This is a genomic window from Streptomyces silvae (assembly GCF_016745505.1).
Lineage (GTDB): Bacteria > Actinomycetota > Actinomycetes > Streptomycetales > Streptomycetaceae > Streptomyces > Streptomyces silvae.
In genome coordinates, this window is the sequence record NZ_JAERUC010000063.1 from 1 (window position 1) to 49,755 (window position 49,755).

At 71.2% G+C, this 49,755-nt stretch carries 50 protein-coding genes; 34 read left to right on the forward strand and 16 right to left on the reverse strand.

The annotated features are described in order from the left end of the window. Positions 1-36: 36 nt before the first annotated feature. Positions 37-462, reverse strand: a complete 426-nt coding sequence (locus JKV81_RS08015; RefSeq protein ID WP_129266794.1) for a hypothetical protein — start codon at positions 460-462, stop codon at positions 37-39. Positions 463-525: 63 nt separating this feature from the next. Between JKV81_RS08015 and JKV81_RS08020 the strand changes: the two genes are divergently transcribed. Continuing rightward, positions 526-1,482, forward strand: coding sequence for an LURP-one-related family protein (locus tag JKV81_RS08020; protein ID WP_129266793.1), 957 nt, complete (start codon positions 526-528; stop codon positions 1,480-1,482). A 62-nt stretch (positions 1,483-1,544) separates the two neighbouring features. Here the strand turns inward: JKV81_RS08020 and pcaDC are convergent, their stop codons facing one another. From pcaDC to pcaH, 4 genes are read right to left on the reverse strand one after another with little or no spacing between them, the layout of a single operon-like run. Beyond that, positions 1,545-2,699: a bifunctional 3-oxoadipate enol-lactonase/4-carboxymuconolactone decarboxylase PcaDC gene (gene pcaDC, locus JKV81_RS08025; RefSeq protein WP_202075265.1), complete on the reverse strand. Its 1,155-nt coding sequence runs from the start codon at positions 2,697-2,699 to the stop codon at positions 1,545-1,547. Beyond that, complete coding sequence (pcaB, locus tag JKV81_RS08030) at positions 2,696-4,021, reverse strand: 3-carboxy-cis,cis-muconate cycloisomerase (protein WP_129266791.1); 1,326 nt, start codon at positions 4,019-4,021, stop codon at positions 2,696-2,698. The genes pcaDC and pcaB overlap by 4 nt, the downstream gene beginning before the upstream one ends. Continuing rightward, on the reverse strand, positions 4,021-4,593 hold the full coding sequence (gene pcaG, locus JKV81_RS08035) for a protocatechuate 3,4-dioxygenase subunit alpha (protein ID WP_129266790.1): 573 nt from the start codon (positions 4,591-4,593) through the stop codon (positions 4,021-4,023). The genes pcaB and pcaG overlap by 1 nt, the downstream gene beginning before the upstream one ends. Next, complete coding sequence (gene pcaH / locus JKV81_RS08040; protein WP_372444097.1) at positions 4,593-5,378, reverse strand: protocatechuate 3,4-dioxygenase subunit beta; 786 nt, start codon at positions 5,376-5,378, stop codon at positions 4,593-4,595. The genes pcaG and pcaH overlap by 1 nt, the downstream gene beginning before the upstream one ends. A gap of 167 nt (positions 5,379-5,545) precedes the next feature. On the opposite strand from pcaH, the gene JKV81_RS08045 reads away from it, so the two are divergent. Then, positions 5,546-6,013 carry a MarR family winged helix-turn-helix transcriptional regulator gene (locus JKV81_RS08045; RefSeq protein ID WP_202075266.1) on the forward strand — a complete coding sequence of 156 codons (468 nt, stop codon included), beginning with the start codon at positions 5,546-5,548 and terminating at the stop codon, positions 6,011-6,013. A gap of 113 nt (positions 6,014-6,126) precedes the next feature. On the opposite strand, the gene JKV81_RS08050 is transcribed toward JKV81_RS08045, so the two are convergent. Then, positions 6,127-6,879 (reverse strand): VOC family protein, encoded by a 753-nt coding sequence (locus tag JKV81_RS08050; RefSeq protein ID WP_202075267.1) that lies wholly within the window; start codon positions 6,877-6,879, stop codon positions 6,127-6,129. A 162-nt stretch (positions 6,880-7,041) separates the two neighbouring features. On the opposite strand from JKV81_RS08050, the gene JKV81_RS08055 reads away from it, so the two are divergent. The 8 genes from JKV81_RS08055 (at position 7,042) to JKV81_RS08090 (ending at position 15,824) form a co-directional block, all read left to right on the forward strand. Then, positions 7,042-8,718, forward strand: coding sequence for an FUSC family protein (locus tag JKV81_RS08055; protein WP_129267226.1), 1,677 nt, complete (start codon positions 7,042-7,044; stop codon positions 8,716-8,718). Continuing rightward, entirely contained in the window at positions 8,715-9,218 is a 504-nt protein-coding gene (locus tag JKV81_RS08060) for a MarR family winged helix-turn-helix transcriptional regulator (RefSeq protein WP_124275840.1), read from the forward strand. Before JKV81_RS08055 ends, JKV81_RS08060 begins: the two co-directional genes overlap by 4 nt. A gap of 593 nt (positions 9,219-9,811) precedes the next feature. Then, positions 9,812-11,446: a sensor histidine kinase gene (locus JKV81_RS08065; RefSeq protein WP_202075268.1), complete on the forward strand. Its 1,635-nt coding sequence runs from the start codon at positions 9,812-9,814 to the stop codon at positions 11,444-11,446. Beyond that, positions 11,443-11,850 (forward strand): roadblock/LC7 domain-containing protein, encoded by a 408-nt coding sequence (locus tag JKV81_RS08070; protein ID WP_014152870.1) that lies wholly within the window; start codon positions 11,443-11,445, stop codon positions 11,848-11,850. Before JKV81_RS08065 ends, JKV81_RS08070 begins: the two co-directional genes overlap by 4 nt. Beyond that, on the forward strand, positions 11,847-12,215 hold the full coding sequence (locus tag JKV81_RS08075; protein ID WP_099177518.1) for a DUF742 domain-containing protein: 369 nt from the start codon (positions 11,847-11,849) through the stop codon (positions 12,213-12,215). The genes JKV81_RS08070 and JKV81_RS08075 overlap by 4 nt, the downstream gene beginning before the upstream one ends. Then, on the forward strand, positions 12,196-12,810 hold the full coding sequence (locus JKV81_RS08080; protein WP_099177517.1) for a GTP-binding protein: 615 nt from the start codon (positions 12,196-12,198) through the stop codon (positions 12,808-12,810). Before JKV81_RS08075 ends, JKV81_RS08080 begins: the two co-directional genes overlap by 20 nt. Positions 12,811-12,893: 83 nt before the next feature. Beyond that, positions 12,894-14,402 carry a cytochrome P450 gene (locus JKV81_RS08085; protein ID WP_129266786.1) on the forward strand — a complete coding sequence of 503 codons (1,509 nt, stop codon included), beginning with the start codon at positions 12,894-12,896 and terminating at the stop codon, positions 14,400-14,402. A gap of 75 nt (positions 14,403-14,477) precedes the next feature. Further along, positions 14,478-15,824, forward strand: coding sequence for a 6-phospho-beta-glucosidase (locus JKV81_RS08090; RefSeq protein WP_129266785.1), 1,347 nt, complete (start codon positions 14,478-14,480; stop codon positions 15,822-15,824). 13 nt (positions 15,825-15,837) lie between these two features. On the opposite strand, the gene JKV81_RS08095 is transcribed toward JKV81_RS08090, so the two are convergent. Both JKV81_RS08095 and JKV81_RS08100 read right to left on the reverse strand, forming a co-directional pair. Then, on the reverse strand, positions 15,838-16,278 hold the full coding sequence (locus JKV81_RS08095; RefSeq protein ID WP_129266784.1) for a hypothetical protein: 441 nt from the start codon (positions 16,276-16,278) through the stop codon (positions 15,838-15,840). Beyond that, the gene (locus tag JKV81_RS08100; protein ID WP_129266783.1) at positions 16,272-16,730 is read right to left on the reverse strand and encodes an ATP-binding protein; all 459 of its coding nucleotides are present in this window, start codon (positions 16,728-16,730) and stop codon (positions 16,272-16,274) included. Before JKV81_RS08100 ends, JKV81_RS08095 begins: the two co-directional genes overlap by 7 nt. Before the next feature lie 204 nt (positions 16,731-16,934). On the opposite strand from JKV81_RS08100, the gene JKV81_RS08105 reads away from it, so the two are divergent. The 4 genes from JKV81_RS08105 (at position 16,935) to JKV81_RS08120 (ending at position 19,422) form a co-directional block, all read left to right on the forward strand. Further along, positions 16,935-17,795, forward strand: coding sequence for a Sco1979 family transcriptional regulator (locus tag JKV81_RS08105; protein ID WP_124275846.1), 861 nt, complete (start codon positions 16,935-16,937; stop codon positions 17,793-17,795). Continuing rightward, positions 17,795-18,031, forward strand: coding sequence for a DUF397 domain-containing protein (locus JKV81_RS08110; RefSeq protein WP_014152862.1), 237 nt, complete (start codon positions 17,795-17,797; stop codon positions 18,029-18,031). Before JKV81_RS08105 ends, JKV81_RS08110 begins: the two co-directional genes overlap by 1 nt. A 64-nt stretch (positions 18,032-18,095) precedes the next feature. After that, positions 18,096-18,905 carry an SAM-dependent methyltransferase gene (locus JKV81_RS08115; protein ID WP_147982944.1) on the forward strand — a complete coding sequence of 270 codons (810 nt, stop codon included), beginning with the start codon at positions 18,096-18,098 and terminating at the stop codon, positions 18,903-18,905. 67 nt (positions 18,906-18,972) lie between these two features. Beyond that, positions 18,973-19,422: a YchJ family protein gene (locus tag JKV81_RS08120; protein ID WP_202075269.1), complete on the forward strand. Its 450-nt coding sequence runs from the start codon at positions 18,973-18,975 to the stop codon at positions 19,420-19,422. Positions 19,423-19,501: 79 nt separating this feature from the next. On the opposite strand, the gene JKV81_RS08125 is transcribed toward JKV81_RS08120, so the two are convergent. Next, a complete protein-coding gene (locus tag JKV81_RS08125; protein WP_202075270.1) occupies positions 19,502-21,574 on the reverse strand; it encodes an MDR family MFS transporter in 2,073 nt (690 codons plus the stop codon). Positions 21,575-21,628: 54 nt separating this feature from the next. Continuing rightward, positions 21,629-22,465 carry an ATP-grasp domain-containing protein gene (locus JKV81_RS08130; protein WP_129266779.1) on the reverse strand — a complete coding sequence of 279 codons (837 nt, stop codon included), beginning with the start codon at positions 22,463-22,465 and terminating at the stop codon, positions 21,629-21,631. Between the two features lie 105 nt (positions 22,466-22,570). Here JKV81_RS08130 and JKV81_RS08135 point away from each other — a divergent pair, with 105 nt between their 5' ends. After that, the gene (locus tag JKV81_RS08135) at positions 22,571-23,803 is read left to right on the forward strand and encodes a cytochrome P450 (protein ID WP_241748597.1); all 1,233 of its coding nucleotides are present in this window, start codon (positions 22,571-22,573) and stop codon (positions 23,801-23,803) included. An 18-nt stretch (positions 23,804-23,821) separates the two neighbouring features. Here JKV81_RS08135 and JKV81_RS08140 read toward each other — a convergent pair whose 3' ends face one another. The 4 genes from JKV81_RS08140 to JKV81_RS08155 form a co-directional block, all read right to left on the reverse strand. Next, the gene (locus JKV81_RS08140; protein WP_129266777.1) at positions 23,822-25,036 is read right to left on the reverse strand and encodes an acyl-CoA dehydrogenase family protein; all 1,215 of its coding nucleotides are present in this window, start codon (positions 25,034-25,036) and stop codon (positions 23,822-23,824) included. 4 nt (positions 25,037-25,040) lie between these two features. Further along, positions 25,041-25,514, reverse strand: coding sequence for an SCP2 sterol-binding domain-containing protein (locus JKV81_RS08145; protein ID WP_129266776.1), 474 nt, complete (start codon positions 25,512-25,514; stop codon positions 25,041-25,043). 73 nt (positions 25,515-25,587) lie between these two features. Beyond that, positions 25,588-25,851, reverse strand: a complete 264-nt coding sequence (locus JKV81_RS08150) for a hypothetical protein (protein ID WP_129266775.1) — start codon at positions 25,849-25,851, stop codon at positions 25,588-25,590. A gap of 203 nt (positions 25,852-26,054) precedes the next feature. Further along, entirely contained in the window at positions 26,055-27,269 is a 1,215-nt protein-coding gene (locus JKV81_RS08155; RefSeq protein WP_129266774.1) for a PucR family transcriptional regulator, read from the reverse strand. Between the two features lie 661 nt (positions 27,270-27,930). On the opposite strand from JKV81_RS08155, the gene JKV81_RS08160 reads away from it, so the two are divergent. From JKV81_RS08160 to JKV81_RS08240, 17 genes are all read left to right on the forward strand, one after another. Continuing rightward, positions 27,931-28,566: a hypothetical protein gene (locus JKV81_RS08160; RefSeq protein ID WP_099177502.1), complete on the forward strand. Its 636-nt coding sequence runs from the start codon at positions 27,931-27,933 to the stop codon at positions 28,564-28,566. Between the two features lie 214 nt (positions 28,567-28,780). After that, complete coding sequence (locus tag JKV81_RS08165; protein ID WP_236055748.1) at positions 28,781-30,262, forward strand: DUF6801 domain-containing protein; 1,482 nt, start codon at positions 28,781-28,783, stop codon at positions 30,260-30,262. A gap of 73 nt (positions 30,263-30,335) precedes the next feature. After that, the gene (locus JKV81_RS08170; RefSeq protein WP_202075271.1) at positions 30,336-31,280 is read left to right on the forward strand and encodes a hypothetical protein; all 945 of its coding nucleotides are present in this window, start codon (positions 30,336-30,338) and stop codon (positions 31,278-31,280) included. 709 nt (positions 31,281-31,989) lie between these two features. After that, a complete protein-coding gene (locus tag JKV81_RS08175) occupies positions 31,990-32,973 on the forward strand; it encodes an ABC transporter ATP-binding protein (RefSeq protein ID WP_202075272.1) in 984 nt (327 codons plus the stop codon). Further along, the gene (locus tag JKV81_RS08180) at positions 32,970-33,818 is read left to right on the forward strand and encodes an MlaE family ABC transporter permease (protein WP_202075273.1); all 849 of its coding nucleotides are present in this window, start codon (positions 32,970-32,972) and stop codon (positions 33,816-33,818) included. Before JKV81_RS08175 ends, JKV81_RS08180 begins: the two co-directional genes overlap by 4 nt. 3 nt (positions 33,819-33,821) lie before the next feature. Beyond that, positions 33,822-34,625, forward strand: coding sequence for an MlaE family ABC transporter permease (locus JKV81_RS08185; RefSeq protein ID WP_031094766.1), 804 nt, complete (start codon positions 33,822-33,824; stop codon positions 34,623-34,625). Continuing rightward, complete coding sequence (locus JKV81_RS08190; protein ID WP_129266769.1) at positions 34,625-35,923, forward strand: MCE family protein; 1,299 nt, start codon at positions 34,625-34,627, stop codon at positions 35,921-35,923. The genes JKV81_RS08185 and JKV81_RS08190 overlap by 1 nt, the downstream gene beginning before the upstream one ends. Then, positions 35,920-36,951 (forward strand): MCE family protein, encoded by a 1,032-nt coding sequence (locus tag JKV81_RS08195; protein WP_129266768.1) that lies wholly within the window; start codon positions 35,920-35,922, stop codon positions 36,949-36,951. Before JKV81_RS08190 ends, JKV81_RS08195 begins: the two co-directional genes overlap by 4 nt. Continuing rightward, positions 36,948-37,967, forward strand: coding sequence for an MCE family protein (locus JKV81_RS08200; RefSeq protein WP_129266767.1), 1,020 nt, complete (start codon positions 36,948-36,950; stop codon positions 37,965-37,967). Before JKV81_RS08195 ends, JKV81_RS08200 begins: the two co-directional genes overlap by 4 nt. Before the next feature lies 1 nt (position 37,968). Then, positions 37,969-39,114, forward strand: a complete 1,146-nt coding sequence (locus JKV81_RS08205; RefSeq protein ID WP_202075274.1) for an MCE family protein — start codon at positions 37,969-37,971, stop codon at positions 39,112-39,114. Then, positions 39,111-40,253 (forward strand): MCE family protein, encoded by a 1,143-nt coding sequence (locus tag JKV81_RS08210; protein ID WP_202075275.1) that lies wholly within the window; start codon positions 39,111-39,113, stop codon positions 40,251-40,253. The genes JKV81_RS08205 and JKV81_RS08210 overlap by 4 nt, the downstream gene beginning before the upstream one ends. Then, a complete protein-coding gene (locus JKV81_RS08215) occupies positions 40,253-41,488 on the forward strand; it encodes an MCE family protein (protein WP_202075276.1) in 1,236 nt (411 codons plus the stop codon). The genes JKV81_RS08210 and JKV81_RS08215 overlap by 1 nt, the downstream gene beginning before the upstream one ends. Beyond that, positions 41,485-42,006, forward strand: a complete 522-nt coding sequence (locus JKV81_RS08220; protein ID WP_129266763.1) for an Rv1363c family protein — start codon at positions 41,485-41,487, stop codon at positions 42,004-42,006. Before JKV81_RS08215 ends, JKV81_RS08220 begins: the two co-directional genes overlap by 4 nt. Beyond that, a complete protein-coding gene (locus JKV81_RS08225) occupies positions 42,003-42,596 on the forward strand; it encodes a hypothetical protein (RefSeq protein ID WP_236055751.1) in 594 nt (197 codons plus the stop codon). Before JKV81_RS08220 ends, JKV81_RS08225 begins: the two co-directional genes overlap by 4 nt. 11 nt (positions 42,597-42,607) lie before the next feature. Beyond that, positions 42,608-43,138 carry an Rv1363c family protein gene (locus JKV81_RS08230; protein ID WP_236055754.1) on the forward strand — a complete coding sequence of 177 codons (531 nt, stop codon included), beginning with the start codon at positions 42,608-42,610 and terminating at the stop codon, positions 43,136-43,138. Positions 43,139-43,179: 41 nt separating this feature from the next. Next, positions 43,180-43,914, forward strand: coding sequence for a hypothetical protein (locus tag JKV81_RS08235; protein ID WP_202075277.1), 735 nt, complete (start codon positions 43,180-43,182; stop codon positions 43,912-43,914). A gap of 18 nt (positions 43,915-43,932) precedes the next feature. Then, the gene (locus JKV81_RS08240) at positions 43,933-45,168 is read left to right on the forward strand and encodes a lytic transglycosylase domain-containing protein (RefSeq protein WP_202075278.1); all 1,236 of its coding nucleotides are present in this window, start codon (positions 43,933-43,935) and stop codon (positions 45,166-45,168) included. 4 nt (positions 45,169-45,172) lie between these two features. On the opposite strand, the gene JKV81_RS08245 is transcribed toward JKV81_RS08240, so the two are convergent. After that, positions 45,173-46,234, reverse strand: a complete 1,062-nt coding sequence (locus JKV81_RS08245) for an ATP-dependent DNA ligase (RefSeq protein WP_129266759.1) — start codon at positions 46,232-46,234, stop codon at positions 45,173-45,175. A gap of 95 nt (positions 46,235-46,329) precedes the next feature. Here JKV81_RS08245 and ligD point away from each other — a divergent pair, with 95 nt between their 5' ends. Both ligD and JKV81_RS08255 read left to right on the forward strand, forming a co-directional pair. Then, positions 46,330-47,343: a non-homologous end-joining DNA ligase gene (gene ligD / locus JKV81_RS08250; RefSeq protein WP_124276127.1), complete on the forward strand. Its 1,014-nt coding sequence runs from the start codon at positions 46,330-46,332 to the stop codon at positions 47,341-47,343. Beyond that, positions 47,340-48,476: an ABC-2 transporter permease gene (locus tag JKV81_RS08255; protein ID WP_236055758.1), complete on the forward strand. Its 1,137-nt coding sequence runs from the start codon at positions 47,340-47,342 to the stop codon at positions 48,474-48,476. The genes ligD and JKV81_RS08255 overlap by 4 nt, the downstream gene beginning before the upstream one ends. 15 nt (positions 48,477-48,491) lie before the next feature. Here JKV81_RS08255 and JKV81_RS08260 read toward each other — a convergent pair. Further along, positions 48,492-49,755 (reverse strand): 3-keto-disaccharide hydrolase (locus JKV81_RS08260; RefSeq protein WP_202075279.1); only part of this gene is annotated, 1,264 nt, incomplete at its 5' end.

The window sequence follows — 49,755 nt, forward strand, 5'->3', positions numbered from 1 at the left end:
CCCTCCGGGCGGACGGCGCTACTTTCAAAACACGCCCTAGATCCGCTGGATCTGGAGACGCAGGTGGTCGACGGCGCCCGCGCTGTCGTCGGAGGGGCCGCGGATGGCCGCGCCGCCGGTGAGCGGGGCGGTCCGGAGCGCCGTCGAGGGGCAGGGCAGGGCGACCGGGGCCGGGTGGCCGGGGAGCACGACGGCCGTCGAGTGGTCGACCGTCCCGTGACAGGAGCTGCCGACGCCCCGTTCGTCCGGGGCATCGGCGACCACGACCGACGCGGCGGCCGCGGGTGTCGGCGTGAAGGCCCTGGCGGCGGCCGCGGAAGGGGCCTGGCCATGGGGCGCGGGGGCCGGCGAGCAGCAGAAGAACACCGCTACGAGCATGAGCGCCCAGGCGGCGGCGACGGGCAGGCCGTTGCCGCTCCGCCACCTGTTCGTCCGCACGCTCGTTCCGGTCATCGCCGACATCGTAGATGGTGTGTGAAACTTCAATGAGTTCGGCCCCACAGCTCGGCAGGATAGTGTGCCCCGGTGACGACGCAATCGAACGTACCTGCGGGCTGGCATCCGGATCCCCACGGCGCGCCCCAGCTGCTGCGCTACTGGGACGGCTCCCGGTGGACCGAGCACACCCACCCGGCCCAGGGACAGGCCCCCGTGCAGGGGCAGTCCCAGGCCCCCGCGCAGGCGGCCGCCGCCCAGCCGCAGGCGGCCCAGCCGTACGCCGCCCAGCCGCAGGCCGCGCAGCCGCAGGCCGGCCACCCGTACGCCGCCCAGCCGAACGCCGCGGTTCCGCAGCAGCCGGCGGGAGTGCCGCAGCAGCACGCCGCCCCCCAGCAGCAGGCCCCCGCCCAGCAGTTCGCCCCTCAGCAAGGCGCACCCGGCGGCGGCTCGCTGTTCAACCAGCAGGTCCTGGTCGTGAACCAGAAGGCCAAGCTGATCGAGCTCACCAACGAGTACAGCGTCTTCGACCAGCAGGGCAACACCGTCGGCTCGGTCGTGCAGGTCGGCCAGAGCGCCGCCCGCAAGGTGCTGAGGTTCGTCTCCAGCATCGACCAGTACCTCACGCACCGCCTGGAGATCCGCGACGCCTACGGGCAGCCGCAGCTGCTCCTGACGCGCCCGGCGAAGTTCATCAAGTCCCGGGTGATCGTGCAGCGTCCGGACGGACAGCCCGTCGGCGAGATCGTCCAGCAGAACGCCATCGGCAAGATCAACTTCGCGATGACGGTCAACGGGCAGCAGGTCGGCGCGATCAAGGCCGAGAACTGGCGCGCCTGGAACTTCGCCATCGTCGACCACAACGACGCCGAGATCGCCCGGATCACCAAGACGTGGGAGGGCCTGGCGAAGACCATGTTCACCACGGCGGACAACTACGTGCTGCAGATCCACTACCAGCTCCCCGAGCCGCTGCTGAGCCTCGTCGTGGCGACGGCACTGACGGTGGACACCGCCCTCAAGCAGGACGCCCGCGGACTCGGCTGATCCTCCGTGGGGCGGGCGTGGACAGGGGAACCCGCGGTTCACGCCCGCCTCCGGGGCGAAGGTCAGCCCGGAGAGGCGCCGTCCCCTTCCTCGTTCATCTCCGCCAGCACCCGCTCGGCCACCGCGAACGCCGAATTCGCCGCCGGGACCCCGCAGTAGACCCCGGTCTGCAGGAGCGCGGCGCCGATCTCCCGCGCGCTGAGGCCGTTGCGTACCGCCGCGCGGACGTGCATCGCCAGCTCGCCGTAGTGGCCGTGCGCGACCAGGGCGGTCAGCGTGATCAGGCTGCGTTCCCGCCGGGACAGCGTCGGGTCGGTCCAGATCTCGCCCCAGGCGTAGCGCGAGATGAAGTCCTGGAAGGGCGCGGTGAACCCGGTGGTCGCCGCCTGCGCACGGTCCACGTGCGCGTCGCCCAGGACCTCGCGGCGCACCGCCGTCCCGCTCCCGCGCTCCCGGGGCGCGAAGTGGGCGCGCAGCGCCTCCCGTACGGGCCCCGGGCGTTCGGCGGGAGCCAGGTGGGAGGCGCCCGCCAGTTCGGTCAGTGCGGCGCCCGGGATCCCGTCGGCGATCTCCCGCGCGTGCGCGGGCGGCGTCGCCGGGTCGTCGCGGCCCGCGATGACCAGCGTCGGCGCGCGCACCGCCGCGAGTCCCGGCCGCAGATCGCACTCCGCGAGCGCGTCGCAGCAGGCCGCGTAGGCGCCGGGGCCCGTGCCCAGGAGGTCGTCGAGCAGCCGCGGCTCGGTGAAACCAGGTGTGAACCAGCGGCCCGCCGCGCTCTCCGCGACCTTGCCGAGGCCCTCGGCGCGCACGAGCGCGGCGCGCTCCCGCCACGGCCCCGGGTCGCCGAAGTGGGCGGACGAACAGACGACGGCCAGGCGGTCCACGCGCTCCGGGTGATGGACGGCGAGCCAGAGACCCACCGCACCGCCCAGCGACACACCGGCGTACGAGAAGCGGTCCAGGGACAGCGAGTCGGCGAGCTCCAGGACCAGCGCGCCCAGATCGGCGACCCCCGCTCCCGGGGCGATCAGCCCGGCCGGCGAACCGCCGTGCCCCGGCAGGTCCCACCGTACGATCCGGTGGGCGGCGGAGAGCTCGGGCGCGACCCCGTCCCAGACCGCCGTGGAGGTGCCCAGCGACGGGCCGAGCAGCAGGGCGGGAGCGCTCGCCGGCCCTTCGGCGCGGTGGTGGAGGAGACGGGCGGGTGTCGTGGTCATCGGCGCTCCAGAGCGCGGTCGGTGAGGAGCCCGGCGCAGCCGGTGTACCGGGCGGGGTCGGTCAGTTCGGCGAGATCGAGGCCGTCGAAGGCGGGCTCCCCGGCGAGGACCTCCGCGAGGGGCCTGCCCTCGTCGCGGGCCAGCCGGGCGGCCCCGGTGAGGATCTCCTTGGCGCGGCCGGGCCCCACCCGGCCGGCGGCCACCGCGGCCAGCCGCTCCGAGACGATCAGCCCGCCGGTCGTCCCCAGATGGTTCCGCATGGCCGACGGGAACACTCGGAGCCCCTCCGTGAGTTCCGCCGCGTCCCGGGCGGCCCCGCCGACCAGCCGCAGCAGATCACGGAGCGGCTCCCACTCGGCGTGCCAGGCCCCGGCCGGCCGCTCGTCCTCGGCGGTGAGCGATCCGTACAGGGTGGCCGCCTGCCCCGGCGCACGCCGGGCGGCGGCGGCGATCAGGGTGGCGCGGACCGGGTTGGCCTTGTGCGGCATCGCGGAGGAGCCGCCGCCGGAGCCCTCCGCCAGCTCGCCGATCTCGGTGCGGGACAGGGTCAGCACATCGGCCGCCGCCTTGCCGAGCGCGCCCGCCGTGAAGGCGAGCGCACCGGCCAGGTCCGCGACCGGCGTACGCAGGGTGTGCCAGGGCAACAGGGGCTCGGCCAGGCCCAGTTCCCCCGCGTAGGCCGCGACGAGGTCCGGCCCCGCCGCGTCCCCGCCGTCCGAGAAGGCCGCCAGCGTCCCCGCCGCGCCCCCGAGCTGGACGGGGAGCGCGCCGCGCACCGCCCGCAGCCGGTCCCGGGCGTCGAGCACCAGCGCACGCCAGCCGGCGGCCTTGAGGCCGAACGTCGTCGGCACGGCGTGCTGCGTCAGGGTGCGGCCCGGCATCGGCGTGTCCCGATGGGCGGCCGCCAGCCGCTCCAGCGCGTCGGCGGTGCGCCCCAGGTCGCCGAGGACAATTCCCAGGGTCCGGGACGCCACGAGCATCGCCGCCGTGTCAAGGATGTCCTGGCTGGTCGCGCCCCGGTGCACGTAGGGCCGCACGTCCTCGTCGACCGCCGCCGACAGCGCGGCGACCAGCGGGATCACCGGGTTCCCCCCGGACCGCGCCCGCAGCGCCAGCTCCCGTACGTCGAACGAGCCGGCCTCCGCCGCCCCGGTGACCGCCCGCCCGGCCCCGGCGGGAGCGAGCCCGCGGGTGGCCTGCGCCCGGGTGAGCGCCGCCTCGGCGTCCAGCAGCGCCCGCAGGAAGGCGTGGTCGCCGGTGGCCGCCTCGGCGGCGGAACCGGCCCGGCCGGGGGCGAGCAGCCCGGCATCGCTCTCGTGCATCAGCTGAACTCCAGGAAGACCGTCTCGCCGTCGCCCTGCAGACGGATGTCGAAACGGTAGGTACGGGCGTCCGTGCGTGTCGCGATCAGTGTGGCGCGCCGCTCCGCGTCCAGCGACTCCAGCAGAGGATCACCGGCCGCCGGGTCCTCGCCGAGCAGATCGGGGAGGTACACGCGGGTGTAGAGGTGGTGGACCACGCCGCGCGCGAACACGGCGGCACAGAGGTACGGGACACCGCCGGGCGGCAGCGTACGCACGAACCAGCGGCCGGCCGCGTCCGTCGGCGCCCGGCCGAACCCGGTGAAGTCCACCCCGTCGCGTCCGATCACCCGGCCGGTCGCCGGGTCGTGGCGCAGCGAGCCGGGAAGCCCGGTGCGCGAGCCGTCGGGGGCGGGCTGCCAGGTCTCCACGATCGCGTCGGGCACGGGGTCTCCCCGGCCGTCGAGCACGTAGCCGTGGACGGTGACCGTGCCGGGGTGCCCGGCCGGGGCGACCTCGCTGCCGCCGGGGAAGGGCAGCGCGTAGCCGTAGAAGGGGCCGACGGTCTGGGAGGGGGTCGGGGCGTGGGACATCAGGCGTGGCCTTCTTCCTCGGTCCAGGTGGCGCACGGTCCGTCGAGGACGATGTCCCAGCGGTAGCCGAGGGACCGCTCGGGGACGGACAGATCGTGGTCGTACGTCGATATCAGCCGCTCGCGCGCCGACCGGTCCGTGACGGAGCGGATCACCGGGTCGTAGGGGAGGAGCGGATCGCCGGGGAAGTACATCTGGGTGACCAGCCGCTGGCTGAAGGACGTACCGAACAGCGAGAAGTGGATGTGGGCGGGCCGCCAGGCGTTGGCGTGGTTGCGCCACGGATAGGCGCCCGGCTTGACGGTGGTGAACGCGTAGCCGCCCTCGTCGTCGGTCAGACAGCGTCCGAAGCCGGTGAAGTTCGGGTCGAGCGGGGCCGGATGCTGGTCGAGCTGATGGGCGTACCGCCCGGAGGCGTTGGCCTGCCACACCTCGACGAGCTGCCCCCGCACCGGCCGGCCGGCCCGGTCCAGCACCCGTCCGGTGACGGTGATCCGCTCCCCGAGCGGCTCACCGTGGTGCTGCGCGGTGAGGTCGCGGTCCAGCGCGGTCACATCGGTGACACCGAAGGCCGGCCCGGACAGCTCGACGGCCTCGGGATCGCGTACGGGGATGAGCGAGCGGTGCGGATGGCGGAAGTGGCTGCTGCGGTACGGCGGATAGTCGCGCGGCGGATGGTGGGCGCCCGGCACGGCCACGGCCTGGGCCCTGGCCACCTCGGCGTCGATCTCCCGCTGGCTCATGCCGTCGGGCAGCGGTTGTGCGGGAAGGACACGTGCGGTCATGTCACGGCTCCGTGAATCCTGGAAATGCTCAGTGCACTGACTAAAATGCGATGGTCATGAAGCTACGCAGGGCTGACCGTCGGGTCAATACCCTCAGTACACTGTGCATCTTCGACGTCCCGGCCCGAATCGGCCGTGGCTGACGACCGACAGAGAGAGGGCCTCCCGTGCAGGCGGTCGACCTGAGCACCCACCCCGGACATCTGGCCCGGCGTCTCCAGCAGGCGCACCACCTGCTCTGGAACACGATGGTCTCCCAGGAGATCACCTCGCCCCAGTTCGCCGTCCTCAACGCCCTGACCGCCGAACCGGGCCTCGACCAGCGGACGGTGGGGGAGCGGGTCGGCCTCGACCGGTCCACCGTCGCCGAGGTGATCACCCGGCTGCTGCGCCGGGAGCTGCTGGACAAGGTGCGCGACCCGGACGACGGGCGGCGCTTCCTGCTCCGTCTGACGGACGAGGGTGCCCGCACCCACCGGCGGCTCGCGCTGCGCACGGTCGGGATGAACCAGGTCTTCCTCGGCCCGCTCTCCGCGGAGGAGCAGCAGACGCTCTTCGGCCTGATGCACAGGGTGGCGGACGCCGCCGAGGCCCTCCGCATGCCGGAAGGAGCCGGGCCGCTCGCCGGCCGGTGAGCCGCCCCCAGTGGTCCGGAAGCCCTAGTGGCCCAGGCGCCCCCGGTGGTCCTGAAGCCCTGGTGGTCCAGGCGCCCCCGGTGGCCCGGGCGCCCTCGGGGAGCCCGGCGCCCTCAGGGGGTGTGGAGGCCGAACCGCGCCCCCAAGGGATCGAGGAGCGTCGCCACCCAGGGCCCGCCCGGGATGTGCATCGGGGGCGAGAGCGGCTCACCCCCCGCGGTCAGCGCCCTGGCGGCGGTGGTCTCCGTGTCGGTCACCGTGAAGTAGGGCAACCAGTGCGGCGGTACGTCGGCGCGCTCGTCGTCGTCCTGCTCCTTCAGGCCGCCGAAGTCGGCCCCGTCCACGCCCCAGTGGGTGAAGTGCTCGGAGGAGCTGACCGTCCAGCCGAGTACGGCCGGGTAGAAGTCGAGCGCCCCCTGCGGATCGGGGGTGCGCAGCTCCACCCACCCCAGGGACCCCGGATCGTTGAACCGCCCCGCACCCGGGAAGGCGCGGGCCTGCCAGAGGGAGAACACCGCGCCCGACGGGTCGGCGGCCACCGTGAACCGGCCCTCGTCGAAGACGTCCATCGGGCCCATCAGCACCGTGCCGCCCGCCGACCGCACGGCCTCGGCGGCGGCGTCCGCGTCCTCGGTGGCGAAGGAGACGGTCCAGGACGGCTGCTGCTCCGGCCGGTAGAGAGGACTGAAGGCCGCGACGGCGTCCTCCCCGAGGCGCGCCGTCGTGTAGCCGCCCGCCTCCGGCCGTGGATCGGTCTCGGAGCGCCAGCCGAACAGCCCCGCGTAGAAGGCCTGGGCCGCCCGCACGTCCGGGGTGCTCAGCTCGACCCAGCAGGGGCCTCCGGGTACCGGTTTCGTGAGCTTCATGCGGTTTCCTCCCGAGGCGCGCCACCGGTCGCATTCCTACGCTGTTGTCCAGCACGCTAGGGCCGCGCGGAGGTGGCGGCTACCGGAGGCGGTCCGCTGCCACCGGGACAGATATTTTATGTGTGTAACACCTGCTAAAGTAAATGAGTGAGTGATACATCCATGCGACCCCGGAAGCCCTCCGTCCACGCACTGCCGGTCACCGGTGTCCTGCGGCTGAACAGCCCCGCGGAGATCTGGTACAAGCCCGCGCTGAGCGTGGTGGTCGCCTCGGCCGTCCCGAACCTGCTGCTCTACTCCCTCGACCGTCTCGACCTCGTCATGTACACGATGGCGGGCTCGCTCTGCGCGCTCTACGGGCACAACCTGCCGTACGCCCGGCGGGTCCACACCGTCCTCCGCGTGATCCTGGGGATGGCCGCGGGACTCGCCGTCGCCCTGGTCGTCGGCTCGCTCACCGACTCGACCGCCGTGCTGATCGCCGTCGGCGCGCTGCTCGCCGCCGTCCAGAAGACCTTCTGCGACGCGACGCGCATCGGCCCGCCCGGCAACGTCATCTTCGCCTTCGTCACCTCGGCGGCGCTCTTCGCGCCGCAGGAGCTCGGGCAGGTGCCGGGGCACATGGGGCTGATGCTGGCCGCGGGCGCGTTCTCGTGGCTGGTCACCGTCGGTCCGGCCCTGTGGCGCAGGGAGGGGCCCGAACGCCTCGCCACCGCCCGCGCGCTCGACGCCGCCGCGGCGTACGCGGCGGATCCCGGCCCCCGCACCCGGCACACCGCGGCGGCAGCCGTCCAGGCGGCCTGGCAGTCCCTGCTCGCCGCCGGGCGCCCCACGGCCGTACGCCAGGAGCTGGAGCGGCTGGTCGTCCACGCCGAGCGGGCCCTCATGACCACGGCGGCCGACGGGGCCGGCCCCGAGGAGCTGCGCCGTTGGGCCGCCGGGACCCGGGCCCGCGGCCCCGTCCCCTGCCCGCCCCCCGCGCCCGGCACCGTCGAGCAGCTCTTCGGGATCGACGCCGAGCGGGCCGGGCAGCGGATGCGGCGCGGCCGGCGTGAGGCGCGGCGCAGGCTGCTGCGCGCGCTCGGCCCCGGCTCCCCGGTGCTGCCGGTGGCCTTCCGCACCCTCGTCGGGTGCGCCCTGGCCGGCTATGTCTCCTCGGCGCTCGGCGTGGGCCACCCGTACTGGGCGATCGTCACCGCGGCCTCCGTCTACCAGCCCAACCTCGTTCTCTCCTGGAGCAGGGCGCTGCAGCGGACCGTAGGCAACCTTCTCGGGGTGCTGGTCTTCGCCGCCGTCATCCCGCTCGCCCGGCTCGACCCGCTCGCCCTCGTCCTCTGCGTGCTGTTCTTCAACTTCGCCGCCGAGGCCCTGATCACCCGTAACTACTGGCTCGGATCCGTCGCCGTCACCCCGATGGCCCTGCTCATCCTGGAATTCGGCGGCTTCCAGCCGGCGGGCGAGCTCGTCGCCGACCGCGCCCTGGACACCCTGGTCGGCGTCGCGGTCGGCTTCCTCGCCGCGATCGCCGTCACCAACCGCCGGGCCTCCGGCCGCGTGGAACGGGCCCTCGCCGCAGCGGTGGACGCCCGGCACCGCGCCGAGCTGGCGGTCGCCGACCCGGCGGTCGACACCCTCGTACTCGAAACGGCGCGCAGGAGGCTGACGGCCTCCCTCGTCGAGCTGCGCGACGCCGGTGACGTCGCGTCGGGGGAGTGGTGGCAACGCGCCCTGCCCGAGGAAGAGCTGCTGGCCGCCGAGCAGGCAGGACACCGTACGCTCGCGGCGACAGCACAACGGCAGGGGCTGATCACCCTGCCCCCGGCGAACGGAGCGGTGTGACCGACGACATCGTGGCCTCGGTGGTACGGCAGTGGCAGGCCGTCAGCCCGGGACTCGACACGGAACCGATGGCACTCATTGGCCGCATCAACCGCTGCGCGGCCCTCCTCCAGCAGGCCGAGGACGCCCCGCTGCGGGCCGCCGGACTCACCCGGGCCGAATTCGACCTGCTCGGCGCGATGCGGCGCACCGACCGCGAACTCACCCCGGGCGAACTGGCCCGTGAGACCTTCTCGTCCGGGGCCGCCGTCACCAAGCGGCTGCGCGCCCTGCAGGAGTCCGGTCTGATCCACCGCCGCAGCGACGCCAGGGACCGCAGGGTCGCCCACGTCGGGCTGACGGACGCGGGACGCGACCTGGTCGACCGTCTGCTGCCCGAACAGCTCGCCTACGAGCGGTCGGTGCTCTCCGGACTCGACGAGAAGACCCGAGGCGCACTCAGCGGACAGCTCGGCGAGCTGCTGGTGCAGCTGGAGGGCCGGCTCGGCGGCCGCCGCTGACCCGGACCGAGCACCGCCCCCGGCCTCACCGAGAGTGAGCGGTTCACGGGCGGCCGGCCGAGGTGGCGCCGCCAGCTCCCGCCGCCTCCGGCCGGAGGCGCGGTGGGGTGGATTCCGCGCCGTAGCGCTCGTACATCCGTACGTCGCTCACGGATCTGCTCCTTTCGATCCGATTCGATCACATGTGCCCTTGTCCCGCTCTGCGGGGCAGGGGTATTCGTGCGTATCAGCGGTTCTCGCTCGCTTGTGCGCACTATTTCTTGTTGCTGCTGGAGATTGACCCTGTCCGGCGAGCGTCGCCTCCGCCTCTCTGTCCCATGGAGAGGGACAGGTGGGTCTGCTTTCTCCCGATTCCCTCACGGCGTCACTCCCCGCGCACGCGCGACGTCGGTGAGTGCGAAAACTGGCGAGTGTATTACTGCGAGCGTGCTCGCGCAGGGGGTTGGGCGAATATGCCGAAGCACTGTTCTGATCTGGTTAGGCTCACGCGCAGTGAAGCCGAGTTGATATGAATTCGAGCGCTTGTACACACCTATGCGTGCAAGTGCGTGTACCTCCCGAATACTTCCCGAATCAACCGCCAGAGGGTTTAGATGGTCCGTGTTGAATCACCGCCGACCAAAAGAGACATCCCCGTAGTGCGCGCCGCACTCCTGCCCGTCGTGCTGATGGCTGGTGCGACGGCGGCCGGCGCGGTGCCGGTCACGGGGGCCACGAGGGCGGCAGTCGTCTGGTGCGGAGCGTTCGCCACCGTCGTGGTCGCCACGCTCACCGTCGTGCTGAACCGCCGCCGCCGGGCGATGCACGTCCAGCGCGCCGCGTACGAACAGCGCATCGCCTACCTGGAACACCGCATCGCCTCGTACGACCAGGAGACGGAGCGGCTCAGCAAGGAGCTCCTGCCCGCCGCGATCCGCAGGCTGCGCGCCAGCAACTCGCCGCAGGAGGTGATGCGCGACGTCGTCGACGCGGACGCGTCGTACCGCAACCTCCCCAAGGCACAACGCGCCCTGGTCCTCCAGGTCCTCGACATCATCGACAACGAGGAGGCGATGCGTGACTCCGCGCAGCGCGCCTTCGTCAGCGTCGCGCGCCGCGTCCAGGCCATCGTCCACCGGCAGGCCAGTGAGCTCCGGGAGATGGAGGACCACCACGGCCGCAACCCCGATGTGTTCGACGACCTGCTCCGCATCGACCACGGCACCGCGCTGATCGGGCGGCTCGCCGACTCCATCGCCGTGCTCGGCGGCGCCCGCCCCAGCCGCCAGTGGCCCAAGGCCGTACCGCTGTTCAGCGTGCTGCGCGGCGCCATGTCCCGGATCCTGGAGTACCAGCGCGTCGATCTGCACTCGATCGCCAAGGTCGCCATCGTCGGCACCGCGGTCGAGCCGCTCATCCACGCCTGTGCCGAACTCCTCGACAACGCGACGCGCTACTCGCCGCCGCAGACCCGGGTGCACGTCACCGCGGTCGAGGTGCAGACCGGCATCGCCATCGAGATCGAGGACGGCGGCGTCAGCCTCAGCGAGGAGGCCCGGGTCAGGGCCGAGAACATGCTCGCCCAGGCCCAGGCCGGCATCAACATGAACGACCTCGGGGAGTCCCCGCGGCTCGGCATGGCCGTGGTCGGACGCCTCGCCCGCATGTACCAACTCCAGGTCTCCCTCCGCCAGTCCGCGTACGGAGGGGTCCGCGCCGTACTCATCGTGCCGCGCGACATGATCACCACCGGCCCGGCCCCCGGCATCGCGCACGGCATCGGCGCCACCTCGCGGCCGCAGAGCTCGCTCGACATGTCGCAGATGCAGCACGTCGTCCCGCCGCGCGGCAAGCACAAGGCGCGCCCCGCCGCGACCGGGCCCGTCCCGTCGCTCGCGTCCTCCGCCCCCACCCCCGCACCGGCCCCGGCGGCGTCCGCCACACGGCCCGCAGCCCCCGCGGCGGCCATGGGCGACGACGAGATCGTCGTGACCGAGTGGACCGAGGGCGGACTCCCGCAGCGCCGCAGCCGCGGGCGCGCGCCCCTCGGCTCGCACAACCTCCCGCAGCAGTCCGCGCCGGCCACGGAGCCCGCCGCGCGCAACGGGCACAACGGACAGGGCGGGGGCGGCTCGGCACCGCCCGGTCTCTGGCTGGAGGCCTTCACCCAGGCCGTCAACGGTGTGCCCAAGGAGCCGAAGCACGACACAGACTCTGACGACGTGTGGGACAAGGGAGACGAGAAGTGATCCAGCAGCGGGGAAACATGGACTGGATGCTCAAGGAACTGGCCGACGACGTACCGAGCATCCACCAGATCGTGGTGCTCTCCGCCGACGGCCTCCGCATCGCCCGGCACGGCGGCGACCCCGACGTCGCCGACCGTCTCGCCGCCGCCTGCGCCGGACTGCAGAGCCTGGCCGCCGCCGTCGCCACCGAGATCCCCTACAGCGACGGCCTGATGAAGCTCGTCGTCATCGAGGTCACCGGAGGGTTCTTCTACCTGATGGCGGCGGGCGCCGGCGCCTACCTCGCGGTCCTGGCCGGCGAGACGGTGGACGCGGGACTGGTGGGCGCGCGCATGCGCGACATGGTCGTCCGTATCGGCGCGCACCTGACGAGTCCTCCGCGCCACGACGGGCAGGCCGGATGAGTCCTCCCCGACGAGAACGCCGAAAGGCCGACCCGGCGCTGAGCGACCCGGAACGGCTGTACGTGATCACCGGCGCCCCCGACGGCGAACGAGCGGCACTGGACCTCGTCACGATGGTCGTGGCTCAGGCCGAGCCGTCGCCCATGGTCCAGCCCGAGCAGGCCGCGATCCTGCGGCTCTGCAAGGCGCCGTTGTCCGTCGCCGAGATCTCGGCCTATCTGAGCCTCCCCTTCAGCGTGGTCACCTCGCTCCTGACAGAACTCCTGGCGACCGAACTGGTCGAATCGCGCGCGCCCGTCGTCCGCGCCTCGCTCCCGGACCGGTCCCTTCTCGAAGCGGTGATGCATGGACTTCAGAAGCTCTGACACGATCACGGGCCCCCGCAGCGAGGACGTCCTTCCCAGTACGGCCACGGCCGCGGTGAAGGTCGTCGTCGTGGGCGGGTTCGGGGTCGGCAAGACGACCATGGTCGGCTCGGTGAGCGAGATCCGGCCCCTGACGACCGAAGAGACCATGACCCAGGCCGGGGTCGGCGTGGACGACAACGTGGGTGTGGAGACCAAGACCGCCACCACCGTCGCCATGGACTTCGGCCGGATCAGTCTCAGCGAGGAACTGATCCTCTATCTGTTCGGCACCCCCGGCCAGGAGCGCTTCTGGTTCCTCTGGAACGGCCTCTTCGAAGGCGCACTCGGAGCCGTCGTCCTCATCGACACCCGGCGGCTCCAGGTCAGCTTCGACGTCATCGGCAGGCTGGAGGAGCGCGGTGTGCCGTTCGTCGTCGCCGTCAACACCTTCCCCGACGCGCCGCACCACCCGGTCGAAGCCCTGCGCGCCGCCCTGGACCTGTCGGACGAGGTCCCGATGATCGACTGCGACGCCCGGCTGCGCACCTCCAGCCGCGATGTGCTGATGACCCTGATGCGCTACCTGCACCGACTCGCGGTGCCGCTCGCCTGACGGCGGCCCCTCTGCCTCCCGAACGGGCCCTGTCCCCACGCGCCCGGTCCCGGAACGGCCGGACCCCTTTACCTGGAGCCACTGTGACAACCCCCTTCCAGCATGAACCCGGAGCGGCCACCGGTCCGGTGCCACCCCCGCAATGCCCCGCGCACGGCATGGGCATCGGCCCCGGCGGACTGCGCCGGCTGTACGGCCCGGAGGCCGAGGCGGACCCCGCGGGCCTGTACGAGAAGCTGCGCGCCGAACACGGCCCGGTGGCGCCGGTCCTGCTGCACGAGGACGTCCCCGCCTGGCTGGTGCTCGGCCACAGCGAGAACCTCCACATGACGCGCACCCCCTCGCAGTTCTCCCGCGACTCGCGGCGGTGGCGTGGCCTCCAGGACGGCAGCGTGGCCCCCGACCACCCGCTCGCCCCGCTCTTCACCTGGCAGCCGGTGTGCTCCTTCGCCGAAGGCGCCGAGCACGAACGGCTGCGCGGCGCGGTCACCGACAGCATGGCGCGCATCGACACCCGCGGCGTCCGCCGTCACATCAACCGGTACAGCAACCGGCTCGTCAACGACTTCTGCCGGGAAGGCCGGGTCGAGCTGGTCAGCCAGTTCGCCGAGCGGCTCCCCATGATGGTGATGTGCGCCATCATCGGCATGCCCGAGGAGTACAACGACCGTCTGGTGCAGGCCGCCCGTGACATGACACGGGGCTCGGAGACCGCCGTCGCGAGCAACGCCTATGTGATCGGCGCGCTCGACCGGCTGGTCCAGCGCCGCCGTGAGGCGCCGGCCGAGGACTTCGCCACCTGGCTGGTCGAGCACCCCGCCGGTCTCACCGACAAGGAGGTCAGCGAGCACCTGCGGGTGGTCCTGATCGTCGCGTACGAGACCACCACCAACCTGATCGCCAACGTGCTGCGGATGGTCCTCACGGATCCCAGGTTCCGGGCCAGGCTCAGCGGCGGGCACATGACCGTGCCCGAGGCGGTCGAGCAGACGCTCTGGGACGAGCCGCCCTTCACCTCCGTCCTCGGCCGCTGGGCGGTCGGTGACACCGAGCTCGGCGGGCAGCAGATCAAGGCGGGCGACGCGCTGATCGTCGGGATCGCACCGGCCAACACGGACCCCGCCGTACGGCCCGACCTCAGCGTCAGCATGGAGGGCAACCGGGCCCACCTGGCATTCAGCAGCGGCCCCCACGAGTGCCCCGGCCAGGACATCGGGCGCGCCATCGCCGATGTCGGGGTCGACGCCCTGCTGATGCGCCTGCCCGACCTCGAACTCGCCGTCGACGAGGAGAAGCTGATCTGGGCGGGGAACTTCATGTCGCGCCACCTGGTCGACCTGCCGGCGGGCTTCGCGCCCACCGCGCAGCAGGAGATCGACGCCGAACCGCTGCCGGCGGTGGCAAGGTCCCGGCCGCAGGCCGGCTGGGAGGTCTCCTCACCCGCCGCCCCGCGCACCCCGATGCCCGCCCCCGCGGGCCCGCACCCGCCCGAGCCGTACGCGGAGCCCGGGGAGGGAGCCGTCATCCCGGCGCAGCGCGGCGGCCCGGCGAAGGTCTGGCGTTCCGTCGTGCGGTGGTGGAACGGCCACTGACCCCCACGCCGTACCCGTCGCCCCGGCCCCCCGGGTCCGGGGCGACGGGCGTCCCGCCCCGTACCATCGATCAGCGTGAAGCTGACAATTCTTGGCGGCGGCGGATTCCGGGTCCCTCTCGTGTACGGGGCACTGCTCGGCGATCACGCCGAAGGCCGCGTCTCCCGGGTGACCCTGTACGACACGGACGCGGACCGGCTCACCGCCGTCGCACGGGTCCTCGCCGACCAGGCGGCCGGCATCGACGACGCGCCCCCGGTCCGCGTCACCGGTGATCTCGACGAGGCCCTGCGGGGCGCGGACTTCGTGTTCTCCGCCATCCGGGTCGGCGGCCTGGAGGGCCGCGCCGCCGACGAACGCGTCGCGCTCGACGAGGGCGTCCTGGGCCAGGAGACGGTCGGGGCCGGCGGCATCGCGTACGGGCTGCGCACCGTCCCCGTCGCGACGGACATCGCCCGGCGGATCGCCCGGCTCGCCCCCGACGCGTGGGTCATCAACTTCACCAACCCGGCAGGCCTCGTCACCGAGGCCATGTCCCGGCACCTCGGCGACCGGGTCATCGGCATCTGCGACTCGCCCGTGGGCCTCGGCCGCCGGATCGCCCGGGTCCTGGGCGCGGACCCGGAGAAGGCCTGGATCGACTACGTGGGGCTCAACCACCTCGGCTGGGTACGCGGCCTGCGGGTCGGCGGCCGTGACGAACTCCCGCGCCTCCTCGCGGACCCCGCGCTGCTCGGCTCCTTCGAGGAGGGCAGGCTCTTCGGCCCCGACTGGCTGCGCTCGCTGGGCGCGATCCCCAACGAGTACCTGCACTACTACTACTTCAACCGGGAAGCGGTCCGCGCCTACCAGGACGCCGAGCAGACCCGGGGCGCCTTCCTGCGCGACCAGCAGGAGGGCTTCTACGCCCGGATGAAGGACCCCGCCGCGCCGCCGCTGGCCACCTGGGACCGTACGCGTGCCGAGCGTGAGGCGACGTACATGTCGGAGAACCGGGACGTGGCCGGGGCAGGTGAGCGCGAGGAGAGCGATCTGGAGTCCGGGGGCTACGAACAGGTGGCGCTCGCCCTGATGCGCGCGATCGCCCGCGACGAGCGCACCTCGCTGATCCTCGACGTCCGTAACCGGGGCACCCTCGCCGTGCTCGACGCCGACGCCGTCATCGAGGTGCCGTGCCTGGTCGACGCCAACGGCGCGCACCCCGTGGCCGTCGACCCGCTCCCGTACCACGCGGTCGGGCTGGTCACCGCGGTCAAGGGTGTGGAGCGGGCCGTGCTGGAAGCGGCGGAGAGCGGCTCACGGGCGTCGGCCGTACGGGCGTTCGCGCTGCACCCGCTGGTCGACTCCGTCTCCGTGGCCCGCCGGCTGGTCGACGGCTACACGAAGGTCCACCCCGGGCTCGCCTACCTCGACCGGCCGTGACCGGCCCGCCTCGTCAGGGGGTCGGCACGGCCTTCGGCCGGCCCGACGGGTCCCAGGTCGGCGCGACACCGGTGACCTGACACACCATGAGGAAGAGCGGAATGGGTGGCGTGTACGGCGTACGGCTGTCCGGGGCGTGGATCAGCCGGGGGCGCCCGGCCGGGACGTAGGCCCCCGCGGCGTACGACGCCTGCTCCGGCCAGTCCAGATCGAGATCCGAGCCCGACGGGACGATCCACCACCACTGGTCGGCGTCGGCGAACACACAGCCGGCGCGCGGCAGATGCGACATCAGCCGGAAGCCGTAGCGCGCGGGCACACCGACCGCGTCGCAGCCGAGGCTCGCCGACAGCGCGGGCGGCAGCGGGAGCCGGACCCGGCCCGGGACGCCGTCCTCCTCCGCGGGGCGGGCCCGGCGCGCGCCGAGCAGCTGGGACAGGGCGTTCCTCAGCATGCCGGCTCCGGGCCGTACGGCAGTTCCGCCCATACGATGCGGCCCGAGTGGTCACCCGCGTCGTGGGAGCCCCAGGCACTGCTCATGGAGTCGACGAGCAGCAGCCCGCGCCCGTGCTCGCCCTCGGCGGTGAGGGACAGCCGGGGGCCGCCGGGCTGATGCCCCTGGTCCTGCACGGAGATGCGCAGCCGGCCGCCGTCGCAGCGGAGCTCGCAGACGACCCGGGCGCTCGCGGTGTGCACCACCGCGTTGGTCACGAGCTCGGAGACGATCAGCACCGCCGCGTCGTGCGCGTCCCCGCCCAGCCGCCAGTCCGCCAGCCGGGCCCGCGTGAGGCGCCGGGCACCGGCCACCGACTCCGGGTGCGCCGACAGGGCGAAGCAGTAACGGAGCGCCTCCGCCCCGGGGCTGAGGTCCATGAGCCGGGGGATGAGCGCACTGCCAGGTGCCACGACCGATTCCTCACAGTGGGGGCTGTGTCACGCTTCGCACCGTCCCGGGAGGGGCCGGGCGCACCACGCGAACTTGGTTCGGATACCAACTCTCCCCCCGACATGAACACTTGGCAAGAGGCACTCTGAAAAATTCAGAGTGGCTGTGTCCCTGAGGCCATGCGCATGGCACACTGCTCGCAACAGCGCATCGGGAGGTCTGAAGTGAGCGAACCGCGGTCCGCCCCGACCGTGGGCCAGGTCGTTCTCGGTAAGCGCCTGCAGGATCTGCGGGAGCGCGTCGGCCTGAGCCGTGACCAGGCGGCGAAGGTCCTCCGTGTCGCCCCGGGGACCATACGCAGGATGGAGACCGCCGAGGTCGGGCTGAAGATCCCGTACGTCCAGCTCCTCCTCAAGGCCTACGGCATCGCCGACGACGAGACCGACGCCTTCGTCGAACTCGCGGAAGAGGCCAACAAACCCGGCTGGTGGCAGCGCTTCCACGACGTGCTGCCCGACTGGTTCAGCATGTACGTCAGCCTGGAGGGCGCCGCCAGCCTCCTGCGCACGTACGAGCCGCACTTCGTCCCCGGCCTGCTGCAGACCGAGGACTACGCGCGCTCCGTCCTGCGCACCGGCGCCGTCGGCCAGACCAGGCCCGCCGACATCGAGCGCCATGTGGCGCTGCGGATGGAACGGCAGTCGCTGCTCACCAAGGCGGAGGCGCCCAAGCTCTGGGTGGTCATGGACGAGACCGTCCTGCGCCGCCCCGTCGGCAGCGCCGACGCGATGCGGGCCCAGGTCGACCGTCTGCTCGAAGCGACGGAACTGCCCAACGTGACCCTCCAGATCGCGGAGTTCGCGACGGGTCACCACCCCGGCACGTACGGCCCGTTCGTCCTGTTCCGCTTCGCGGTCCCGGAACTGCCCGACATGGTCTACAGCGAGTACCTGACGGGGGCCGTGTACTTCGACGCGCGCCCCGAGGTGGCTTCCTACCTCGAGGTCATGGACCGCATGGCGGCTCAGGCCGCAACTGCACAACGCACGAAGGAAATCCTCAGGGACTTCCGCAAGGAGCTGTGATGAACCACATATACAACGGCATGCCGGCCGCCGACCTCGGCACCGAAGGCTGGTACAAGCCGTGGAGCGGTGGTAATGGGGGCAATTGCATCGAGGCCATGAAGCTGGCCGACGGCAGGGTGGCGGTCCGCCAGTCGGCGGACCCGGACGGCCCCGCGCTCATCTACTCCAACGGCGAGATCGCCGCCTTCATCCAGGGAGCCAAGTCCGGACAGGCGGATTTCCTCCTCACCTGACCCGCAGCCGTCTATCGTCGCACCACACGCTGTTCGCCGAAGTCCCCGACCAACGGAGTGCGTTATGACCGGGCAGGAATCCCAGGCCGTCGAGATCGACACGAGCAAGCCGCATCCCGCGCGGATGTACGACTGGTTCCTCGGCGGCAAGGACAACTACCCGGTCGACGAACAGATGGCGAAGCAGCTGCTCTCGCTGGACGCCCGCGGCCGTGACATGGCCCGCGTCAACCGTGCGTTCATGCACCGGGCGACCCGCTGGCTCACCGAGAACGGCGTGCGCCAGTTCCTCGACATCGGCTCCGGCATACCCACCGAGCCGAACCTCCACCAGATCGCCCAGCGGACCGCACCGGACGCCCGCGTCGTCTACTGCGACAACGACCCGATCGTGCTCGCGCACGCCGCGGCGCTGCTGCGTTCCACCCCCGAGGGCGCCACCGAGTACATCCAGGCCGACGCCCGCCGGCCCGACGCCATCCTGGAGGCGGCCGGCAAGATCCTCGACTTCGACCGGCCGATCGCGCTCTCCCTCCTCGCCCTGCTCCACTTCGTCGACGACGAGGACGGGGCCGCCGACCTCGTCGACCGGCTGGTGGAGCGGCTGCCCTCCGGCAGCTACCTGGTGCTCTCGCACACCACCGGGGACTTCGACCCCGAGGGCGCCGCCAAGGCCCGTGCCATGTACAAGGCCCGGGGGATGACCCTGCGCCCCCGCTCGCGCGCCGAACTCACCGCCTTCTTCCACGGCCTCGAACTCGTCGAGCCGGGCGTCTCGCTCTCCGCGGAGTGGCGTCCCGAGCTCGGCGAGGCCATCGACGTACCCGGCAACGAGCCGATCCCCGGCTACGCGGGCGTGGCACGCAAGCGCTGACCCGGGGGCCGGCGGGGCTTTCCGTGCCGCCTGCCGGGTGCGTGGGCCCACGGGGGACAATGGGCGCATGTCACGACGTACCTCACGCCCCCGCCGGCCGGACGCTCCACCGGCGGGGCCTCCGCGGATCACCCCGACGGCACCGTGCCCCTGCGGCCTCCCGGCCGCCTACGGCGAGTGCTGCGGCCGGTTCCACGCGGGCACCGCCGCAGCCCCGACGTGCGAGGCGCTGATGCGTTCGCGGTACGCGGCCTTCGTCGTCCAGGACGCCGGGTACCTCCTGCGTACGTGGCACCCGTCGACCCGGCCGACCGCCGTCGACTTCGACCCGGCGATGCGCTGGACCGGGCTGGAGATCCTGGAGACCACCGAGGGCAGCGCCTTCCACACCACCGGCACGGTCACCTTCCGCGCCCACTACACCGACGACGGCAGGCCCGACGCGCTCCACGAGAAGAGCCGCTTCGTCCGCGAGCAGGGCGCGTGGGTGTACGAGGCGGGCGTCTTCGTCGACTGATAGTCCGTTGCACGGGTGCGCCGGGTGATCCGCAGGATGCGCGGGTTCCGATCCGGTGGCCGCGCACGGGACCGGTGCCTCAGGCCGGGGCCACCGCCCGCTCGGGCGGGGCGAGCTGCTGTTCCAGGTCCTCCGCGAGCAGCCGCTTGGCGATCACGTCGACCGCCGCGCGCAGCTGCCGGTCGTCGGGCCGGGCGCCGTCCTCGGCCAGCCGTTCGTTGAGCCAGCGGCCCCAGGCGTCCGAGATCACCGCCGCCTCGCGGCTCCCCGCCGCCGTATGGGTGAAGAGCCTGCCGTCCCCGGTGAGGTACCCCTCCTCGATCATCCGGTCGAAGACGGGCACCAGCACCTCCGGCGGGAGGCGGTGCCGGGCGGCGATCAGCCTGAGTCCCGCGTGGCCGACCATCCGGGTGAAGAGGTCGACCTGCATCACGGCCCAGGCCCCCGCCATGTCGAGCCGGGTGTCCGACTCCGCGGTGATCCGCCTCGCCGTGTCGGGCCCGGCCTGGCTCAGGATCCTGGCCACGGCTGATTCCAGCAGCTGCGCCCGGTCCCCGGTGCTCGGCTGGGCGAAGCCCTCACCCATGTCGGTCGAGCTCGCCCGGGCGCTGTCGCGCAGCTTCACCTGCTTGAGGAAGAGCGAGACGACGAAGCCCAGCAGGGCCACCGGCACCGTCCACAGGAAGACCGTGTGCAGGGTGTCCGCGTAGGCCTGGGCGAGGGGTGCGGTCTGTTCGGCTGGCAGGGCGTGCACGGCCTTCGGGTTCTCCGCGACCCCGGCCAGCGTGGCCGGATCACCGCCCGCCCGCGCCGCCTGCTCGACGCCCTGCGTCAGATTCGGCCGCAGGGCGTTGGCGTAGATCGTGCCGAACACCGCCGTGCCGAACGAGCTGCCGAGCGTACGGAAGAAGGTCACCCCGGACGTCGCGGTCCCGAGGTCCGAGTAGTCGACCGTGTTCTGCACGGCGATCGTCAGCACCTGCATCGACAAGCCGATGCCGATGCCCAGCACCAGCATGTACAGCGACTCCAGCCAGGTCCCGGTGCCGGGGCCCATCCGGGACAGGAGATAGAGGCCCGCCGCCATCACCAGTGAACCGATGACGGGGAAGACACGGTAGTGGCCGGTCTTGCTCACCACGTTGCCGCTGAAGATCGAGGCCGCCAGCAGGCCGATCACCAGGGGAAGGGTCCGCACGCCGGAGAGTGTGGCCGAGTCCCCGTCGACGTACTGCAGATAGGTGGGCAGGTAGATCATCGCGCCGAGCATGGCGAAGCCCACGATGAAGCTCAGGATGGAGCAGACCGCGAACACCGGGTTACGGAACAGCCGCATCGGCAGCATCGGCTCCTTCGCCCGTGTCTCCACGAGGCAGAAGAGCGCCAGGGCTACGAGACCGCCGACGAAGAGGCCGATGATGACCGGTGAGCCCCACGCGTACTCGTTGCCGCCCCAGCTGGTGCCGAGGATCAGCGCGCTCGCGCCGGCGGCGACCAGGGCGATGCCCAGGTAGTCGATGACCGGGCGCCCGGCCGCACGGACGGAGGGGATGGTGCGGGCGGCGGCGATGACCACCACGATCGCGATCGGCACATTGACGTAGAACGCCCACCGCCAGGTCAGATGGTCGGTGAACAGCCCGCCCAGCAGGGGGCCGACCACCGTGGCGACGCCGAAGACCGCACCGATCGCCCCCTGGTACTTGCCCCGTTCGCGCAGCGGGATGACATCGGCGATCAGCGCCATGGCGGTGACCATCAGCCCGCCCGCGCCGATGCCCTGCACACCACGCCAGATGATCAGCAGCAGCATGTTGGAGGCGAGGCCGCAGAGGAACGAGCCCGTGATGAAGATGACGGCCGAGATCTGGAAGATCAGCTTCCGGCCGAAGAGGTCGCCGAACTTGCCGACCAGGACCGTCGCCACCGTCTCCGCCAGCAGATACGCCGTCACCACCCACGACATGTGCTCCGCGCCGCCGAGGTCCGAGACGATCGTGGGAAGCGCTGTCCCCACGATCGTCTGGTCCAGCGCGGCGAGCAGGATCCCCAGCACGATCGTGGCGAACACGATGTTCCGGCGCCGGGGGTCGAGGACGGGTGGCGCTGCGGCACTCTGCGCGGCGGGGGAGGTCTCGCTGGCAGTGGTCACCCTCGCACCCTCACACCCGGCCCTGGCCCACGCATGCGGGGGCAGCCGGACGGGTCAGGCCAGCAGCTCCCGTACGGAGTCCCTCATCCGGGCCACGAACGCCTCGCGGACCCGGTCGGACACCAGGTCGAGCGACAGATACGGATTGAGGTCCTCCAGCTCGACGAGCAGCAGCCCGCCCTCCGGTGTGCGGCAGGCGTCCACCCGCTGGATGCCGTGCGTGAGGGTGTTCCACTCGACGAAGCGACGCGCGAAGTCCAGGTCGGCCGCCGTCGGCGCGTACGGTTCGAGGACCCAGCGCCGGTCCGGATGCGGGGCGTGCAGGGCGTACTGGAAGTCGTGTCCGACGAAGTAGAAGGACACCTCGTAGCGGAAGTCGATCCGGGGCTGGACCAGCAGTGTGCCGTCGGCGCCCTCCGGATACTCCGGCTCGTCGGTGAACCGCAGTCCCACCGAGTCCGCGCCGAGCTTCGGCTTGACCACGTACCCCGCCGAGCGGGGGAGCAGCCCGAGGTCCGCCGCACGGTCCACGGTCGGGATCACCGGGAAGCCGGCCCGGCTCAGATCGACCAGATACTGCTTGCCCGCCATGTCACCGCGCCCGTCGAGCGAGTTGTGGACCCGGGCCCCCGACTCCAGCGCCATGGTGCGGAACGCGTCGTACGCCTCCTGGTAGTGCAGGACCGGTCCGCTGTTGCGGACGACCACCGCGTCGAACCGGTCGAGCAGCGCCGCCGCGTCCCGGGGGTGACAGAGCGCGACATCGAAGGTCTCACGCAGCCGGGACGTCAGGAAGATGTCCTCGTCGCAGTAGCGCCGCCCCTGCGCCTCGTACGCGAGATCGGTGACGAACAGGACGGACGGACGGGATGCTCCGGACACGGCGATCAAGAATACTCCCAGGGGGTTCGGTATTCGGCTGAAGGTCAATAGCCTTGCTGGTGCTGCCCGTTCACTGCCATGAAGCACTCCGGTCCCTTCCCGCAGGAGTCATACGTGTCCCAGGCGTCCTCACCGCCCGATATTCTCTCGCCCGCCTTCGCCGCCGATCCCTACGGGGCCTACCGGACGATGCGCGAGAGCGCCCCCCTGATCCACCACGAGGCCACGGGGAGTTACCTCGTCTCCCGGTACGAGGACGTCGAGCGCGTCTTCAAGGACAGGGCCCAGGAGTTCACCACCGAGAACTACGACTGGCAGCTGGAGCCCGTCCACGGCCGGACCATCCTCCAGCTCAGCGGCAGGGAACACGCCGTACGCCGGGCCCTCGTCGCTCCCGCCTTCCGCGGCGCGGACCTCCAGGAGAAGTTCCTGCCCGTCATCGAGCGCAACGCCCGCGAGCTGATCGACGCCTTCCGCCACACCGGGGAGGCCGACCTGGTCGAGGCGTTCGCGACCCGTTTCCCCGTGCTGGTGATCGCCGACATGCTGGGCCTGGACCGGGCGGACCACCAGCGCTTCCACGGCTGGTACACCAACGTCATCGCCTTCCTCGGCAACCTGGCGGGCGACCCCGGGGTCGCGGCGGCGGGGGAGCGGACCCGCCAGGAGTTCGCCGAGTACATGATCCCGGTCATCCAGCGGCGGAGGGAGGAGCCGGGGGACGACCTGCTCTCCGCGCTCTGCGCCGCCGAGGTCGACGGCGTACGGATGAGCGACGAGGACATCAAGGCATTCTGCAGCCTGCTGCTCGCGGCCGGCGGGGAGACGACCGACAAGGCCATCGCCTCGGTCTTCGCCAATCTGCTGGCCCACCCCGAGCAGCTCGCCGCCGTGCAGCGGGACCGCTCCCTGATCGACCGGGCCTTCGCCGAGACGCTGCGCTACACCCCGCCCGTCCATATGATCATGCGCCAGACGGCGGGCGAGGTGGAGCTGTCCGGGGGCACCGTCCCGGCGGGCGCCACCGTCACCTGCCTGATCGGATCGGCCAACCGGGACGAGGCGCGTTACGCCGAACCCGACCGCTTCGACCTCTTCCGGTCCGACCTGAGCAGCACCACGGCGTTCTCCGCGGCCGCCGACCACCTCGCGTTCGCGCTGGGCCGGCACTTCTGCGTGGGCGCGCTGCTGGCCAGGGCCGAGGTGGAGACCGGGGTGAACCAGCTGCTGGACGCCATGCCCGACGTCCGCCTCGCCGAGGGCTTCACCCCGGCCGAGGCGGGCGTCTTCACGCGGGGCCCGGCCTCGGTGCCGGTCCGGTTCACACCGGTCACGCCTGGAGCGTGACCCTCCCGGGCGTCCTCGTCAGCGGATGTGCCGCCCCGAGATGGCCCGGGCGATGACCAGGCGCTGGATCTCGCTCGTGCCCTCGAAGATCGTGTAGATCTTGGCGTCGCGGTACATCCGCTCCACCGGATGCTCCCTGCTGTACCCGGCGCCGCCGAGGATCTGGACGGCCTTCTCCGTGGCGGAGACGGCGAGTTCACCCGCGCGGAGCTTGGACATGGAGCCCTGGCCGGCGTCGAAGGTCCGGTCGTTACGGGCCATCCACGCGGCCTGCCAGATCAGCAGCCGTACGGCCTCGATCTCGGTACGGATGTCGGCCAGGGCGAACGCGATCGACTGGTTCTCGATGACCGGCCGGCCGAACGCCTCGCGCTGTCCGGCGTACTCCAGGGCGTACTCGTACGCGGCGCGCGCGATGCCGAGCGCCTGGGCGCCCACCGTGGGGCGGCTGACCTCGAAGGTGGCCATCGCGGCCTGGCCCTTCGCAGTGCCGCCCTCCCGGGCGCGGGCCAGCCGGGCGTCCAGCTTCTCCTTGCCGCCCAGCAGGCAGTGCCCGGGGACGCGTACGTCGTCGAGGAAGACGTCCGCGGTGTGCGACGCGCGCAGGCCGAGCTTCTTGATGGTGCGGCTCGCCTCCAGGCCCCGGGTGCCGGGCGGCACGATGAACGCGGCCTGGCCGCGTGCGCCCAGCGAGGGGTCGACCGAGGCGACCACGACATGGACCTCGGCGATCCCGCCGTTCGTGATCCACGCCTTCTGGCCGGAGAGCACCCACTCGTCCTTGGCCTCGTCGTAACGGGCCTTCGTGGTCATCGCGGAGACGTCGGAACCGGCCTGCGGCTCGGAGACGCAGAAGGCGGCCACCTTCGGGTCGTCCTCGTCGCCGTAGCACTGGGGGACCCACTCGGCGAGCTGGTCGGGCGTGCCGGAGGCGAAGATGCCGGCGACCGCGAGGGAGGTGCCGAACAGCGCCATGCCGATCCCGGCGTCGCCCCAGAAGAGCTCCTCGTTGGCGATCTGGAGGGAGAGTCCGCTCGGGTCGCCGTACATGTCGGCGAGCGACTCGAATCCGTACAGGCCGATCCTGGCGGCCTCCTGGATGACCGGCCACGGGGTCTCTTCGCGCTCGTCCCACTCGGCGGCCGCGGGGCGCACCACCTGGGCGGCGAAGCCGTGCACCCAGTTGCGCAGGTCCTGCTGTTCCTCGGTCAGGGCGAGGGAGAAGTAGCTCATGGGCTCAGGCCTTCGGGATGTCGAAGTAGCGGGTCAGTCCCGAGGCCAGCCCGACGTCACCGGCGACCTTCAGCTTGCGCATCATGAACATCGTCACCGGATTGCCGTTGCCGGAGACCAGCTTGAGGAAGTCGGCGTCGCCCATCACCAGCGTCGTCCGGGGCTCCGCGTCGGAGCGGCCCGGGCTCACCGTGCAGGCGCCGTCGGCTATGGAGGTCTCGTAGACCTCCTCGCTCTCACCGGTGATCTTCCAGCGGATCAGGGCCTTCAGCCCGCCGGCCGCCTCAGGGCGGAACTGCTGCCGCATCCGGCCGAAGACCTCGCCCAGCACCCGGGTGCGCAGATCACCGTGCATGACCTCGCCGAGCTGCTTGGCGGACAGGCCCTTGACGATCCGCGCGAACTCCTCCGGGGAGACGGCGGCGAAGTCGAGCCCGGCCAGTTCGTCGGTGAGGTTGCCGCTGCTGTTGTCGCCCACGCCAAATCCTTACTCCAGAGTAAACTTACTTCTGAGTAAGGTAAGGGGGGTGTCGTCATCGCGCAAGCAGCTGTCACCAGGCGCCGTCGGGGCGTACCGCGAGGTGGGGGTGATGGGCGCAGAGCACCTTGTTGGCCCGGGCGAGCTCGGACAGCGCCTGCTCGCGGTCGGCCTGGTCCTCGATGCCGAGCCGAGGCCCACGGAACCTGCGCACCTCGCGGGCGGCGCAGTCGGCGTCGAACTCCGCCTGGAGGATGTGCGGCGGGGTGCAGGACCCGATCAGCGCGGCGACCCGGTCCGGGATCGGCACGGGGACGAGGAGGTGCGAGGCGGTCATGGGGGGTTCCCTCTCGGATGGTTGGCCAGGAGGTGGTGCTCCGCGGTGGCCGGTGGGCCACCGCTCCTCCCTATGTAACGGGACGCAGTTCCGTGTTTCTCGTTGAGAACGTCTCCGTGTCGCAACCGTTTGGGACTGACCGTCTATTTCGCTTTACCTGAAGGTAAGTTGACTTTGCGCCACGTATGTGATGAAGGGTCAGGTCAGTTCAGTGACTGCCCGCCGCGTGACCGTAACTGCAGGGCGCGCAGTACCGCCTCGGTCGAGAAGCGGCTCTCGGGGTCGGTGAGCTGGTCGCCGAAGATGGCCTCCAGGCTGCGCATCCGGTAGCGGACCGTCTGCGGATGCACATCCAGCAGCTCGCCCATCTGGGCCGCGGTGCCGCGGGTGTCGAGCCAGATCCGCAGTGTCTCGATGAGGCGCTCGCGCCGTGTGGTGCTGATGCCGGACACGGCGGCCAGTTCGCGCTCGGCGAGCTGGTCGAGGAGGGCGGTGTCGGAGAGGAGCCACAGGGTGATGAGGTGGTCCTCGCAGAGGATGACGGGCGCGTCGTCGATGACCCCCGCGTCGACCAGTTCGAGGACGCGCCGGGCCCAGCGGATCGAGTCGGCGGCGAGCGCCGTCGGCACGGTCAGCCCGATCGCCGCGCCCCCGCCCGGAATCGTCCGGTCGAGCATCTCTCTACGCGCGTCGTCCATCGGCCCGGGGATCAGGAGATGGGGCTGCGGGTCGCCCGGGTCGATCAGGACGTCGTGGTCGGCGCTGATCCGGTCGAGCCCGGACGGGGCGCGCACCGCGACGAGGGTGACCTGCTCGGGCAGCGTCCATCCGGTCTGCTCGCACAGCTCGGCGATGGCGCTGCGGGGTACGGGTCTGCCCGTGAGGATCAGGTGCAGCAGCCGCCGGCGCACCGCCTCGCCCTGCTGGTCGGACTGGGCCTGCACCTCCAGATAGCCCTCGCGGGACAGCGACTCCAGCTCGTCCACGTATGCGAACAGCGCGTCGGCGAAGCTGAGCATCAGCGCAGGCGAGAAGTGATAGCTCCGGCCCACCTTCTTCGCCCGCCGCAGCGCGACCCGCGCCCCCAGCCGGTACGCGCCCTGGAGCGCGTCCATGGTGCGTCCCTCGTACGCCTCGAACCTGCCGAATCTCCGGCACATGTCGTCGCGCAGAACCGTGGGGGACGAGGGTTCGGCGACCAGGTCCACGAAGGAGGAAAGGCTCTGTTCGACACCCATCCGGATGGACGTGCCATTGGGGCCGTTGAGAAGCCGCGCGTATTCCGGATAGGCGCGGGTCACTTCCATGCCTATCTCTTTGATCAGGCTCGGCAGTTCTGGCCGCATGATCGCGGCGAACTCCTGGGGGAGGGGCCCCAGCGGGTCTCCGGTGTCCAGCGGCTGGATAAGTCTCGGCATGACCGTCCCCTTGCTTTCCTGGGCCCTGCGTGGGTGGAGCAGGTGGGGGAAAGCGCTCCCACGGACCGACAGGTGTATACCAACATCGGCGCCGAAGATAGACCAAGTCGGGCGGGGTGCACACCACTTGGACAAGGCTGATGTGCAAGGGCCACACAACAGGCCCCGGTTGTGGGGCTCCGGTGCAGGTGGGGCCGTACATGCTCACTTCCGGACAATGTTTTCGGCCGTCGGCGCACCGAGGGTGCCGGCACGGGGGTGCCGCGCCCGCCGCGCCGGGCTGGTCCGAGTGCCGTTCCCGGCCCCTTCCCGGCGTCCTCCGGTCCTGTCCGGAAGGTACGGGCCTCCGGGGCGCCCCGGACGGGGACCGGTGGCGGCGCGGTATTCCGCCGGGTTATTGCGCACGAAGTGACAAGTGCGCCAAGCGAATTAGTGACCTGTTGACGAGGAAAAAAACTTGCCCGACCAATCTTGACCGGCGGGATTGTGCTCCAAGTTTCCCGCAAGTAACGTCACGCCCTGTCACAGCACGTATGTGGCTGAAAGCGCAGCACGGCCCCCACGCAACACGATTCATCGCGGCACTCCCTGCGCCTTTGCAGGAATTGGGGTGCCTTCCCCGCAACAGTGCACCCGCACTGCCGAATCGGAGGAACTCACTGTGCGCAACTCCCTCAGAAAGATCGCGATCGCGGCCGGTGCAGCCGCGGCCGCCGTCACCCTCGGAGCCACCACCGCCACCGCCGGCGTCGCCGCTCCGACCTGGACCGTCGGCCCCAGCTCGCCGGAGGCGTTCTCGGCCGGCTCCGGCACCGTCACCCTCACCCTCAACGGCATCCCGATGACGTGTACGTCGTCCGCGGCGCAGGGCAACCTGGCGAGCGCTTCGGGTACCACCAACGTGCAGGTCGGCACCATCGCCCCGCTGACCTGGTCCAGCTGCACCAGCCCGTTCGGCCCGGTGACCCCGACCGCCGACACGTCCACCCCGTGGAAGCTGAACGCCAACACCTACAGCGCCGGTGTCACCAGCGGGTACATCAGCGGTGTCAAGGCCACGCTGAAGGTCCTCACCTGCACCTTCACCGTGACGGGCAACGTCGCCGCCACGTACACCAACTCCACCGGTGTGCTGGCGGTCAGCAACAACGCGACCTACAAGCTGACGGTCGCCACCGTCACCGCGGGCTGCGCCGGCATCGCCGCCGTGGGCAACAACCCGACCTACACCGCCAACTACAACGCGGTCACGCCGGTCGGCGGCAGCACCAAGCCGACCATCGTCTACACCCCCTGATCCGGCCACGAGCCACTCAGGAGTGAGCAGGGGCCGCACGGCGGGATCACCCGCCGTGCGGCCCCGTGCCCGCCGGCCCGTCACCGGGAACGGAGGAGCCGGCCGTGCGCAGGTCTCCCGGGGAGCTCGCGACGACGGCGGATGCGGGTCCACCCGCCGCGCGGTGCGCGTCGGGTCCGTCAGAAGGGGGACATGTCCAGTGAGGGGCAGTCGTATGACAGGCGCACGGCGGCGCACGGCGCGGGGTGCCGCGGTGGCCGCCGCGGTGCTGCTGGGAGGGATGATCCCGGGCGCGCAGGCCGCGTCCGGTGTGCAGGAGATCGATGCGGAACTGGCCTACACGTGCGACTTCCCCGAAGCCGGGCAGCCGGTGAAGGCCACGATCTCCGCGACCGTCCCGGAATCGGGCCGGGCCGAGCAGGTGATCCAGCCCGAGGACGTGGGGCTGGATCTGACACTGCCCGAGGAGGCATCGGCCGGACTCGCCGCCGCCGGGGCGGCGACCGTGACGGCGGAGGCGAAGCTGTCGGTCGATGTGGTCCAGGGGGACCAGCACGCCCGGACGGAGTGGATCGGGACGACCGCCGAGCCGGTGCCGGTCCCCGGGTCGGGCGACCTGACGCTGAGCACGGCCGGGGGCGTTCCCTTCGTGAAGCCCGCGGCGCCGGGCGACCTGGTGTTCGGGGCGGGTGCCCTCTCCGTGGAACTCGCCCTCACGAAGGCCGACGGGACACCGGCCGACTCACCGGCCCTCACCCTGGGCTGTGCGCTGGACACCGGGCAGGAAGCGACGCTGGCAACGGTGCCCGTGGGCGGTGACGGAGAGGAGACGGGGGCGGAGCCCACCCCGACCGGATCCTGGCCCGAGGAGCGGGAAGCGGGCGAGGAGGACGGTCTTCCGGAGGTCGGAACCCCGGCGCAGCAGCCTGCCGCGGCAGACGCGCCTCCGTGCTTGGGTGACCCGAGCGACGATCTGAGCATGGTCGCCTTCGTCACCGGCTACGCCAACGTGGCGAAACTCGACGGCGCGACCAGATTCCCGCTGGCCTGCGCGCGGATCACGCAGGGCGAGAGCAGGGTCGTACCCGACGGGGCGTTCCTGCACATCTACCAGGACTCCGCGGTGGACCTCGACTTCGAGGGGAAGACGCAGCTCCCTCCCGCCTCCGGCACGTTTCTGACGTTCGGATTCATGCCGACCACCGCAACCCTCGAGATGACGCAGATCCCCCCGGGGACCAACCCTGACGGGACGCGAGTCCCGAACATCAAGTCCGACCTGGCGATCAACCTCGCCGAGGGCTCGACCAAAGGCGTGACGGCCGTGACGCTCGAGCTGATGCTCCGGCTCCGTGACGTCGAGGTCGACGGCGTGCCCCTGGACGTGGGTGACAACTGCCGCACCAGCAAACCCTTCACCCTGAAGCTGGAGGGGCACATGACGCTGAAGGACGGAGTCCAGGTGGGGTACACCCTGGCGACCGGCGGTGAGCTGACCGGGTCGGTGACGCTGCCCCCCTTCAGCGGGTGCGGTGCCGACGAGGACCTGGACAACCTCTTCACCGCGTCCCTGTCCGGGGTGCCCGGTTACGTCAAACAGGTGCAGGGAGCGCCCTGCGCGCCGGCGAACGGCGCGGATCCCACCTTCTGCATGCCCGACTTCACGCCGAGAGACGTGCCCGAAGCGGCTCGCTGAGCCCACGCAGCCGTACCGACATCCACATCGCGCACTGCGACATCTCCCGTCCCGCTCACGAATCGAGGGAACCATGAGACCCGTCTCCACGACCTGGATCAAGGCCGGCGGCGCCGTCGCCGCGCTGGTCATGCCCCTGACCGCCACCCCGGCCGGGGCCGCCACGGCGGCCACCCAGCTGAACGGCTCCTGGGCCCCGTTCGACCGCTGTCCGGTGGACGCCCCCGCCATGCTCGCGACGGACGGCGACACCGACGTCCCGCTGTGCGTGACGTCCACCTCGCCCAACGGGACGATCAAGCTGGGCAACACCACGGCGACCACCGGGTCCACGAACCTGCAGTTCGGCGTCATCCAGCACCCGGCCGAGGGGACCTACACGGTCGTCCCCCCGGCGGCCGGATCCATCATCAGCGGGAAGACCACCATCCCCGGCGGTCTCCTCGGCATCATGTGCCCCAGCAATGTCCCCGTCGTCTCGGCCGTCTGCGGGCAGATCACCGACGCCACCCTGAACAAGGTGACCGCCACGGTGGAGTCCGCCGGTACGCCGACCGACTTCAGCCTGGTCGCCGGGATCTCCTCCGGGCCCATCGTCAAACTGCCCGTCAAGATCCGCCTGGAGAACCCGCTGCTCGGATCCAACTGCTACATAGGCAGCAGCAGCAACCCGGTGCTTCTGCGTCCCGGGAACCTCAGTGCCCCGACCATGGCCGCCTCCCGATTCAACGGGGACGGATCCGCGAACCCGGACGAGGGGTCGCTGATCCGGATCGCCCTGTCCGGGGCCGCCCAGGGCGACAGCCAGTTCTCCGTACCGAAGGCCAGTGGCTGCGGTCTCGGCGGTCTTCTCAGCTGGGCCATCGACCTCAAGGTCGGCCTGCCCGCCGCGGCCGGCTCGAACAACCTCGTCCTGAACGACGCCAAGACCTACACGGCCGGTCTCACGGCTCCGGGTGTGTCGGTGCCCAACGCGGGCAAGGAGCTGGCCGCGAGCTGGCACTCCGCGGTGAAGTAGCCGGCGAGAGGGCCACGGGAGCCGCATCCGGCTTCTTGTCACTTCGTGCGCCCCCGGCCCTCGGCCGCCCATGAGCCCGCCCCGACCGAAGGAACCCTGGTCGGGGCGGGCTTCGGTGTGTCAGGACCGGCTTCCGGGCGCCCGCCGTCGCGGCTCGCCGGCCCTCACTTTTCGATAGGTTTCGCGCGCCGATTACTCATCGGGACATAAGAAAACGGCGCCGCGCAATTACCTAGGAGAAAGTTCGTGAAGTGCTATTGCGGACTCAGGTTACCGGCCCGTAGCGTCCCGCTTGAGCAGCTCGGAAACGCATCCGTACCTGCTCGTTCGACGTACGTGGAGTCCCGGTCGCGCCCCCCTCGGCCCGGGATTCCTCCGGGAGTTCCCGGCACCGGAACCCTCCACCGGCGCGGGGCCTCCCACCGCCGGGATCTCGTGGCCCCGGCCCCCCGGGGCCGCGGGACCCCGGTGCACCTGGACAGCTTGCGCAGAATCCGACAAGGCCGTCGACCGGGTTTGTCATTCGGTGACAAGTGATCCGTCCGAAGATCGATGCCCGGCGATTTCCGCTGCTCAACGGCTTGTCCTGGCGGATTCGACGGACATAACGTGCGCCTCCTGGTGCATGTGTGACGAGCCGCCCCTTGCATTCACCGGAGCCGGAGCGCAGACAGATGACGTCGTTCACCACCCCTGCGAAGGAGGGCCGATGGGAATCGAAGTAGTCGTCGAGGGCCTGACGAAGTCCTTCGGTAAACAGAACATCTGGCAGGACGTCAGCCTCACGCTGCCGGCCGGTGAGGTGAGTGTGATGCTCGGTCCTTCCGGTACAGGAAAGACCGTCTTCCTGAAATCCATCATCGGACTGCTGAAGCCGGAAAAGGGCCGTGTCCTCATCAACGGCGTCGACATGGTCAACAGCCCCGAGCGAGAAATCATGGAGACCCGGAAGCTCTTCGGGCTGATGTTCCAGGACGGCGCCCTCTTCGGCTCGATGTCGCTCTTCGACAACATCGCCTTCCCCTTGCGTGAGCACACCCGCAAGAAGGAGTCCGAGATCCGCCGCATCGTCATGGAGCGGATCGACATCGTGGGTCTGCTGGGCGCCGAGGAGAAGCTGCCCGGTGAGATATCCGGCGGCATGCGCAAGCGCGCCGGCCTGGCCCGCGCCCTCGTCCTGGACCCGCAGATCATCCTCTGCGACGAGCCGGACTCCGGCCTCGACCCGGTCCGTACGGCCTACCTCTCGCAGCTCCTGATCGACCTCAACGCCCAGATCGACGCGACGATGCTCATCGTCACCCATAACCTCGACATCGCGGCCACCGTCCCCGACAACATGGGGATGCTGTTCTGCCGCAACCTCGTCACCTTCGGCCCACGAGAGGTCCTGCTCACCAGCGACACGCCCGTCGTCTCGCAGTTCCTCGCCGGGCGCCGTGAAGGCCCCATCGGCATGTCCGAGGAGAAGGACGCGGCCACCCTCGCGGCCGAGCAGACCAACGGCTCCGACCGCACAGCCGGCCCCCGCACCGTCGTACCGCAGCTGGAGCCCTCACCCGGGCTGCCCGTGCGGCAGGGCGCCCTGCGCCGCCGGGAGCGGGTCCTGTCCATGATGGGCCAGCTGCCGGATGCCGCCCGTACGGCCATCATGAACAGCTACGCGCCGACCTTGGACGGTGGGCGCCGATGACGGCACCACTGCCCGTACGGCCGCCGGAGCCGGCCGCCGAAGAGGCGCGGGAGGAGGCGCCGGGGCAGAGACCGCCCTCGCGGCTCCTCGCCCCGCTGCGTCAGACCGGACAGCTCTTCGCCCTCGCCCTGGCCGTCGCCCGGGCCGTCTTCCGCCGCCCTTTCCAGGTACGGGAGTTCATCGAGCAGTTCTGGTTCGTCGCCAGCGTCACCATCCTGCCCGCCGCGCTCGTCTCCATCCCGTTCGGCGCGGTCATCGCCCTCCAGGTCGGCTCGCTCACCGAACAGCTCGGCGCCCAGTCCTTCACCGGCGGCGCCAGCGTCCTCGCCGTCATCCAGCAGGCCAGCCCGCTCATCGTGGCCCTGCTGATCGCCGGCGCCGCGGGCTCCGCGATCTGCGCCGACCTCGGCTCCCGCAAGATCCGCGAGGAGCTCGACGCCATGGAGGTTATGGGCGTCTCGCCGATCCAGCGCCTCGTCGTCCCGCGCGTGCTGGCCACCATGTCCGTCGCCGTCCTGCTCAACGGGCTGGTCTCCGTGGTCGGCACGCTCGGCGGCTACTTCTTCAACGTGATCATGCAGGACGGCACCCCGGGCGCCTACCTCGCCAGCTTCTCCGCCCTGGCCCAGCTGCCCGACCTGTACGTCGGTGAACTCAAGGCGCTGATCTTCGGCTTCATCGCGGGCATCGTCGCCGCCTACCGGGGACTCAACCCGCGCGGCGGCCCCAAGGGCGTCGGCGACGCCGTCAACCAGTCCGTCGTCATCACCTTCATGCTCCTGTTCGCGGTGAACATGGTCCTCACGACGATCTACCTCCAGATCGTCCCCCCGAAGGGGGGCTGACCGATGTCGATGCTCGGCTGGCTCGACCGCTCCGGTGAGCAACTCACCTTCTACGTACGGGCGCTGATCTGGATCCCGCGGACCCTGCGCCGCTACCTCAAGGAGGTGCAGCGGCTGCTCGCCGAGGTCGCCTTCGGCAGCGGCGGCCTCGGCGTCATCGGCGGAACCATCGGCGTGATGATCGCGATGACCCTCGCCACCGGCTCCGTCGTCGGCCTCCAGGGGTACGCCGCCCTCGACCAGATCGGCACCTCCGCGTTCACCGGTTTCATCTCCGCGTACTTCAACACCCGGGAGATCGCCCCGCTCGTCGCCGGCCTCGCCCTCTCCGCGACCGTCGGCGCCGGATTCACCGCCCAGCTCGGCGCGATGCGGATCAACGAGGAGGTCGACGCCCTGGAAGCGATGGGCGTGCGCTCCATGCCCTACCTCGTCACCACGCGGATCATCGCCGGCGTCGTCGCCATCATCCCGCTGTACGCGATCGGGCTGCTCTCCTCCTACCTGGCGTCCCGCTACATCACCGTCCTGTTCAACGGGCAGTCGGCGGGCACCTACGACCACTACTTCAACCTCTTCCTCTCCCCGGACGACGTGCTCCTGTCGGTGCTCAAGGTGCTGATCTTCAGCGTGCTGGTGATCCTCGCCCACTGCTACTACGGCTTCCACGCCACCGGCGGGCCGGCCGGCGTGGGTGTGGCCGTGGGCCGGTCGGTGCGCAACGCCATCGTGCTGATCAGCGTCACCGACTTCTTCCTCTCGCTCGCCATCTGGGGCGCGACGACAACGGTGAAGGTGGCCGGCTGATGCATTCCTCCACGGCGCAGACGGTGCGCCGCAGACTCGCCGGTGTGGCCTTCGTGCTGGTGCCCGCCCTGCTCGTACGGCTGTCGGTGTCCGTGTACGAGAAGGACTTCACCGACGACGCCACCGTGACCGTACGCACCGGAAGCGTCGGCAACGAGATGCACGACAACGCCGAGGTCAAGCTCCGCGGCGTCGTGATCGGAGAGGTCCGCGCCATCGAGTCGGACGGCGACGGGGCGCGCCTGACCCTCGCCATCCGGCCCGGCAGGCTCCGGCAGATCCCCGCCGACGTCACCGCCCAGATGCTGCCCACCACCCTCTTCGGCGAGCGGTTCGTCGCCCTCGTACCCCCGTCCGTCCCGTCCGCGCGGACCCTCCAGGCCGGTGCGGTGATCCCGCAGGACCGCTCCTCCAACGCCATCGAGCTGGAGGAGGTCCTCGACAACGTCCTGCCGATGCTGACCGCCGTCAAGCCGGAGAAGCTCGCCGCCACCCTCAACGCGGTGTCCCAGGCGCTCGAAGGACGGGGCGACAAGCTCGGCGACACGCTGGTCACCCTCGACGCCCACCTCAAGGAGTTCAACCCCCAACTCCCCACGCTCAACGCGGACATCAAGGAACTCGTCAAGGTCAGCACGCTCTACGCGGACGCCGCCCCCGACGTCCTGGACGCACTCACCGACTTCACCACCACCAGCGGCACCCTCGCCGAACAGCAGGCGGAGCTCGCCGATCTGTACGGATCGACCACCGCCTCCGCCCAGGACGTCACCTCCTTCCTGCGCAAGAACAAGGACAACCTCATCCGCCTCTCCGCCTCCGGCCGGCCGACCCTGGAACTCCTGGCCGAGTACTCCGACATGTTCCCCTGCACCCTGCGCACGATGGCGGGCTTCGTGCCCGCCATGGACAAGGCGCTCGGCAAGGGGACCGACCGGCCGGGCCTCCACGTCACGCTCAGGCCCGTGAAGTCCAAGGGCAAGTACGTGGCCGGCCAGGACACCCCGGTCTACGACGCCACCGGGGGCCCGCACTGTTACTCGGTGCCGTACACCGGCAGGGCGGCGCCGACCGCCGACGCACGGACCGCCTCCTCCGCCGTGGACAGCGCCCCCGGTGACACCGCGACCGGGACCGACGCCGACACCGCACTCGGCATGCCCAACTCACCCGAGGAGAGCCGGCTCGTCAACGAGCTGGTCGCCCCCTCCCTGAACGTGCAGCCGCAGACCCTGCCCGACTGGAGCAGCGTGCTCATCGGTCCGGCCTTCCGCGGTGCGGAGGTGAAGCTCAAGTGAAGCGCCGCTCCCTCGCGGGACCCCTCGTCAAGTCGATCGTCTTCGTCGTGGTGACCGTCATGGCCACCACCGTCCTCGGGCTGTCCATCGCCAACACGGGCGTCGGCGACACCACCTCGTACAGGGCGAGGTTCACCGACGCGACCGGACTCGTCGTCGGCGACAGCGTCCGGATCGCCGGCGTCAAGGTCGGCCAGGTCGAGTCCATCGAGGTCGCCGACAAGCGGCTGGCCGAGGTCGGCTTCGCCGTCCGCAGGGGCCGCGCGCTGCCCGCCTCGGTGACCGCCTCGATCAAGTACCTCAACATGGTCGGCCAGCGCTACATCGACCTCGACCAGGGCGCCGGGCCCGTCGGCCGGAGCTTCACCCCGGGCGCGACCATCCCGCTCTCCCGCACCACACCCGCGCTGGACCTCACCCAGCTCTTCAACGGCTTCCAGCCCCTCTTCGAAGGACTGTCGCCACCGGACGTCAACCAGCTCGCCGGATCGATCGTCCAGGTCCTCCAGGGCGAGGGCGGCACCGTCGACAGCATCCTCTCCCACGTCGGATCGCTGACCGGCACCGTCGCGGCCAAGGACAAGGTGATCGGAGAGGTGATCAAGAACCTCAACACGGTCCTGAAGACCGTCAACGACCGGGAGGCGGGCTTCAACGACCTCGTCGTCACCCTCCAGAAGCTCGTCACGGGCTTCGCCGGTGACCGCAAGCCGCTCGGGGAGGCGGTCACGGCGATGGGCGCGCTCACCACCGTCACCGCAGACCTCCTCCAGGACGGACGCAAACCGCTCAAGGACGACATCGCCCAGCTCGGACGGCTCACCGGCCGGCTGGACAAGAACTCCCCCAAGATCGAGAGCTTCCTGGAGAAGACCCCGGCCAAGATGGAGGCCATCACCCGCCTCACGTCGTACGGGTCATGGCTCAACCTCTACCTCTGCGAGGCCAAGGTCAGCGGTGTGACCACCGAGGACGGCAGCGCCCCGCCCACCGGCATCACGATCGGTCAGCCGAGGTGCCAGGCATGAGAATCAAGCCCGTACGCGAACGCAACCCGGTCGCCGTCAGCATTGTCGGACTCCTCGTCCTGGCGCTCGTCGGCCTCGCCGCCTACCGCGCCGACGCGCTTCCCTTCATCGGCGGAGGCACCACCTACAGCGCCGACTTCACCGAATCGGCCGGCCTCGACGAGGGCGACGAGGTACGGATCGCCGGGGTGAAGGTCGGCGAGGTCACCGGCGTCCGGCTCGACGGCGCGAAGGTGAGGGTGGACTTCAAGGTCAAGGACGCCTGGATCGGCAACTCCTCCACCGTCGGCATCGCCATCAAGACCCTCCTGGGCGACAAGTACCTCGCCGTCGACCCGCTGGGCGACGCCCCTCAGGACCCGGGCTCCCGGATCACCGCGAGCCGCACGACCTCCCCGTACGACGTCACCCAGGCGTTCGACGGGCTCGGCGAGACGATCGACGAGATCGACACCGACCAGCTCGCCCGGAGCTTCGAGACGATCTCCGAGACCTTCAAGGACTCACCGCCCGACGTGCGCAGCGCCGCGAACGGGCTCTCGGCGCTGTCGAGGACGGTGTCCGAGCGGGACGCCCAGCTCGCCACCCTGCTCAAGGGCAGCAAGCAGCTCACCAGGACGCTCGCGAACAAGAAGAGCAGCTTCGAGACCCTCCTGGAGGACGGCAACCTGCTCCTCGGCGAGATCCAGGCCCGCCGCGACTCCATCCACCTGCTGCTCACCGGGACCAGGAACCTCGGGACCCAGCTCACCGGGCTCGTCGCGGACAACGACAAGCAGCTGAAGCCCACCCTGGACTCGCTGGGCCGGGTCACCTCGGTGCTGGTGAAGAACCGCAAGAGCCTCGACAAGGTGCTCTCCCTGGCCGGTTCCTACAACCGTCTCGTCGGCAACACCCTCGGCAACGGCCGCTGGTTCGACAACTACGTCTGCGGTGTCGTCCCGAAGAGCTACCTGCCCGCCGGCACACCCCCCGGCAACGGCGACTGCATGCCACCGAAGCAGGGAGGGCGCTGACATGAGACGCACACGCGTCATCGGGATCGGCGCCGGGCTCGCCGTCGTGGCGGTCGCCGCCACCTCGGGCGTCATGGCGCTGGACGACCAGGGCAGGACCACCGTCACCGCCTACTTCGACCAGGCCACCGGTGTGTACGCCGGCTCGGACCTGCGGATCCTCGGGGTGAAGGTCGGCACCGTCGAGTCCGTGGAGCCGGACGGCAAGGAGGTCAGGGTCACCCTGAGGCTCGACCAGGGCGTCGAGGTCCCCGAGAAGGCGCACGCCGTCGTCGTCGCCCCGAGCCTGGTCGCCGACCGGTACGTACAGCTCGCACCCGCCTACACCGGGGGAGCGCGGCTGGAGGACGGCGCCGTACTCCCGGCCGCGGACAACGCCACCCCCATCGAGGTCGACCAGCTGTACGAGTCGATCACCGAGCTCTCCACGGCCCTCGGCCCGGACGGTGCCAACACGGACGGGGCGCTCTCCGCACTCCTGGACACCGGGGCGAAGAACCTCGACGGGAACGGGAAGGCCATCGGGGACTCCGTCGAACAGTTCGGCAAGGCGACGAAGACCCTCGACAAGAGCAGCGGCAACCTCTTCGACACGCTGTCCTACCTGCAGACCTTCACCACGATGCTGAAGGAGAACGACGGCAACGTACGGGCCGCCGAGCAGCAGCTGAACACCGTCACCGGCTTCCTCGCCGACGACAAGAAGAACCTCGGCGCGGCCCTGAAGGAACTGGGCAAGGCACTCGGCCAGGTCAAGGGCTTCATCCAGAGGAACCGCGGCGCCCTCAAGGAGAACGTGGACCTCCTGCTGCCGCTCACCGAGACCCTGGTCGACCAGCGTGCCTCGCTCGCCGAATCCCTCGACACACTGCCCCTCGCGGCGGGCAACGTGCTGAACGCGTACGACCCGGCGAACCGCACCCTCAACGGGCGCACCGACCTCAACGAGCTGTCGATGGGCGGGCCCCTCACCGAACCCGGGGCCGCTGCCGCCGGACCGCAAGGGCTGGCTCCGGTGGACGCCACCCGGCGGAAGGCGCTGCCCGTACTGCCGCTGCCCGCCGTCGGCACCGTCTACGGCACCCCGGAGAAAGCCGGCGCGAAGAAGGCCGGACCGGACGAGAAGAAGCAGGAGGCGACCCCATGAGCCCCGCCCCGCCCAGACCCGGCACCCGGGTGGTCGCGGCCCTCGGCGCGCTGGTCGCCGCCGGCGTCGGCTTCGTGCTCGTCGCCACGACCGTCGGCCTGCCGTCGTTCGGGGGCATCGACCAGGTGCCGCTCCCCGGCGGTGCCGACCTCGGGGACCACCCGTACGAGATCACCGCCGAGTTCGGCGATGTCCTCAGCCTCGCCCCGCAGTCGTCCGTCAAGGTCAACGACGTGGCCGTCGGCCGGGTCACGAAGATCGCCCTCACCCCCGGCAGCTGGACCGCCAGAGTCACCATGCGGGTCAACGGCAAGGTCGACCTGCCCGCCAACGCCTACGCCCACCTCGAACAGTCCAGCCTGCTCGGCGAGAAGTTCGTCCAGCTCTCGCCCCCGAGCACCGGCACCGCTGAGGGAGCCCTCGCGGACGGCGACCGGATCCCGCTCTCCCGCACCAACCGCAACCCGGAGGCCGAAGAGGTCTTCGGCGCCCTGTCGATGCTCCTCAACGGCGGCGGGGTCGCCCAGCTCAAGACCATCACCACCGAGCTCAACAAGGCACTCGCCGGCCAGGAACCGCAGATCCGCTCGATGCTGAAGCGCGTCGACACCCTCGTCACGAACCTGGACGACCACAAGGAGGACATCACCGCGGCCCTCGACGGCGTCAACCGGCTCTCCGCCACCCTCGCCACCCGTAAACAGGACGTCGGTACGGTCCTCACCGGGCTCACCCCCGGCATGAAGGTCCTGGAGAAGCAGCGGGGCTCGCTCCTCACCATGCTGCGCTCGCTCGACACGCTCTCCACCGTCGCCGTCGACACGATCGACAAGAGCAAGGCCGACATGATCGCCGACCTCAAGGCCATCGCACCCACGCTCACCGCCCTCGCCGACTCCGGCGACGACCTGCCCGACTCCCTCCAGGTGCTGGTCACCTACCCGTTCACCGACGAGGTGCTCCGCGGGGTGAAGGGCGACTACCTCAACGTCTACCTGGACGTGACCGCCCAGCCCGGCACCCAGGTCATCCCCGCGCTCACCCCGCCCACGGAGTCCGGCACGCAGAAGAAGCAGGGGGCGGCGCTGCCCCTGCCGCTCCCCTCGGTCACCCCACCGGGAACGGAGGGCACCCGCTGATGATCACTCCCGCCATCCGGCTCAAGAACATCGCCTTCCTCGTCGTCGCCGTACTCGTCCTCGGCTTCCTGGGGGTGCGGTACGCCGACCTCGGCCACTACGTCGGGCTGCGCGACTACTACACCGTCACGGTGCAACTCCCGCAGACCGGAGGTCTCTTCACCCACTCCAACGTCAGCTACCGGGGCGTGTCCGTGGGCAGGGTCGGCCCGATCGAGCTCACCGACGACGGCGTCGAGGCCGAACTGCGCATCGAGAACGACGCACCGCCGATCCCCGACAGCCTGGAGGCCGTCGTCGCCAGCCTCTCCGCCGTCGGCGAGCAGTACATCGACCTGCGGCCCACCCGCGCGGACGGGCCCTTCCTGGAGAACGGCTCGGTCATCGACCAGGCCGACACCACGATCCCCGCACCCGTCACCGACGTCCTCACCAGCGTCAACGACCTGACGGCCTCGGTCGACACGGAAGCGCTGCGCACGGTCGTCGACGAGTTCGGCGCCGCGTTCAGCGGGCGTGGCGACGACCTCCAGGTCCTGCTGGACACCGGCGGTGAGTTCATCGAGGCCGCCGACGAGGCGCTGCCGACCACCACGAAACTGATGGCCGACGGAGAGACGGTGCTACGGACCCAGAACGAACAGGGCGAAGCGCTCAAGGGCTTCGCCTCGGGCGCCGAGGAACTCGCCGCCGAACTCAAGGGATCCGACACCGACCTGCGCCGGCTCATCGCCGCGGCACCCGACGCCACCGAACAGATCAGCGGACTGCTGCGCGATCTCGACCCCGCCTTCGGGGTGGTCGTCGCCAACCTCCTCACCACCTCCGAGGTCGCCGTCACCCGCCAGCGCGGACTGGAGGAACTCCTGGTGAAGCTCCCCGCGGTCGCGGCCGCCGGGGCGAGCGCCGTCGACGCGGACGGCGCCAGGTTCGGCATGTCGGTCACCTTCTTCGAACCACTGCCCTGCACCGCCGGGTACGGCTCCACCACCTACCGCCCGGGCACCGACACCTCGGCCGCCCCCGCCGCCAACACCAAGGCCCGCTGCGCTTCTTCGCCCGGCAGCGGCATCAACGTCCGCGGCAGCGCCAACGCCCCGAAGGGCGGCCCCGTGCCCGAACCGTTCACCCCGGGCCCGGGCCTCCTCCCGGACGCCCCCGGCACCACCGCGGGCACCACAGCCCCGCCGGCCGACGGCATGGCCGGCCTGCTCGGTCTGGGAGGCGGCTCATGAGCAGCCGTACGAGGACGGGGCTCGGCTGGTCCGCCCTGCTCGCCGCGGTCCTGGTCTGCGCGCTCGGCACCTGGTCGTACGCCCAGGCCCGGGGCGACGACACGCTGGCGTACGCGAAGAGCCGCGACGCCGCGCTCGCCGACGGCAAGCGGCACCTCGCCCGGCTGACCAGCATGGACGGCAGGAACGCCACGAGCGTGAAGTCCGGGATCGATGCCTGGCTCGACGCCTCGGCCGGACCGCTGCACGACCGGCTGGAGAGCACCCGCAAGAAGGACGCGGGCCGGCTCACCGAGTCCGGCGCCACCGCGCGCGGCAAGGTCACCGACGCCGCGCTCACCGCGCTCGACGACCGGGCCGGCACGGCCGCGCTCATCGCGACCGCCGACATCGAGGTCACCCCCCGCACCGGCAAGGGCGGCACGGAGCGCAAACGCTTCGAGGTGACCCTGACCCGCACCGGGAACGGCTGGAAGATCAAGGCACTCGAAGCGCTACCGGTCGGGAGCGGCTCATGACCCAGGACACCGCGACAGTGACCGGCCCGCCGGACCTCGGCCCCGTGCCGGAGTCCGGGCCGGACGGCGGCCCGGACACGGCCCCCGCACGCCGGAGATGGGTCCGCCCGCTCGCCGCGGTGCTGGCCGTCGCCCTGCTGGGCGTGGGCGGCACCCTGTTCGTCCAGGGGCGGCAGCTGCGCGACACCCCCGCCACCTCCAACCGCGCCCTGACCGACTCCGCCGCGACCAGCCGGGTCACCGGCGACGTGAGCAGCGCGCTGGGCAAGGTCTTCTCGTACAGCCCGCAGGCCACCGCCGCCACCAAGGAGGCGGCGAAACAGCTGCTCGCGGGCCGGGCACTCCAGCAGTACGCGGCCCTGTTCGGCCAGGTCGAGAAACAGGCAGCCGACCAGAAGCTGACACTCACCAGCCAGGTCGTACGCGCCGGGGTCACCCGGCTCACCGGCAGCAGCGCCCACCTCCTCGTCTTCCTCGACCAGATCTACGAGCGCGAGGGGAAGGCCGCCACCACGGCGGCGGCGCAGCTGTCCGTGACCGCGGAACTGCGGGGCGGACAGTGGCGGATCGTCGACATCACCTCCAGGTAGGGGAGAGCACGATGGCACGGGTATCCATGACGACCACTCCGCTGCGGGCGGCAGCCCTCGCGCTGACCGTCGCGGCCGCCGTCGCCGCGGGCTGGGGAGGCTGGTCGCGCTACGACGCCGCGCACGACGCGTCCGCGGCCTACGCCCAGGCCCGCAACGACGCCCTGGCGGCGGGGGAGCAGGCCGTGCAGAACATGAACACGCTCGACCACGCCCGGCTCGACCAGGGACTGGACAGCTGGGAGGACTCGACCACCGGTGATCTGCACAAGCAACTCGTCGACGGGCGCGACGCGTTCGTCGAGCAGATCGAGGCCGCGAAGACGGTCAGCACCGCCAAGGTGCTGTCCGGAGCGGTGACGGAGCTGGACGACCGGGCGGGCAAGGCGGGCGTGATGGTGGCGCTGCGGGTCACCGTGACCGCCCCCGAGGGTGAACCCGCGGTCAAGGAGAGCCGGATGCTCGGGCAGCTCACCCGCACCTCCGGGGGATGGAAGCTCAGCGCCCTCGGCCAGGCACCCGTAGGCAACACCGCCGGCTGACCGCGACCCGCCCCGCCCCGCCCTTTCGAGAGGACCACCGCATGTCGACGACCCGTCACCTCGTCAACCGCCGCCGCCGGCTCGCCACCGTCGCCGCGACGGCAGCCCCGCCGCGCACCATCGCGACCCCGCGACCGGCGCCCGAACCGCTCACCGAGGCCGGGGACGAGACCGAGGCCAGTACCGGGACCGAGCCCGGGACCGAGCCTGAGCCCGAGGGCGAGCCCGCCCACGACGATCCCCCGCGCAGACGCCTGCCCCGCCTGCGTATCCGGCTGCCCGCCGTCCTCTGTGCCGCGACGCTGCTCCTCGGCGCCTTCGCCGCCTGGTCGTTCACCTCCGCCGGCGCGCTGCGCGACGAGCCGAGCCGGCAGAACACGGCGCTCACCGACATCGGCAGGACCAGCGAGGTGAAGGGGCAGATCACGGAGGCCGTCGGCGCGGTCTTCTCGTACGACTACGCCTCGCCCGGGAAGTCCGACCTCGCCGCCCGGAAGCATCTGACCGGCAAGGCGGTCCAGCAGCACAAGGACATGCTCGCCGAGGTCCGCGCCCAGGCCCCGAAGCAGAAGCTCGTCCTCACCACGGCCGTCACCGAGAGCGGTGTCGAGTTCCTCGACGGCGACCGGGCCAGGCTGCTGGTCTTCGCCGACCAGAGCAACACCCGGACCGGCAAGGAGGAGGAGACGACCTACGCGGCCGCCATGTTCGCCGTGGACGCCGTCCGCCGCGGCGACACCTGGCGGATCGCGGCCATCGACACGTTCACGCGCTGACCCAGGAGAGGCAGACACATGAGGTTCGACGGAACCATGCGCCGCGGACTCACCGGCACGGCCACCGCGGTCGCCGCCATGGCCGCGCTCACCGCGTCCCAGGCCCCCGGGCTCACGGGCGGCACCCCCGCCGACGACATGAAGAACGTGGCTTCGGACGAGGTCGTCTGGACCGAGGTGCCGAACGACGACAGCTACCACACCGAGCTGCCGCCCCTGCGGTCACCGGAGCCGCCCGTCACCACCGGGAAGAAGCCCGCCCCGGCAGCCGTGGTGCAGTCCTGGGCCGAGGCGGGCATCCCCGCCACCGTGCTCGCCGCCTACCGCGACGCACAGCGAGCGCTCGGCCGGACCGACCCCGGCTGCCACCTCCCCTGGCAGCTGCTGGCGGCCATCGGCAAGGTGGAGTCCGGCCACGCGTCGGGCGGCCGGGTGGACGCCGCCGGCACCACGCTCACCCCGATCCTGGGACCGGTCCTGAACGGAGCGGGCTTCGCCAACATCCCGGACACCGACAACGGGGTCTACGACGGCGACACCCGGTACGACCGGGCCGTCGGGCCGATGCAGTTCATCCCCTCCACCTGGGCGCACTGGGGCAAGGACGGCAACGGCGACGGCCGCGCCGACCCCGGCAACATCGGTGACTCGGCCCTCGCCGCCGGCCACTACCTCTGCGCCGGGGCCCGCGACCTGTCCGTACGGGCCGACCTCGACCGGGCGGTCCTCAGCTACAACCACTCGGACACCTACCTGCGCACGGTCCTGTCCTGGCTGGAGTTCTACCGCAAGGGCGTCCACCCCGTCGCCGACGGCAAGGGCGTGATCCCGAGGAGCCCCGGCGCGGGAAGCCCCCACGCGCCCAAGGCCCCGGTCGGCGGCCCCGGCAGCCCGAGCGCCCCCGGCAAGGGCGGCGGCATCGTCGTAGGCCCGCAGCCCAGCGCCACGCCGGCCCCCTCCGCCTCGCCGAAGCCCACCCCGACGGACTCCGGCAGCCCGGACCCCGGCGGGTCCCCGAGCCCCACGGACCCGACCCCCGGCCCCGATCCGACGGACAGCGGCTCGCCCGACCCCACGACCACGCCCGACCCCACCACCACACCGGACCCGGGCCCCGGCGCCACGGATCCGACCACGACACCCACCCCGGACCCCACCACCGGACCCCCCTGCCCCACACCCACGGCGGACGCCGACCCCACCACCCCCGCGGAGACCCCGGCCGGCGAACCCTGCGCCACCCCCACCGCCTGACGGATCAGCGGCCGTCGAGCACCTCGGACAGGTCGTACCGCACCACTTCCTCCAGCTGCGCGTAGGTGCAGCCGGCGGGGGTGCGGTCCGGCCGCCACCGCCGGAACTGCGTGGTGTGGCGGAACCGGTCACCCTCCATGTGGTCGTACGCCACCTCGCAGACCCGCTCCGGCGCGAGCGCCACCCAGGACAGGTCCTTCTTGCCGGACCAGCGGCTCGGCGCACCCGGCAGCCGCGCGCCCTCGTGCGCCGCTGCCTCCGCCCAGGCCGCCCACGGGTGTTCCGCCGGGTCGATGCGCGACGGCTCCAGCTCCTCCACGAGCTCGGCCCGCCGCTTCATCGAGAAGGCCGCGCACACCCCCACGTGCTGCAGCGTGCCCCCGGCGTCGTACAGGCCGAGAAGGAGCGAGCCGACCACCGGGCCGCTCTTGTGGAAGCGGTAGCCCGCCACCACGCAGTCGGCCGTCCGCTCGTGCTTGATCTTGTACATGACCCGCGCGTCCGGCCGGTACGGCAGATCGAGCGGCTTGGCGACCACCCCGTCGAGCCCCGCCCCCTCGTACCGCTCGAACCACTCCCGCGCGAGGTCCGGGTCCGTGGTGCACGGGGCCAGATGGACGGGCGGCGAGGCGTCCGCCAGGGCCTCCTCCAGGACCGTCCGGCGTTCGGTCTGCGCCGCCGCGAGCAGGGACGTGTCGTCCAGGGCCAGGATGTCGAAGGCGACGAAACTCGCCGGGATCTGTCCGGCCAGCATCCGCACCCGGGAGTCGGCCGGATGGATGCGCTCGCTCAGCCGGTCGAAGTCGAGCCGCCCCTCGTACGGCAGGACGATCTCACCGTCGATCACGCACCGCGGCGGCAGGTTCTCCCGCACGGCGGTCACCACCTCGGGGAAGTAGCGGGTGAGGGGCTTCCCCGTGCGGCTCCCGATCACCACCTCGTCGCCGTCCCGGTGCACGATCGCCCGGAAGCCGTCCCACTTCGCCTCGTACTGCATACCGGGGGGAATCGTGGACACGGACTTGGCGAGCATCGGCTTCACAGGAGGCATCACCGGCAGGTCCATGGCCCCGATTCTCACCCACCGCACGGAGCACGTCCTCCGATATGCGGCATATGTGGGCCCGGCCTACGGTGTCCGACATGGGAGCAGGAGCAGCGGTGGAGCTGGACGTGGACGGACGAGCCGTACGGCTGTCCAACCCGGACAAGGTGTACTTCCCGGAGAAGGGCTACACCAAGAAGGACGTGGCCGACTATTTCCAGGCCGTGGGGCCCGGGATCCTCCGCGCCCTGCGCGAGCGGCCGACCACCCTCCAGCGCTTCGTCGACGGGGTCGAGGGCGAGTTCTTCTACCAGAAGCGGGCGCCGAAGAACCTCCCCGACTGGACCCCCACCGCCCGGATCGAGTTCCCCAGCGGCCGGCACGCCGACGAGATGTGCCCCACCGAACTGGGCGCCGTCCTCTGGGCGGTCAACCTCGGCACCCTGACCTTCCACCCCTGGCCCGTCCGCAGGGCCGACACCGACCACCCCGACGAGCTGCGCATCGACCTCGACCCGCAGCCCGGAACCGACTACGCCGACGCGGTCAGGGCCGCCCACGAACTGCGCGCGGTCCTCGACGACCACGGGCTGCGCGGCTGGCCCAAGACCTCCGGCGGGCGCGGCATCCACGTCTTCGTCCCCCTCGTCCCGGAGTGGACGTTCACCCAGGTCAGGCGCTCCGCCATCGCGGTGGGACGGGAGCTGGAGCGCAGGATGCCGGATCGGGTGACCACCGCCTGGTGGAAGGAGGAGCGGGGGGAGCGGATCTTCGTCGACTACAACCAGACGGCCCGGGACCGCACCATCGCCTCCGCCTACTCCGTACGCCCCTTCCCGCACGCCCCGGTCTCCGCGCCCCTGCGCTGGGACGAGATCGACGACGCCGAACCCCGCGACTTCGACCTCCGCACCATGCCCGCCCGGTACGCCGAGGTGGGCGACCTGCACGCCGACATGGACGACCACGCCTTCCGCCTCGACCAGGTGCTGGAGCTGGCGCGGCGCGACGAACACGAGCACGAGCTCGGTGACCTGCCGTATCCGCCGGAGTACCCGAAGATGCCCGGCGAGCCGAAACGGGTGCAGCCCAGCCGCGCCCGGCACGACAGCGGCGACGGCGACGCATGAGCACCGAGCAGGGGCCGGAGGAGCACCCTCCGGGCGGCTCCCCGAGCGGCGAAGAGCATCCTCCGCAGGGCGATGAGCACCCCCCGCACGGGGCCCACGGCAGGCCTCCGACGCGGGCCGAGAAGTGGGCGTCGTACAAACAGTCCCCGTACGTCCCCGCCTTCGTGCTGCTCTTCATCCTCGCCGCCGCGGCCGGTCTCTTCGCCGGTTCGTACACCTACACGATGGCCGACCCGACACCGCGTCATATCCCCTCCGCGGTGGTCGGCGACGTCCAGAGCAGGGGCGGCAAGGTGTTCATCGAAGGGATGGAGAAGGCCCTCGACGCCTCCCTGCAACTGCGCCCGTACGCCACCCGGGCCGCGGCGCGCGAGGCCATGGAGGAGCAGAAGGTCTTCGTGACCCTGCGGCCGGAGGGGCAGCGGGTGGCCATGGACATCGCCGGGGCCGCCGGGGCCACGGTCGCCCAGCTGCTCGCGGAGACCGGGGCGAAGGTCGCGAAGGAGTCCGGGGTCCCGGTCACGATCACGGACGTCAAGCCGCTCCAGAAGGGCGATCCGCGCGGGCTGGCGCTCTTCTACATCTCGCTGGCCGCCGTCATCGTCGGCTTCGTCGGGGCCATCCAGCTCAGCGTGCACGCCAGGGCGCTCAATCCGTTCGAGCGGATCGTCTTCACCGTCGCCTACTCCCTGCTGGGCGGCTTCTCGATCGCCGCCGTGGTGGACTGGCTGATCGGCGCGCTGGACCTGCCGTTCGTCGAGTCCTGGCTGATCCTGGCGTTCACGATGTTCACCTCGGGCATGGTCTTCACCATGTTCAACACCATCATGGGCCGCTGGGCGATGCTCCCCACCTGGGGGCTCATGGTGCTGCTGGGCAATCCGTCGTCCGGGGGAGCGGTGTCCTGGCCGCTGCTGCCCTCGGCGCTCGGCGAGATCGGGCGCTGGCTGCCGCCAGGGGCCTCCGTCAACGCCCAGCACACGGCGGTCTACTACCAGGGCCACCAGGTGGCCTTCCCGTTCCTGGTGCTGGGAGCCTGGTCGCTGGTCTCCTGCACGGTCTTCTGGGTGTGGCGCCACCGGCACCCCGGCGGCCGTGACCGCATGCCGGAGCATGCGGCCACGGCCGCCTGAGTGTGGCTCGCGCGCCTACAACTCCTGGATGCGAACGTCGCGGTAGGAGATCACGTCGGTGGTGCTGTGGACCTGGAGTCCGATGTAACCGGAGGCGTACCGCCGGCCGTCGGTGCCCGGGTCGTCACCTCGCGGTGGTTCGAAGACCTGGCCGCCGTTGTTGTCGAACTCATTGATCAGGACACCGTTGCGGTAGACCGAGTAGTGCTGGTCCACCACCCGGATCTCGTAGTCGTTCCAGGTGCCCTTGGGGGTGACCCCGGCGCCGCCGAGGCCGACCCGGTCGAAGCCGTAGACCGAACCGGTCTTGTACATGTCTCCGCCGGGCCCGTCATAGGCTTGGATCTCATGGCCGTACTTGATGGCGGCCCACTCCGGTCGGGGCTCCTCCGGGTGGTCGTGGACGTTCGGGAAGCGGACGAACACGCCGCCGTTGGCGTTGGCGCCCTCCGGGGCGTCGTCCCGCCACTGGAGCTTCAGCGAGAAGTCCCCGTACTGCCGCGACGGGAACCACAGCATCCCCATGCCGTCCACCGTGGTGGAGCTGGTGATCGAGCCCTCCTCCTCGTTCAGCGCGAACTGTCCGCCGCCGACCTGCTCCCACTTGGCGAGGGACGCGGCGGTGCCGTCGAAGAGCTTGCGGTAGCCCTCGTCCTGGCCCGGCTTGCCGATGCCGGACTGCTTGGCCGCCTTGTAGATCTTCTTGTGCTCACGGGCGTCGACGACCCCGTCGGCGAGCAGCTTGTCCAGGACCTTGTCGACGTGCTTGAGGAACAAGGCGTGCGAGGACCAGTCCTTCTCGTCCTCGATCAGCTCGTTGATCGTGCAGCGGTTGCCGGTGAGCCGGTTGGGGACACCGGTGTCCACCGTGCCGACGATGACGGTCAGCCGTTCGTCGAACTCCGGGCAGTTGGGCGCCGGAACCCCGCCACTCTGCGCGACGGTGAACGAACTCCGCTTGGCCTCCGAGGTGTTGCCCGCCTTGTCCGTCGCCCGGTGGGCGAAGGTGTGGTAGCCGACGCGGTCGACGATGACGGGGGAGGAGTACGCGAGGTACGGTCCGCCGTCGAGGGAGTACTCGGCCTTGTCCACGCCCGAGTCGTCGTCGGTCGCGCTGAGGGTGACCTCGGCGCTCGTGATGAACGCGCCGTCCGAGTTCTTGTCGCCCGCCACGACCACGGAGGTCTCCGGCGGCGTCCTGTCCTGCGACGGCGGCTCGACGACGGTGAAGTCGACCGCCTTCTCCTCGGCCGCGTTGCCGGACTTGTCGGTGGCGCGG

Excerpts from the sequence above, each read along its gene's own strand:
- JKV81_RS08065 (WP_202075268.1), top strand. The coding sequence starts at position 9,812 with ATGGTCCGTGTTGAATCACCGCCGACCAAAAGAGACATCCCCGTAGTG.
- JKV81_RS08115 (WP_147982944.1), top strand. The coding sequence starts at position 18,096 with ATGACCGGGCAGGAATCCCAGGCCGTCGAGATCGACACGAGCAAGCCG.
- JKV81_RS08110 (WP_014152862.1), top strand. The coding sequence starts at position 17,795 with ATGAACCACATATACAACGGCATGCCGGCCGCCGACCTCGGCACCGAA.
- pcaG (WP_129266790.1), bottom strand. The coding sequence starts at position 4,593 with ATGTCCCACGCCCCGACCCCCTCCCAGACCGTCGGCCCCTTCTACGGC.
- JKV81_RS08210 (WP_202075275.1), top strand. The coding sequence starts at position 39,111 with ATGAGCCCCGCCCCGCCCAGACCCGGCACCCGGGTGGTCGCGGCCCTC.
- JKV81_RS08215 (WP_202075276.1), top strand. The coding sequence starts at position 40,253 with ATGATCACTCCCGCCATCCGGCTCAAGAACATCGCCTTCCTCGTCGTC.
- JKV81_RS08150 (WP_129266775.1), bottom strand. The coding sequence starts at position 25,851 with ATGACCGCCTCGCACCTCCTCGTCCCCGTGCCGATCCCGGACCGGGTC.
- JKV81_RS08080 (WP_099177517.1), top strand. The coding sequence starts at position 12,196 with ATGGACTTCAGAAGCTCTGACACGATCACGGGCCCCCGCAGCGAGGAC.
- JKV81_RS08075 (WP_099177518.1), top strand. The coding sequence starts at position 11,847 with ATGAGTCCTCCCCGACGAGAACGCCGAAAGGCCGACCCGGCGCTGAGC.
- JKV81_RS08245 (WP_129266759.1), bottom strand. The coding sequence starts at position 46,234 with ATGGACCTGCCGGTGATGCCTCCTGTGAAGCCGATGCTCGCCAAGTCC.
- JKV81_RS08180 (WP_202075273.1), top strand. The coding sequence starts at position 32,970 with ATGACGGCACCACTGCCCGTACGGCCGCCGGAGCCGGCCGCCGAAGAG.
- JKV81_RS08050 (WP_202075267.1), bottom strand. The coding sequence starts at position 6,879 with ATGAAGCTCACGAAACCGGTACCCGGAGGCCCCTGCTGGGTCGAGCTG.
- JKV81_RS08095 (WP_129266784.1), bottom strand. The coding sequence starts at position 16,278 with ATGCTGAGGAACGCCCTGTCCCAGCTGCTCGGCGCGCGCCGGGCCCGC.
- JKV81_RS08190 (WP_129266769.1), top strand. The coding sequence starts at position 34,625 with ATGCATTCCTCCACGGCGCAGACGGTGCGCCGCAGACTCGCCGGTGTG.
- JKV81_RS08140 (WP_129266777.1), bottom strand. The coding sequence starts at position 25,036 with ATGAGCTACTTCTCCCTCGCCCTGACCGAGGAACAGCAGGACCTGCGC.
- JKV81_RS08235 (WP_202075277.1), top strand. The coding sequence starts at position 43,180 with ATGTCGACGACCCGTCACCTCGTCAACCGCCGCCGCCGGCTCGCCACC.
- pcaDC (WP_202075265.1), bottom strand. The coding sequence starts at position 2,699 with ATGACCACGACACCCGCCCGTCTCCTCCACCACCGCGCCGAAGGGCCG.
- JKV81_RS08220 (WP_129266763.1), top strand. The coding sequence starts at position 41,485 with ATGAGCAGCCGTACGAGGACGGGGCTCGGCTGGTCCGCCCTGCTCGCC.
- JKV81_RS08170 (WP_202075271.1), top strand. The coding sequence starts at position 30,336 with ATGAGACCCGTCTCCACGACCTGGATCAAGGCCGGCGGCGCCGTCGCC.
- JKV81_RS08165 (WP_236055748.1), top strand. The coding sequence starts at position 28,781 with ATGACAGGCGCACGGCGGCGCACGGCGCGGGGTGCCGCGGTGGCCGCC.
- JKV81_RS08230 (WP_236055754.1), top strand. The coding sequence starts at position 42,608 with ATGGCACGGGTATCCATGACGACCACTCCGCTGCGGGCGGCAGCCCTC.
- JKV81_RS08240 (WP_202075278.1), top strand. The coding sequence starts at position 43,933 with ATGAGGTTCGACGGAACCATGCGCCGCGGACTCACCGGCACGGCCACC.
- JKV81_RS08120 (WP_202075269.1), top strand. The coding sequence starts at position 18,973 with ATGTCACGACGTACCTCACGCCCCCGCCGGCCGGACGCTCCACCGGCG.
- JKV81_RS08155 (WP_129266774.1), bottom strand. The coding sequence starts at position 27,269 with ATGCCGAGACTTATCCAGCCGCTGGACACCGGAGACCCGCTGGGGCCC.
- JKV81_RS08175 (WP_202075272.1), top strand. The coding sequence starts at position 31,990 with ATGGGAATCGAAGTAGTCGTCGAGGGCCTGACGAAGTCCTTCGGTAAA.
- JKV81_RS08205 (WP_202075274.1), top strand. The coding sequence starts at position 37,969 with ATGAGACGCACACGCGTCATCGGGATCGGCGCCGGGCTCGCCGTCGTG.
- pcaH (WP_372444097.1), bottom strand. The coding sequence starts at position 5,378 with ATGACCGCACGTGTCCTTCCCGCACAACCGCTGCCCGACGGCATGAGC.
- JKV81_RS08255 (WP_236055758.1), top strand. The coding sequence starts at position 47,340 with ATGAGCACCGAGCAGGGGCCGGAGGAGCACCCTCCGGGCGGCTCCCCG.
- JKV81_RS08200 (WP_129266767.1), top strand. The coding sequence starts at position 36,948 with ATGAGAATCAAGCCCGTACGCGAACGCAACCCGGTCGCCGTCAGCATT.
- pcaB (WP_129266791.1), bottom strand. The coding sequence starts at position 4,021 with ATGCACGAGAGCGATGCCGGGCTGCTCGCCCCCGGCCGGGCCGGTTCC.
- JKV81_RS08185 (WP_031094766.1), top strand. The coding sequence starts at position 33,822 with ATGTCGATGCTCGGCTGGCTCGACCGCTCCGGTGAGCAACTCACCTTC.
- JKV81_RS08015 (WP_129266794.1), bottom strand. The coding sequence starts at position 462 with ATGTCGGCGATGACCGGAACGAGCGTGCGGACGAACAGGTGGCGGAGC.
- JKV81_RS08055 (WP_129267226.1), top strand. The coding sequence starts at position 7,042 with ATGCGACCCCGGAAGCCCTCCGTCCACGCACTGCCGGTCACCGGTGTC.
- JKV81_RS08225 (WP_236055751.1), top strand. The coding sequence starts at position 42,003 with ATGACCCAGGACACCGCGACAGTGACCGGCCCGCCGGACCTCGGCCCC.